Source organism: Streptomyces sp. NBC_00258 (assembly GCF_036182465.1).
Taxonomy (GTDB): Bacteria; Actinomycetota; Actinomycetes; order Streptomycetales; family Streptomycetaceae; genus Streptomyces.
In genome coordinates this window covers 5,918,765-5,975,195 of record NZ_CP108081.1, presented here as the reverse complement: position 1 = coordinate 5,975,195, position 56,431 = coordinate 5,918,765, and the positions used below count along the sequence as shown (strand labels likewise).

The following is a 56,431-nucleotide window of genomic DNA, read 5'->3' as shown; positions in this document are numbered from 1 at the left end:
CCGTGCGACGCGGCCGCGTCGCCGCTGTCGCCGGTTGCGGCGCGCTCCTCGTCGCCGTCGTCGTCGGCACTGGATTCACCGTCGTGACCGTCAACGACGCCGACCGTGACGCGGGCGCCCCCGTTTGGCGTTTCCCGAAGGCGGAGAAGGACGACAAGAAGACGAAGTCGCCCTCGGGTCTCGCGGGCATGCTGGTTCCCTACGGCACCGACACCGACGGATACGGCCGTGGTCCCGACATCGACGAGTTCGGCTCCGACGCCGAGTTCAGCGGCCGTCAGGCCACCGACCTGCGCAAACAGTCGATCCGCGACCTGCCCCGCTCCCAGCGGTTGCGGTTGGAAAAACAGATCGACAAGGAGCACCTCAAGGGCATGGTGATGCGCAGCTACCTCAGCCCGCCCGACACCCTCGGTTATGCCAACAAGGTCTTCACGGTCGACGTCGTGCTGTCCCGGATGGACAAGGGGGCCGTGCGCGACATCGCCACCTTCCAGAGCGAGTTCCTCAACGCCCTGAAGGTCTTCCGCAAGGGCCCGAAGATCGAGGGCCACAAGAACGTCCAGTGCTTCCTGCCGCCGAAGGACGCCGACACGGAACTCGACACGATGGTCTGCTCTGCCTACAAGGGCGACGTGCTGGTCAGCGCCACCGCGTCCGGGATCAAGCCACTGAACACCCAAGGGGTCGCGGTGCTCCTGCGCGAGCAGCTCGACCGCATCGGCGAGCCGGGGGAGGCGGTATGACCGATTTGAGCGAGCAGGGCGAGCAGGTCGCACAGGCTTCCCTGCCCGAGGGGTCATCCGCAGCTGTCCCGCCCCCACCCCCGTCTCTGCCGCCGGCAAAAGGGAGCAATCGTGTGCTGCACACAGCCCTGCGCTGGACCGCCGCCGTCGTGGTCTTCGCGGCGGTCGGTGTGGCGGCTGCGTACGGCGTCACACGGATGGAGCGCACCGACGTACCCGGCCTCGCGACTGCGTCGGACGGGCGCTGGGACTACCCGGAGATCCACAGGCCACCGCTGCCCTCCGGCAGCCCAGGCCCCTTCGCCGAGACGAACAAGGCCGGTGCCCACTACGCCGACCTGCGTGAGCTCGTGCTTCCCGCCCCGAAGGGCGCGAAGGCCGAGGCGGAGCTGCGCGGCGAGGACGGCTGGCTCGCGCCGGAGTCCTTCCTGGCGGAGTACGCCTCGAAGGGCGACCGGGAGACCATCGGGCATCTACTGACCGACAACGGCCTTCGGCACATCGCCGCGCGCGGCTGGACCATGCGAGACGGTACGCGTACGCGGATCTACCTGCTTCGGTTCACCACGGCCGCCGTTGTGGACGACTTGCTCGCCGGCAAGCTCACCGCCTTCGACTACCCGCGGTACCACCTGCGCGGGACCGAAGAGGTCGCCGACGACGAGCAGTTCCCGGCGTCCTCCCAGGTCGACGGCGTCGTACGCGTCCTCGGCAACGAGGCGAAGCCGTACGGCGCCGAGCAGGTCCGGCATGCGTACCTGGGGGCGGGGGACACCGTCGCCCTGATCGTGCAGTCCCGCAAGGGCACCACCGAGGCGGTCCCCTTCCAGCAGACCGTGGTCCTGCAGAGCCAGCTCCTGAGCTGACCGGCGGACCTCGGAGAGAGAGCCGCTCCCCACCCCCACTAGAGTGGGGAGCGGCTCTGTACTGCCCACCACCGCGTCACCCCCGAGGAGCACCCCGTGCTTGAGTACTTCTTCGAAGCCCTGCTGGTCCTGGTCTGTGTCGGCGTTCTCGCCTTCACCGGGCTGGCCGTGAAGAAGCTGTACCAGGGCCAGCGCTGACCCCCATCAAGGAACTGCCGACCTCATGATCGAGATCCCGTCCGACCTGCACAAGGACCTCGTCCCCCTTGCCTTCCTGCTCGGCAACTGGACCGGCGCGGGCGTCCACGACTTCCCCGGCGACGAGAAGTGCAACTTCGGCCAGGAAGTCAGCTTCACCCACGACGGGCGGGACTTCCTGGAGTACCACTCGCACACCTGGGTCCTCGACGCCGAGGGCAACAAGGTGCGCGCGCTGGAGTCCGAGTCCGGCTTCTGGCGGATCGACCAGAACCGCAAGGTCGAGGTCGTCATGGTCCGCGACGACGGCGTCGTCGAGATCTGGTACGGCGAGATGGCCGACAAGAAGCCCCAGATCGACCTGGTCACGGACGCGGTCGCGCGTACGGCCGCCTCGGGCCCGTACAGCGGTGGCAAGCGTCTGTACGGCTATGTGAAGAGCGATCTCATGTGGGTCGGCGAGAAGCAGACCCCCGAGGTTTCGCTCCGCCCGTACATGTCGGCCCAGCTCAAGAAGGTCGTCAGCCCGGAGGACGTCGAGCGCTGGGCCAAGGCCCTGCCGGACGACATGCCGGACGACGGGATCGCTTTCTTCAAGTAGTTCTACAAGTAGTTCTAGACTTTCGGTGTGGTGAGCACTGGAAGCACCGAAGGCACTGACTGGAAGAGCGATCTGCGGCAGCGCGGTTACCGGCTGACGCCGCAGCGGCAACTTGTGCTCGAAGCCGTGGACACCCTGGAGCACGCGACCCCCGACGACATCCTCATCGAGGTGAGGAAGACCGCGTCGGGGGTCAACATTTCCACGGTTTACCGGACCCTGGAGCTCCTGGAGGAGCTCGGGCTCGTCTCGCACGCGCACCTCGGGCACGGGGCGCCGACGTACCACCTCGCGGACCGGCACCACCATCTCCACCTGGTCTGCCGCGACTGCACGAACGTCATCGAGGCGGACGTCGAGATCGCCGCCGACTTCACCGCCAAGCTCCGCGAGACCTTCGGCTTCTCCACCGACATGAAGCACTTCGCGATCTTCGGCCGCTGCGAGGACTGCACGGCGAGGGCGGCGGAGAAGGCCGCGAAGGCGGAGTAGGCGGCGGAGCGGCCTCTACCGCGAGTGGGGAGCTGCCCCCTACGGCAAGTGGGGAGCGGCACTCCGGCGGAAATAAAAAGCGCGCCCACTCGGTCGTAGGCTGTGTGGATATGAAGAGCCCTCTGTTGTCCCTGCCCGGTGCCGTGCCCGCCGAGGGTGTGGACGAAGGTGTCGCCGCCCACTACGGGGACCTGTTCCGAGAACAGCGTGCCTTCGCCGGCGGCACCGGTTTCGTGGACCTCTCGCACCGCGGCGTGGTCACCGTCACCGGCGACGACCGGCTCACCTGGCTGCACCTGCTGCTCACCCAGCACGTCAGCGACCTCCCGGCGGGCCGCGCCACCGAGGCGCTGATCCTCTCCGCGCACGGTCACATCGAGCACGCGCTGTATCTCGTCGACGACGGGACGACCACCTGGGCCCACGTGGAGCCCGACAGCCAGGACGCGCTGATCGCGTACCTGGAGTCGATGAAGTTCTTCTACCGCGTCGAAGTCGCCGACCGCACGGCCGAGTTCGCGGTCGTCCACCTGCCCGCCGGCTCCATCGCCGACGTCCCCGAGGGCGTCGTCGTCCGCGAGACGCCGTACGGACGTGATCTGTTCCTGCCGCGTACGGACCTGGAGTCGTACGCCGCCGACGTCGACCGGCACGGCCCGGCGGTCGGGCTGCTCGCGTACGAGGCGCTGCGCGTCGAGCACCACCAGCCGCGGATCGGTTTCGAGACCGACCACCGGACCATCCCGCACGAGCTGGGCTGGATCGGCAGCGCGGTGCATCTGCAGAAGGGCTGCTACCGCGGGCAGGAGACCGTCGCCCGCGTCCAGAACCTGGGCAAGCCCCCGCGCCGGCTCGTCTTCCTGCACCTGGACGGCAGCGAGGTCCATCTCCCGCCGCACGGCGCGGAGCTGCGGCTCGCGGACGAGGGGCCGGACGGGCGCAAGATCGGTTTCGTGACGACGGCCGTACGGCATCACGAGCTCGGCCCGATCGCCCTGGGACTCGTCAAGCGGAACGTACCGCTGGACGCGCGTCTGGTGGCCGATACGACGGCGGCGGCGCAGGAGGTCGTGGTCGAGCCGTAGGGCCCCGCCAGGGGCTGCCGGGCCGGATCTTGGAGTCCCTGTTGCCCGCCTGGCGGCTACATCTCCAGCAGGACGGTGAACGGGCCGTCGTTCGTCAGTGAGACGCGCATCTGCGCGCCGAAGCGGCCCGTCGCCACCGTCGCTCCCAGCGAGCGGAGCTGGGCCACGACCTCGTCCACGAGGGGCTCCGCGACGTCGCCGGGGGCGGCCGCGTTCCAGGTGGGGCGGCGGCCCTTGCGGGCGTCTCCGTACAGCGTGAACTGGCTGATGACGAGCAGCGGGGCGTCGATGTCCGAGCACGACTTCTCGTCGGCCAGCATGCGGACCGACCAGAGTTTGCGGGCCAGTTGGGCCGCCTTCTCCTTGGTGTCCTCGTGGGTCACCCCGACCAGGACGCACAGGCCCTCGCCGCTGATCTCACCGACGGTCTCACCCTCGACGACGACGCTCGCGCCGTCCACTCTCTGCACCACCGCACGCATAAGGACCATCATGCCGTGCGTCGGATTGACGTCGGTACGGGCCTTGGTGCCGGCCTCGGCGCCGACTCCGTACGGGGGCTTTCTTATTGATCCTTAACCCCCCATCTGGGGCCGATCGGGGGCACTCGGTCACATAGCGGCCACTTGGGGTGGCACGATGCTCACACGCGCCGGTCGAGGGGACGGTTGAGGCACATGAGCACACCGAGTACGGGGCAGTCACCCGGGGTCGTATCGCTGATTCGGGGGGAGCCGCCGTCATCGCCACCGCCATCGCCTGTGGCGGCCTTGCCGCAGTCTTCGCCGTCGTCGTCAGCGCGCCCGGTCGTGGCGCGTCCGCCCACCCAGCGTACGGACAGCCCCATGCCTGAGTCGGCGCCCGAGCCCGAGCCTGAGTCGGAGCCCGAGCTGAGCGTCCTGCGGCTGCCCGAACTGCGCACCCTGCGGAGGGACGCGCAGCGGGACGAGGCAGATCTGAGCTATGTGCGGCGGCTGTTGCAGGGGCGGATCGACATCCTGCGCGCCGAGTTGGGGCGGCGGGGTGCCCCGCGGCGGGGGCGCGAGGCGCGGATCGCGGCTTCGGCGTCCGTCGTCGAGCGGCTGTCGGAGATCCTGACGGACGCGCCGGCGCGGCAGCGGTCGTCCGCGCGGCACGTGACTGTGGGTACGCCCCACAGCGAGGAGTTCCGGCGGCTGGCCTCGGACATGCTCGCCGAGGTCGAGCTGTCCGACCTGGAGGCGCGTACGGACCTGGAGCTGAACGCGGCGATGGGGCGGCTCGTGCGGTACGAGCAGCAGGTTTCCCGGCGCCGGCAGGAGCTGCAGCGGACTGCGGACGACTGCAGCGCGGAGATCGCCCGCCGCTATCGCGAGGGCGAGGCGCAGGTGGACGACTTGCTGATGTGACGTCGACGGCGCGCTCTGCGGGGTTGGTCGGGGGGTTGGTCGTGGCTGGCCCCGCAGTCTTTTTGGGGGCGCGGGGAACTGCGCGGGCAACCCAAGGCGGCCCGCACCGGTACGCAGCCCTGAGCCCCCACCCACCCGGGGGTCTGGGGGCGGAGCCCCCGGTTTCGGGAAGGGGCGGGGCCGGGGGAGAGAAAAACGGCGCGACACCCCCCACCACGTCTGCCTAGCGTGGCCACATGAGCCCCCGCCAGGACATCGACATACGCCCCATCCGCGAGGACGAGATCCGGGACTGGACCCGCGCGCTGCACACGGGATTCCAGCTCCCCCCGACCGTCTCGGACGCGGACGTCAAGGACCGCAGCACCTACATCGTGCCCGCCCGAACACTGGGCGCATTCGACGGCACCAGATGCGTAGCCACGTTCCGCTCGTTCCCGCAGCAGATCACAGCCGTGGGCGGCTCCCCGGTGGCGGCCGACGCGATCTCGAACGTGACGGTCACAGCGACCCACCGCCGCCGAGGCATCCTCACCCGGATGATGGCCAAGGACCTGGCGGCGGCGAAGGAGCGGGGCGACACCGTGGCGACGCTGATCGCCGCGGAGTACCCGATCTACGGCCGGTACGGATTCGGTGCGGCCACGACGGCCGCCGAGTGGACGATCGACGTGCCGAGGGCGGGCCTCGACCCCCGCTGGTCGGGCCCGGAGGACGGCGGCCGTATCGACCTCGTGGACGGCGACGACGTACGGAAGACGGGCCCGGAGCTGCACGAGCGGCTCAGGCGGGTGCAGCCGGGCGTGGTCGACCGCGACGAGCGGTGGTGGCAGGTCCGTACGGGCGCGCTGGTGCTCGACCCGGCCTCGTGGACCGAGCCCTTCCACGCGGTGTACCGCAACGCGGAGGGAGAGGTCGAGGGGCTGCTCACGTACACCGTGGACGACCACTGGGGGGACGTGAAGCAGCCGCTGGAGACCGCGAAGGTCAAGGACATGATCGCGGTCACGCCGGCCGCGGAGCGTGCCCTGTGGCGGTACGTGTGCTCGGTCGACTGGGTCACGAAGGTCAGGACGGGGTGGCGGGCGGCGGACGACCTGCTGCCGCATCTGCTGCCGGATCCGCGCGCGGCACGCATCCTGACGCAGGCCGACCTGCTGTGGGTGCGGGTCCTGGATGTGGTGGCGGCACTGGAGGCGCGTACGTACGGGGCGACGGGGACGCTCGTCCTGGAGGTCGTCGACCGGGGAGGGCTGTGCGGGGGCCGGTACCGGCTGGACGCCTCGGAGGCGGGAGCAAGTTGTGCACGGACCACGGAGGACGCCGAACTCACACTGGATGTGGGTGAGTTGGGGTCGCTGTGGCTCGGGGACGAGTCGGCGGTGCGGCTCGCGGCGCTGGGGCGGGTGCGGGAAGAACGAGCGGGCGCCGCCCTCTTGGCCGACGCCCTGCTGCGAACGTCCAGGCGACCGTGGTGCCCGGACATCTTCTGATTCTTTTGTTCCTGGTCCTGACTGGTCCTGCTGCCTGGTGACTCCGTCCTTCGGGGTCTGGCCTCCGTTCCCTGTCGGTGGTCCGCTTCGGCGGCTTCTCCTCCGTTGTTCTGTGTGACTGTTCAGTTGTGATCCGTAGCTGTTCAGTTGTTGTTCCGCGGATCTTGGAGCGAACCGCGATGGTGCGGACCAACCGGGCTCCCGGCTCCCCTCCGGAAGGGAGCCCGGTCGGCCGGACTGCCGGACGGTGGCGCCCGATCAGCCGGACTGGGCGAGCAGCATCACGAGGATGACGGCCCCGAGGCCGCCGATCATGGAGTTCTTGGCCTTGATACCGACGGCGAGGGCGACGAAGGCGATGACGCCCATCGCCCCGAACTTCACCTGGATCAACTGCTCGAAACCGATGGCGAGGGCGGCGACGATGATGGCGATGAGCGGCATGCGGTCCCTCCTTCGGGACGGGGAGGCGGACCCCCCGCTGGGACCGTCCACCTGGTCGACAGTTCCGACTCTGGCGGCCAACCCCTGGGAAGCTTGACCATGTTCCTCAAGTTGGTTACCAACTTCACTGAAGTTATCTCCTCTTGGATGCGTCTCATAACCACCTTCTCAATAACTGCCCAAAGATGGCGCGAAGTTGTAGTGTTTGGTTGTGGACCCGGAACACGTCGCCGTCAATGGGCGGAAGAGGTCGCAACAGCCACAGCGGTCACACCGCGAGGTGGCCGACGAGCTGCGCACCCGGATCAGGTCCGGTGAGCTGCGGCCCGGGCAGCGCATGCCCACACAGGCCCAGCTGGCCGACGAGTTCGGCGTCGAGCGCGGCGCCGTGCGCCAGGCGCTGCGCATCCTCCAGTCGGAACACCTGCTGTCCAACGTGTCCAAAGGGAGCCCGGCGACCGTCGCCCAGGACGTGGGACCGGCTCTGACCGGGCCCGGAGCTCCGCCGCAGCCCACCATGGTGGCGCTCGCGTCGCGGATCACGGCCGCCTTCTCGGCCCCTCACGTGGAGATCGACGCCCTGTGCCTGACGGCGGTCTCGCTCACTCTCGCGATGGGTGAGCCGTTGCGTCTCATCCACGAGGGGCGAATAAAACCAGCCAGGGTGGACGTCCGGGTGCTCCTGCCGTCCAGCGACATCGACCTCGCCTTCCCGGCGCCGGTGGACGACACGGTCGACGACCGGCTGCAGCGCCGCTGGCTGGCCCACCGCAACGCACAGGGCCAGGTCCTCAAGCACAACCTGCTGGCGTTACGGGCCACGCACGGCATCGACGTACACATCACCTTCCGCGCCCTGCCGTTCACCCCGCCCGTGAAGCTCTACCTGCTCAACGGCGTGGAGGCGCTCTTCGCGTACTACACGCTGACGCGGCGCGGCGAGGAGATCGACCACGAGTACCTGGAGATGTACGACGCGGAGGGGACCCAGTCCATGCTGTTCCCCTTCGAACAGGGCGACGGCCTGCGGGACACGACCTTCGTCGAGCAGTCCCATCTGTGGTTCAACGCACTGTGGGAGACCATCAGCTCGGAGCTTGTGCTCACGGGCTGAGGTCTCCCACGGACGGGTACCGGATCTTCGGGTGGTTCTTCGTCCTCGCGGTTCGTGCGGTTCGCGCAGTTCGTACGGGTCACAGGGCGGGCCCGGAGACCATGAGGGCGAGGACGACGGCGCCGATCGAGCTGCAGGTCGGGCTCTTCGCCTTGATGCCGATGGTGAGCAGCAGCAGCCCCACGACACCGCTGGGACCGTATCGCCACTGGACGAGCTGCTCGAAGGTGACGACGAAGACGGCGGAGAGGAAGGCGATGACGGGCATGGTGGATCCTCCTTCGGGTCTTTCGGGGTGGTGCGACGGCTGGGCGGGGGTGGTGCGGGAGTGGTGCGGTGGTGCGGGACGATGCTGGAGAGGCGCGGAGCCTTCCCATCTGCCAACTACTTGCGAGAGGAGGCAAACCTTCCGCCATCTTCGCTAAGTTGGTTGCCAACTCTGACTAAGATATCCCCAGTTGGTCCCTACTTCAAAACAACTTTCAAACAACTCCCCTAAGATGGAGCGGAGTTGTAGCGTTTGGTCGTGACCCAGGAGAACGTGGCAGTGAACGGCAGCAGAAAGCTCTCGCCGCAGGAGATCGCCGACATCCTGCGGGACCGTATCCGCGCGGGTGACCTGCGCTCCGGCGACCGCCTGCCGACCCAGGCCGAGCTGGCCGAGGAGTTCGGTGTGGAGCGCGGCACGATCCGCCAGGCCCTGCGGGCACTCCAGGACGAGGGCCGGCTCAGCAACGTCAGCAAGGGCAGCCCCCCGCGTATCGCGGACGTGACCCCCGCGCGGGACGAGCCTCAGCCGACGATGGTGGGGTTGGCACCGCAGTTGGTCGAGGCGTTCGCCGTGCCGCATGTCCGGGTGGACGCCGCGTGCCTCACCGCCGAGACCCTGATGCTGGCCCTCGGTGAGCCGGTCCGCCTGATCCATGAGGGCAAGCTCCGCCCGGAGTCGATCGACGTCCGCATCCTGCTGCCCTCCCGTGACATCAACCTCGCCTTCCCCGTCTCCGTCGACGCACAGGGCGCCCAGGACCCGGTCCACCAGCGCTGGCTGGAGATGCGCAACGCCCAGGGCCACGTCCTGCGCCACAACCTCAAGGCGCTGCGTTCGTCCCACGGCATCGACGTCAACGTGACCTTCCGGGCGCTGCCGTTCACCCCGCCGGTGAAGCTGTACCTGCTCAACGGCGTCGAGGCCCTGATCGCGTACTACATGATCATGAGGCGGGAGGAGGCCGGCGACAGCGGCATGCTCGACATGTACGACGCGTTGGGCTCCACCTCCCTACTGTTCTCCTTCGAGCAAAGGGCCGGCCAACGCGACGCCGCCTTCGTCGTGCAGTCCCAGAAGTGGTTCAACGCCCTCTGGGAAACCATCACTACGGACCTGACACTCTCCTAGTGACTCCAGATACGAAGCAGACTGGTCCGGTGGCAGCAGAGACTGAGAACCTCCAGGAAGTGATCAAGCGCGCCCGCTTCGTCCTCTTCGACTTCGACGGGCCGATCTGTCGGTTGTTCGCGGGCTACTCGGCGGAGAAGGTGGCGCGCCAACTGGTCGCCTGGCTGGAGGGGCAGGGCTTGCGGGGGCTGCTGACCGAGGAGGAGCAGGTCCACCCGGACCCCCAGGTCCTCCTCGCCGCCGTGAACCGGCGCCGCCCGAACAGCGATCTGGTGACCGAACTGGAGGAGCGGCTCACCCAAGAGGAACTCCGTGCGGTGTCCAGCGCCTGGCCCACCGAGTATGCGGATCCGCTGATACGGACCTGGAGCGCGGTCGGGGCGCGGTTGGCCATAGCGACCAACAATTCGGCCCAGACGGCGATCAGTTACCTGGAGGGTCGTTGCCTTGTCGGCTGCTTCGCGTCCAATATCTACGGCCGCACCAAGGAACTTCACCACCTCAAGCCTCATCCTTACCGTCTTGTCCAAGCTCTGGGTGCCATGGGCGCCGCCCCAAATAAAGCCCTCATGATCGGCGACACTCCAACGGACTTCCATGCTGCCCAAGGGGCGGACGTTCCCTTTCTTGGCTACGCGCGTAACGCCGAAAGGGAGAAGGAGCTGAGATCGGCGGGAGCGGAAGTTGTGGTGAGGTCGCTGGAGTCGGTTCTGAGGATGGTCCGAGTGAGGTGACCTTCCGCGGGTGATGTGCAAGTGGAGGTAGGTCCTTCACTGGTTCTGCTAAGTTGGTAGCCAAGTCGGCTCAAGTTGCGCCTAGTTGGTAGCTACCTCAGACAACTTGCCCGCAACCCCCTGCAAGTGGGGTGGGGTTGTAGCGTTTGGTCGTGACCCAGGAGAACGTGGCAGTGAACGGCAGCAGAAAGCTCTCGCCGCAGGAGATCGCCGACATCCTGCGGGACCGTATCCGCGCGGGTGACCTGCGCTCCGGCGACCGCCTGCCGACCCAGGCCGAGCTGGCCGAGGAGTTCGGCGTGGAGCGCGGCACGATCCGCCAGGCCCTGCGGGCACTCCAGGACGAGGGCCGGCTCAGCAACGTCAGCAAGGGCAGCCCGCCGAGGGTGGCCGAGGCGGCGCCTACGCGGGACGAGCCCCAGCCGACGATGGTGGGCTTGGCGCCTCGGCTCACGGGCGCGTTCGCCGTGCCGCATGTCCGGGTGGACGCCGTGTGCCACACCGCCGAGACTCTGATGCTGGCTCTGGGTGAATCGGTTCGCCTGATCCATGAGGGCAAGCTCCGCCCGGAGTCGATCGACGTCCGCATCCTGCTGCCCTCCCGTGATATCAACCTCGCCTTCCCCGTCTCTGTCGACGCGCAGGGTGCCGAGGATCCGGTCCACCAGCGCTGGCTGGAGATGCGTAACGCCCAGGTTCACGTCCTGCGCCACAACCTCAGGGCGCTGCGTTCGTCCCACGGCATCGACGTCAACGTGACCTTCCGGGCGCTGCCGTTCACCCCGCCGGTGAAGCTGTACCTGCTCAACGGGGAAGAAGTGCTGATGGGGTACTACATGCTCACGCAGCGGGAGGAGGAGCACGATGGCCGGACTCTGGTCATGTACGACGCGCTTGGGTCCGAGTCCCTCCTCTTCTTCTTCGAGACGCGGTCCGGTCAGCGCGACGCCGCATTCGTGGACCAGTCCCAGAAGTGGTTCAACGCCCTCTGGGAAACCATCACCACGGACCTGAGCCTCTCCTGAGAGCCGCGTACGGCCTCGCGACCGGCAGCGGTCGTGCCCTGAGCGGCCCAGAAATGGTTCGATGCCCTCTGGGAAACGATCGCCAGGGAGTTGACACTCTCTGAGTGACTTTTGAAACGAGACAGACCGAGTCGGCGTCGGGTATGACCGAAAGCCTCCAGGGGCTGATCGCGGAGACACGTTACGTCTTCTTCGACTTCGACGGACCGATCTGTCGCCTGTTCGCGGGTCACTCGGCCGAGGACATCGCGAGAGCCCAGGTGAAGTGGCTGAAGGACCGTGGGCTGCTCGGGCTGCTGACCGACAGGGAGCGGAACCACCCGGACCCGCACGGTGTGCTGAGCGCGGTCGCCCGCCGTCACCCCAAGAGCGATCTCGTTGCCGAGCTCGAAGAGTGGCTCACCCAGAAGGAGTTGGAGGCGGTGCCCACCGCCTGGCCCACCGAGTTCGCGGATCCGTTGATCCGGACCTGGGTGGCTGTCGGTGCGCGGATGGCCATAGTGACCAACAACTCGGCCCGCACGGTGACGTCCTATCTGGAGAGCCGGGGCCTGCTGGAGTGCTTCGCCCCCTACATCTACGGCCGTAGCAAGAATCTCGAACTGCTCAAGCCGCACCCACACACGCTGAACCGGGCTCTGAACGTACTCGGAGCGGCACCGGACGCCACGCTGATGATCGGTGACGCGCCGTCGGACTGCGAGGCCGCCCGCAGCGCGGGTGTGTCCTTTCTCGGCTACGCGCGTGACCCTGCCGTGGCAGAGGAGTTGTTGAAGGCCGGCGCGGCTCCGGGACACATCGTGGACTCGCTGGAACCCGTGCTGCAGATCGTGCGGGGCCGCGCCTGACTCGCTGGGCATCAGCTCGGGGTCATCAGCAGCACCAGCAGTATGGTGGCAACCAATATGCAGGTACTGTTGCGCGCCTTCAGTCCAATTCCCAGCAGGCAGAACCCTGCGACCCCAAGCGGACCGAACTCCCCATGTACCGCCTGTTGCAGAGCGATCCGCAGCACGGCCAGCGCGATCTCGACCATGATCATGATCTTCCGCCCGCCTCCCCTGGCGTCAACCTGTCGTCCAATTGGACTGGTTGACTTGAGTTGAATGTTCCCTGGCTGGTTGATCCCTAATCAACAGTCCAATGGGTGCAGCTATTTGGCTGGAAGTGGTTTGCCGTTGGGGGTGTGAGAGGTAGGTTCGGCGTGTGGCTAACTTGGAAGGCGCCGACAGTGGAGGCAGGGAGTTCCGACGTGTGGACAACGCCCTGCGGGAGCAGTTGGCGAACGGAACGTACAGGCTGGGCGACATGCTGCCCGCGCAGCGGGACCTGGCCTCCGAGTACGGGGTCTCCCGCGACACGGTCCAGAGGGTCCTGCGCCAACTGGCCGCGGAGGGCTGGATCCAGTCGAAACAGGGCAGTGGCAGCCGGGTGCTGCGGGTGCCACGTGTCGGCCCGGCCGGACAGCGTGCGGGGCTGGGTGCCGAGCGGCAGGGGAGGGCGCTGCTCCTCCCGCTGATCCACACGGCCTTCGAGCAGCCCACGGTGTCCCTGGACGTCTTCACGCTCACGTCCGAGACGCTGGTGGGTCACCTCAGGCAGCAGACGGAGCGCGTTCTGGTCACCAAGGAGATCTCTCCGGAACGGCTGCACGTCCGCATGCTGGTGCCCTGGGAGGACGAGCCGCTGGCCTATCCGCGCGCCAAGGACCCGGGCGACGCACGGGTCTGGCAGCGCTGGCGGACGATGACCCGCAAGCACCTCAAGGACATGCAGGTGTACTTCAAGGCGTTGAACGAGGGAGGGGTCGACGCCCGGCTGGAGGTCCGCAGGGTGCCACTGACCCCGCACTGCAAGCTGTACGTGCTCAACGACACCGACATGCTGTACGGGACCTATGACGTGGTCGAGCGCACGGTCACTCTCGATGACGGCACCGATATCGAGTCCCTGGACGTACTCGGTCTGGGCTCGACCCTCTCGCACCACCGGCGGGAGGCGGACGAGGAGTCGCACGACTCCACGTTCTTCGCCAGCCACCAAGGCTGGTTCGAGTCGTGCTGGAACCTGCTGGGTGTGGTAGCGGAGGGCAACTGAAAGGGCATTGTCGGTAACGCCGGACACGAGTATCGAGTGGAGGCGGTCCAGATAGTGACACGTCGTGAGATGAGGAGGAAGGCAGGCTCGGAGAGGCAGTACTGTGTGCGCCCATGCCGTCCCCTCCGCATCACAGAGCGCGCCAGGCACTGGTACGCCGTCTCGCGGAGGTGCGGCGCCGCAGCCCGGACGGGGCGACCGTTACCGGCCATCACAACAGCAACCACATCGTGTCTCTGGGACAGCCGCTGGCCTTTCTGCTGGGGATGGGGTCCGGACGGGTTCTCGCCAAGTTCCGTACACCCTTCACCACGGTGGAAGTGGTGCCGCGAATCTGGCGGCGCGAGTCGGAGGTGCTGCGGGCGGTGAGCAAACAGCTGAGTGAAGTGCCTCGCTGTCTGGTGGACTTCGAGGAATGGTCACTGCACGCCTATCTGCCGGGACGCGTGTTGTCCGAGGTGGTCCAGGAGGGGCCGATCGGTAGCTGGCGCCTGGCTGCACTCGCCGACTTCTTCGCACGTGTGGCCTCGGTGCCGGAATATGATCTGCCGCAGCGCCCGGCCGACTGGCCGCAGAACGGCGACAGTTCAGGGTTTCTGCGTTGGTTGGGCCGGTTTGCCGAGCAGCGGGTGTATCAGTGCAACCGGCCCCGCTTCGGGGAACTCTTCGACGCGGTCGGCGTCCCACGCGACGCCGTGGACCGATTCCTGCGTTCCGTGCCCGAACTCAGCCCGCGCCCGTTTGCCCTGCTGCACACCGACGTCCACCGGGCCAATGTGGTGGTGATACCGGACGGGGACGGCGAGCGGCTGTCGGTCATCGACTGGGAACTCGCGTTGTACGGGGATCCGTTGCACGACCTGGCGACCCATCTCGTCCGTATGGGGTATGACAAGACGGAGCAGGAACTGATGATCCGGATGTGGGCCGACGCGATGCGAAGCGCGGGCCACGGGGACATGACCGTCGACATGGACCGTGACCTGGAGTGGTATCTCGGATTCGAGTACGTACAGTCGGTGTTCCCCGACGTGATGCGGGCGGCTCTCGCCCTGCCCGACGACCCTGGGGAGCAGGACTTGCGCCTTGCCGCCGGACAGGTGTGCCGGGCGATACACCGGGCCAGGGAGCCGCTGGCCCTGGTGGACGGGCCCCTGGGCGAAGAGGCGGGTGTCGAGGCGCTGCGGCAGTGGCACCGCGCAGACAGGGCAGAGTGGGTGGGGAGCACCGAAGAGTTGGAACGGATGGAGGGCCTGGAGCGGCATGGCTGTTGATCTCAAGGACATGAGGGAAGCAGAGAAGCTGCTGTCGGGCGCGCGCTGTGTCCTCTTCGACTTCGACGGACCGATTTGCCGGCTCTTCCCGAACGGCTCCTCCGTGGATGTCGCCGATAAACTCCGGCGGCAGATCGACGCCTTCGGGGTCGGCGACGTACTGACGGAGCACGAGCGCGAGGACAAGGATCCGCATGTAGTGCTGCGGGCGGTGCACCGTGAGTGCAAGGACAGGGACCTGCAGGGACTGCTGGAGGCCCTGGAGGAAACGCTGACGGAGGGGGAGCTGGTAGCTGCGGGGTCCGCGGAACTCACAGAGGACGCCGATGTTCTCATCGGCTTGCTCGCCGAACGGGACCTGCGCCTCGGTGTGGTCACCAACAACTCGCACTTGGCAGCCGAGTCGTTCCTTAAGACCAATAAACTGAGCGAGTGCTTCGGCAGTATCGAAGGCCGCACCCGCGATCCCGGCCTGATGAAGCCGCACCCCGACGTCATCGAGCGGGCCCTGCGGAATCTGCGCCTTCGACCGGAGGGCGCGGTGATGATCGGAGACTCGCCGTCGGACCTGGAAGCCGCGAATCGGGCCGGAGTTCAGTTCATCGGATACGGGCGCAATGACCTCAAGGTGAATGCGTTGCGGGACGCCGGGGCCGCGGTGGTCGTTCGTTCCTATGGCCCGTTGGTCAAGGAGGCGTGAGAGGGCGGGACTTGACGTGGCTTCAGAGATCAGTCGGCGCGAATTAGAGGTCGCCGGTGACGGGGTTCCGTCTGTCGAAGGGCCCTTGACGGGTTATCACCATGAGACGTATGCGTTCATGCTGTCGGACGAGGCTGGAGCCTCCTTCGGTGGGCGCTGGAAGATCCGCGAACCCCGCGAGGCGCTCCTGTGGTTCGACCGGCGTTACTTCGCGTCGGAGATTCACCTGCTCTACGACCTACAGCGAAGTATCGACCTCGTCCCCGAGGTCGCTCCGGTAGGGGGCTTCGACCTGCAGCGATTCGTCGAGGGCGTCACCCTGGGGGAGCGGCATCCGTCCGGCGAAGCTGTGCCCGAGGCGGTGTTCGAACAGATCCTGGAACTGTTCCGCCAGTTGATCGCTGTCACTTCGAACATCTTGGTCGCGAAGCGAAAATACGAACCAATGGATCGGGCCGAGGAGGGGGATAGTGCGGGATTCCTTGGAAGGCTCATCCGGTTCACTCAAGAGCGTGTGTATGGGGAGAACCTGCCGGAATATGAAGATTTGTTCGCCGATCTCGGCCTCGGCCTCAATTCCTTTGAGTACCTCAGAAAGCACGTTGACGGACTGACAAGTCGACCGTTCTGCCTCCTGCACGCGGATCTGCACCGAGAGAACTTCATCCTCGACTCTGCGGGCAAAGTCTGGGCCATCGACTGGGAACTGGCGATGCTCGGCGATCCCCTCTACGACCTCGCAACCCATCTCCACCTGATGCGGTATCCGGTTCAGCAGGAGCAGGTGATCATCCAGCGATGGTGTGCGATCGCCGAAGAGGTCAGAAAGGGCAGTTCCAAAGGCTGGATCGAGGATCTGCCGAGGCTGCGCGACTACAAGAAGGCGCAGTCCCTGTTCACGGACGTCATCCGTGAGACACAGTCCCTCGTTGTCGCAGGAGGGTTCGGCCCTCGGCGGCTCCACGAGGCGAGCTTGAGGGTTCGGGACGTACGCAGGGCGGCGGCCGAGCCGCTGGGGCTGACTTCCAGGCCGAGCCTGTTGGAGATCGAGGCGGCGCTCCTGCGATGGGACGGAGACAGAAAGCGCAGAGAGGCCGGAACCTGAGCAGGAGCGGTCCATGTACTTGGTCGAACCCGACGACCACGCTCTCGCGGACACCTGCGACGAGTTCGTACGGCATGCGATACGCGCCGGTGTCAGGCTCCGTGGGCATCGCAACCAGAACTTCGTGCTGCCGTTGACGGAGGAACTGGCCCGGCATGTGGAGTGCGAGTTCGGCACGCCCGTGACGGTACGGATCCGCAGGCCGGAGGCGTTGCCTGTGGTCGTGCGCACCTGGCCGCGGGAAGGGGAAGTCCTCGATGCCGTCGGCAGGATGTCGCCGCACCAGGTGCCGCGGTACCTGGCCGCCGGCCGCGAGGCCTCCATCCACAGCTATGTGGATGAAGTTCCACTCTCGGAGTTGTACCCGGACGGCACAGCCGTGCCCGGCGATATCGTCGAGGAGTTGGCGGACCAGTCAGCGCGGATGGCGCAGGTCGGCCGGGAGTCCCTGCCGCCGCTGCCCGCGGACTGGCCCACGGACGACCGGGACAGCTGAGGGTTCCTGCGGCTGCTGACGGGACAGGTGGACCACCAGGTGCGCGAGCCCAATTGGCCTGTGTTCGGGCGGCTGTTCGTCGCACTGGGTGTTCCTGAGGACGCGATGCGACGGTTCGCCGATCGCCTGCCCGCCATGACCGGCCGGCCGTTCGCTCTGCTGCACGCGGATCTCCACCGGGACAACCTGATCGTGACCCGTTCCGGTGCGCCGCCTCTGGTCTGTGTCGACTGGGAGCTCGCGACGTACGGCGACCCGCTGCACGACCTTGCCATCCACCTCGTACGCATGCGGTACCCGGAGCCGCAGCGGGAGCAGGTGATCGATGCCTGGTGTCGGGCACTTCGAAGCACCAGCCCCGACTCGGTCGACGGGGTGGCACAAGACCTGCGGCACTACGTCGAGTTCGAACGTGCGCAGTCCGTCTATCCGGATGTCGTGCGCGCTGCGCAGTCGCTGACCAACAGCCCCGACCACCCTGACCACTTCGACCGCCTCGGTCGGCGGGAGCTGGCGCGATCGACAGCCGTGGTTCGCAAGGCATTGAAGGCCGCGGCCGGACCGTTGGGGCTCGACGGCGTACCGGATGTGGCCGACATCGAGCGAGCGCTCAAGAATTGGTGCCGGTTCAGCACTTCAGCACCACCTTCCCCAGCAACTCCCGCCCCTCGACAGCCCGATGTGCCTCCCCCGCCTCCTCCAGCGAGAACACCTCCCCGACAACCGCCCGCAACCGACCCGCCGCAGCCTCCCCGAGGGCGTAGGTGGTCAGGCGGGTGAGGTCGGACGGGCTGAACTGGACGTCGCCGATGCCGAAGAGGGTGATGTCGCGGTGCTTGGCGTCCGTCGGGTTCAGGGGGGTGAAGTCGCCGGTCGAGGCGCCGTGGGCCGAGAAGCGGCCGCCGGTTGCCGTCAAGGGGAAGGCCATCGCGCCGAGTTGGCCGCCGACGCCGTCCAGGACCACGTCCGCCGCGCCGTCGGGGCCGCCGAGGGCGTGGCGGGCCTGGGCCGGCCAGTCGGGGGACGTGGCGTCGACGACCGCGTCCGCGCCCAGGTCCCGTACCAGGGCGAGCTTCGCCTCGCCTCGGGCCACGCCCACCACCCGGGCACCCCGCGCATGGGCCAGCTGGACCAGGAGCGTGCCCATGCCGCCCGAGGCACCCAGGATCAGGACCCGGTCCGTCTCCGTCACCGCGGTGAGTTCCAGAAGGCCCGTCGATGTCACTCCGTCGTGGACCAGGGCCGCCGCGTCGAGGAGATCCAAGGAGTCCGGGACGACCGTCAAGGCCGAGGTCGCCGCCACGGCTCGCTCCGCGTACGCGCCCGTCACGAACGAAGTGACCCGGCGGCCCAGCCACTCCGCGGGGACGTCCGGGCCCAGGGCGCTCACGACTCCTGCGACGCCGCCCCCGGGGACGTACGGAGGTGTTACCGGGAAGTACTCGACGCCCCAGCCGGACCGTATCTGCGTCTCCACGAAGATCGTGTCCGCGTACGCGACGTCGATCAGTACTTCGCCGGGGGCGGGGACCGGGTCCGGGAGGTCGGTCGTGATCAGGACCGACGGGTCGCCGAAGCGTGTCACCTGGGCTGCTCGCACGGGGATCTCCAGAAAGAGAAGTGGACGGTGGAGCGGGCAGTCTTTGACCTCAAGTTCGGTTGAGGTCAAGAGGAGTCGGCAAGAGGGTGCGGCAAGCAGAGCGGGCAAGAGGGGTCGGAACCGGCCAAGGGGGCGAGGAAGTGGTGTTCAAGGGGAAGGCGGGAGTCCGGAAAGTGCGTAGGCTCGGGGCATGGGCGAGACGGGTGCGAGGGGTGCTGCCGGCGTGACCGGGGTCACGCGGGCGGTGAGTGGTGCGAGCGCCGTGGGCGCGCCGCGTGAGGCGGGTGCGGTGGGTGCCGTGGGTGTGGCAGGTGCTGCGGGGGCCATGGGGTTGCGTGAGCGTAAGAAGCTGCGCATGTACCAGGACGTCTCGGACGTCGCCATCACGCTCTTCCTGCAGAAGGGGTTCGAGCGGGTCTCCGTCGCGGAGGTGGCCGCCGCCGCCCAGATATCGAAGCCGACCCTCTTTCGGTACTTCTCGTCGAAGGAGGACCTGGTTCTGCACCGGTTCGCCGATCACGAGGACGAGGCCGCGCGGGTGGTCACCGCGCGGGCGCCCGGGGAGTCCGCCGTCGACGCGCTGCGGCGGCAGTTCCTGGCCGGGATCGAGCGGAGCGACCCCATCACCGGGGTCAACGGGGACCCGCACATCCTCGCCTTCCACCGGCTGCTCTACGGGACTCCTTCGCTGGTCGCGCGGCTGTACGAGTATCTGGAGCGGTCCGAGGACGCCCTCACCGAGGCGCTCGGTGGCGGCCTCGATGCCAGGCTCGCCGCCGGGCAGATCATCGCCGTGCAGCGGATCCTCGCGCAGGAGAACTGGCGGCGGATCGCGGACGGCGAGCCGGTCGCGGACGTGCGGCGGGATGCCGTCGTCGCGGCGGAGAGCGCGTTCGCGCGGCTTGAGGCAGGGCTGCCGCGATGTGTTTGACGCCCGCCGGGTGCCGAGCGATGCCCATTCCATGACCAAGTAAAAACTTTAACTCGGTTACGTTATTCCGTTACCCTTGCTCGAATGACGTCACCCGACCCCCTTCTCGTCACCTCCCTCACCCAGGAACGCGCCTACCACGACACCTGCCGCGCCGCCCTCGCCGCGATGGTCGACGGTGCTCAGGAACACGTCTTCACCGGAGAGGACGTATCCGCCTCCGGTGCCGACGCCGAAGTGCTCGGGTATCGGCTCCGCAGCCGGGCCAAGGAGATGCGGGAACTGCCCGAAGGGCCTTTGTTCTTCGGGCGGTTGGACTTCGAGGGTGAGCGTGGTGGCGCCGGTGATCACGCCGGGCAGAGCTACCACGTCGGCCGGCGGAGGATCACCGAGCACCCCTCCGCGCCGCCCCTCGTCGTGGACTGGCGGGCTCCCGTGTCGCGCGCCTTCTACCAGGCGAGCGCCCGCGATCCACAGGGTGTGCGGGTGCGGCGACGGTTCGGCTGGGCACCGGGGAGCCGCGGCGACTCCGCCGACCTCACCGGTCTGGAGGACGAGCACCTGGAGGGGGAGTATCTGGGAGGGGAGTACCTGGAGGACGAGCGCCTCCCGAACGGGCACCGCACAGCGTCACCCGGCGGCAGCCGCATCCTCGCCGGCGAGATCGAACGCCCCCGCGTCGGCCCGATGCGCGACATCGCCGCGACCATCCAGCCCGACCAGGACGAACTCGTACGGGCGGACCTCACCGTCTCCGTCTGTGTGCAGGGTGCGCCGGGCACCGGGAAGACGGCCGTCGGGCTGCACCGGGCCGCGTATCTGCTCTACACGTTCCCGCAGCGCGTCCAGCGCGGCGGGCTGCTGATCCTGGGGCCGAACCGCACCTTCCTTTCCTACATCTCGGAGGTGCTGCCCGCCCTCGGCGAGACCGGCGTACGGCAGTCCACGGTCGGGGAGGAGATCGCGCGGCACCCGGTCACGGGCGAGGACGGCGAGGCCGCCGCGGCCGTCAAGCACGACGCCCGTATGGCGGAGGTGCTGCGGCGGGCCCTCTACGCCAGGGTCGGCTCGGAAGGAGCTGAGGGTGGTGAGGGGGCTGAGGGGGCCAACGGCCTTGCGGTGCCCGACGGTTCGTACCGGTGGCGGGTGCCCGGTGAGGCACTCGCGCGGATCGTGGCGGGCGTACGGGCCGAGCAACTGCCGTACGCCGTCGGGCGCGAGCGGGTCCGGACGCGGATCGTGCGGTACGTGCGGGAGCGGGCCGAACGGCGTGCCGGGCCCCAGTCCAACGCCTGGGTGCAGAAGATCTCGCGGGCGCGGCCCGTCGGCGCGTACGTCGACGCCGTGTGGCCCAAGGCGCGGCCGGAGGAGGTCGTCGCCGAACTCCTGGCCGATACGGCCGTGTTGGCCGCAGCGGCGGACGGAGTGCTGGACTCGGACGAACAGAAGGCGCTGCTGTGGGCGCGCCCGCCCCGGTCGTGGAAGTCCGCACGGTGGTCGGCGGCCGATCTCGTCCTCCTCGACGAGGTCGCCGGGCTCGTCGAACACCCGGAAAGCTATGGGCACTTGGTGATCGACGAGGCGCAGGACCTGTCCCCGATGGAGTGCCGGGCGATCGGCCGGCGGGCGGTCTACGGGTCGCTCACCGTCCTCGGCGACCTCGCGCAGGGGACCACACCGTGGGCCGCGCGGGAATGGGGCGAACTCCTCGGCCACCTGGGCAGACCGGAGGCGGTGGTCGTGCCGCTGACCACCGGCTTCCGTGTCCCGCAGGCAGTGGTCGAGCTGGCCAACCGGGTACTCGCGAGGCTGGACGTCGGAGTCCCCGCCGGCCAATCCCTGCGCAGGGACGGCGAGTTGAGGATGCTCCCCACGGACGACGTACTCGGCGAGACCGTCGAGGCCGTGCGCCGCGCCCTCTCGTACGAGGGGTCCGTGGGCGTCATCACGGCCGACCCGGACGTCGTACGGGTGCGGGAGGCGCTCGGCCGCGCCGGTATCGAGGCGGCCGGGGTCGACCAACTCGGCGCGCGTGTCATGGTGTTGGGGGCCGGGCTCGCGAAGGGCCTGGAGTACGACCATGTCGTCGCCGTGGAGCCGGCGGCGATCGCGGAGGGGGAGACCCGGGGACTGCATCGGCTGTACGTCGTGCTCACGCGGGCCGTGTCACGGCTGGACGTGGTGCATGCGCGGCCGTTGCCGTTCGAGTGAGAGCCTTGGGCACCTTCGGGGGTGCCGGGGCCGTCCGGGGCCACCATGATCGTGGCGCACAGGACCTAGTGGATCCCCGGACCCGGACCCGGACCCGGACCCGGTTCCGGTTCCGGCAGCCGGTCGCCCGCACCGGCTCCCGACACCCCCGACGCCTCCATCAGGACCTCCCCGGCCGGCGTCCGCACGTACAGCACCGACTGACCGGCCCGCCGCCGCTCCACCAGACCCGCGTCCAGCAGCACCCGCAGATGCCGGCCCACCGAACCCAGCCCCTGCCCGGTCACGGCGACGAGCTGGGTCGTGCTCATGGGGGTGCCGAGCAGCGCCAGCACTCCGGCCCGTGCGGTGCCGACGAGTGCCCCGAGGCCGGCCGGGACGGGGCGCCGGTGGTGGTCCTCGGCGAGCACCCCGAGGCACGGGTAGACGACGGCGTACCGCTCCCGCCCCTCCCACGACACCCAACTGGTCTTCGGTGTGACCGGCATGAACAGCAGCTCCGCCCCGGCGGCGATCTCCCGCGGCGGATACGCGTTCGGGTTGACCTGGAACCGGCTCTCCCCGAGCCACCGGGTCCCCGGCTTCAGCGAGTCCAGCACGGCCGCCCAGCCTCCCTGGCTCACGCGTGCGGTCCGCGCGACCATGTCGGCCTCCAGCACGCGCCGCCGACGTTCCCAGTACGGCCGTACGGTCTCCTCCCAGACGTACGTCAGAAGCGTGGTCGCCCGCTCGGGCAGGTCGTCCCGCTCCAGGGCGGCGGGGAGCGGGCTGCCTCGGAGGCACACCCGGAGGTTGGCCCGCGCCTCCTCGGCGGCGGTCGCGCGCACCCGGGCCACGGTCTCCTCGAAGCTTTCCCCGGCGCACGAGGTGGGGCAGAAGAAGTCGGCGATCCAGGACGTGCCGAACGCCACCCGCACGACCAGCGCGGCCACCGGGTCGGCCGCGAGACGGGCGCGGTAGCCGGGCAGGTGCTCGCGCAGCCAGGCCTCCTCGCCCGGATGGGCGCCGGTCCCCGCGTGCAGCAGTCTCAGGCTCGCGAAGGTCTCGGCGAACGGCGAGAGCACGAAGCGGCTTCGGGCGAGGGTGTCGGTGCCGATCTGCCACAAGCCCATGCGCTTGACCTTAAGCCCCTGCGTATGAGGTCTGGGGGAGTAGGTCGGTTGTCGGGTGCGGGTCGGTGGGGGCTCGGTGCGCAGTTCCCCGCGCCCCCAAAAAGACGGGGGCGCCCCTGTTGCGCCCCTGTCTCCCGGATGTCTCAAGCCCGCGTGTACGAGCTTCCCGAAGCCCGTACGTACGACCTTTCGCGTGTCGGCGAAACAGTCAACAGGGCACCCGAGTTGCTCGGAGACTTCGGCCCATGCGCAGCTATCGCTCCCTGTTTCGCACGCCGGAGTTCACCCCGTTCCTGCTCTCCTTCGGTGCGTTCGCCGCGGCCCAGACGATCGGCGGTCTGGCCCTCGGCACGCTGGTCTTCCGGGCCACCGGTTCCCCGCTCCTGTCGGCGGTGAGCATGTTCGCCCCGCAGTTGGCGCAGTTGCTGGGCGGCGCCTTCCTGCTCTCGGGCGCCGACCGCCTGCCCCCGCGCGCGGTCCTGACCGCCCTCGCCCTCGCCTTCGCGGCCGGTACGGCGGTGCTGGCTCTGCCCGGCCTGCCGGTCTGGGGGGTCTTCGCCGTCGTGCTCCTGCAAGGGCTGGTCGCGTCGCTGGGCGGGGGCGTACGCGGGGGACTGCTGAACGAGATCCTGACCAAGGACGGCTATGTCCTAGGGCGTTCGGTCTACAACATGCTCTGGGGCCTGGTGCAGATGGCCGGGTTCGCGACGGGCGGCGCACTGCTGGTGCTCCTGTCCCCGCGGACGTGCCTGCTCCTGGCGGCGGCGCTGTATGTGCTGTCGGCCCTGGTCACACGCCTGGGTCTCAGGGCTCGCCCACCGCGCGCGGCCGGCCGCCCGTCCGTCTCGGCGACCTGGCGCACCAAACGCCCTCCTGTGGTCCTCACGCCCCCGCCGCCTCGTCTACCTGGGCCTGTGGGTCCCCAACGGCCTGATCGTCGGCGGCGATTCGCTCTACGTCTCCTACGCCCCCGAAGCGGCCGGGGTGCTGTACGCGTTCGGGGCGCTGGGCATGTTCGCGGGCGACATGGCGGTGGGGCGCCTGGTGCCGCCCGCGTTGCGGCCCCGTCTCGCGACGCCGCTGCGTCTGCTGCTCGCGGTTCCCTACCTGTTCTTCGTCCTGCGTCCCGGAGTGGCGCTGTCGGCCGTGGCCGTCACCGTCGCCTCCGTCGGCTTCGCCGCGAGCCTGGTCCTGCAGGAGCGCCTGATGTCCCTCACCCCCGACGATCTCGCGGGCCAGGCCCTCGGTCTGCACGCCACCGGCATGGCCGCCATGCAGGGTGTCGGCGCCGTCCTCGCGGGCACACTCGCCCAACTGACCTCCCCGGCAACGGCGATGACGATGATGGCGGTCGCGTCGGTCACCGTGACCCTGAGCCTCGCGGCGCTGGGCAGGCGCGACGAACGACGGCCGGCCGTCCCCAGTACGCGCCCGGGCACCCTGCCGGAACCCGCCGCCACGGACTAGGGGCCGCCCGGTGGGTTGCCCAGTCGGGTGTCGCACAGGCCGAACTAGGGGTCTGGGCAGTGGGCCGAGGTAGCGGTCCGAACTAGCGGGCCGGCTCGGTCGGCGGTGCGTCGAGGGCGGGGATCAACTGCTCCTCCTCGTACGTCAGATGGGTCTCCAGCTCGGTGGTGAGGCGTTCGACCTCGCGGCGTGCGTGCTGGGGGTCTGCGGAGTCGTCGCCGATGATCCGCTTCAACTCCGCGGTCAGGGCGCCGATGCGCTCGTGTTCCTCGCGCAGGCGGTCCAGGGCCGGGGCGAGTTCGGGGCGGCTGCCGGCCAGGAAAGGGAGGATGCCGAGTTCCTCGCCGGTGTGGTGGTTGTGCAGGCCCGCGCAGAGTGTCAGGCAGTTGACGCGGAGCTGGGCGCCGAGGGTGGGCCCGGCGGTGGTGAACTCCTTTCGGATCAGGGCGAGTTCGCGGCGGAACGCGTCATGGATGACCTTGAGTCCCTGGCCCATCGAGGAGGCGTTCACGTTCGGCGGGCCGTCGACGGGGATCTCGTGGAGGGCGACCACCGGGATCACCCGCGTGGTCTTCGCCTGGTAGTCCGCCCAGCCCGGTTCGGCTTCGACCAGACGGGCGAAGGCAGTGTTCCGTTCGGTGCCCGCCAGCACCTCCGCCGTCGCCTCGTACGTGAACACCCCTGTCTCCACAGTGACTTGAGGATGCGCGAGGAGGTTGTGGAACCAGGCCGGATGCGTCGGGGCACCGGCGGCGGAGGCGATGACCAGCACGCTCGCGCCGCCGTCGGGGTAGTAGGCGAGCGGGGTCGTGTGCCGCTTGCCCGAGCGCGCTCCCGTGGTGGTCAACAGGATCAGCCGGGCTCCTTCGAAATAGCCGCCGACCTGGCCCGCGTTGGCGCGGAATTCTTCGATGACCTGCTGGTTGAAAACGTTGGGCATTCTCTTCTTTCTTCTCGGTGATTACTGGATCGGGGCATGCGGAATCGCCACGGGGCGAATTGGGGTACGCCCGTGGTAGTGGTGCGGTGATGACGAGATGAAGGCGCGCGAATTCCCGGCGGGGCGAACACCGGCAGGGCGATTGCGCACACAGCGGACGTCGACAGGGCGAACGTCTGCTGGGCATGCGCCTGCGGCGGCACCGGCAGGGAGACGTGCGGATACGTGGTGGCACGCGGGACGCGGTATGCGGAACGGCACGCTGAGGTCGTGATCTGGCGTGGCGTGGCTTCGCGCGTGCGGCGCGGCATGGCACTCGTACTCGTACTCGTACAGGAAACTCCGTACGAGCGCTCGGCGCGCTTGAATCAGAAAGGGCGGCCCTCTGGCCCGCCCGGGCCTCACTCGGAGGCCGGGAACCCTACTCGCTGTTGGCCCAAGGCCGACCCGGCAGTCACGGAGGAAAGGTTAATGGAATGGGTGCGGCGAGGCAATGCGTGTCTTCAGGAATTGTCCAGTGCCCGTCCGAATGACAAGGCAGTGAGCCTTTTCCAACCTGGCTGTCAGCTCTGCTGGCCATGCTCAGCGGTGTGTCCGGTCCACCGTGACCGACTGCAAAACTGCTGTTCATGACCTCGCTGCGAGCAGGTACGTTCAGCCGTTAGCAGGGCACTGACCAGCACAGACATGAGGTTGGAAAAGGCTCATTGGCTGAATCGCCGTCATCTCGCCAGCAGGTTCCATACGGAGTCGAACCAGGACTGCATGTTGTCGACAGAACTGGCGCCGTAGGAGCCCGCCTCGCCTCGGACATAATGGGTCATGGCTGCACCGAACCCCAGCACGTCGACCGCAAGGATCTCGCTGCCGTCGTCCAGCTCGATGAGACGCTCGACCGGCTCGTACAGGGCGTGCAACGCGTCGGTTCCGTTCAGCAGGTAGAGCTTGAACGTGGGAGTCAGTTGCACGTAGCGAATCTCCAGCTGAACGCTCTGCACCAGACCCTCGAGCTCCAGGGCCCTCAGGATGCGCCGCACAGAGGAGGTGTGCCGGCTCGTCAGATCGTTGAGCCGGTCCCGCAACCTCGGATCGTCCGGGTCGTCCTTCGCCCGCGGGTAGGGCACATCCAGACCCTCGGACGGCAGCAGCATGCGCAGGGCGATGCTCCGTGGCGAGATCTCGCCCGTGCGGATCCGTTCGTTCTGCACGCCTATGTGCATGTTCAGGGACTCGGACGTGAGCGTAAAGACGTCGAGGGTGACTTCAGGCTGCTCAAAGGCCTGACTGATGATGGGTCCCAGCGTGACGGCCCAGCCCGGCGTGGTGCCGCTCGGCGTCCCGGACGGCGCGCGCTTCGGCGTGACCACGCGGGAGACACACGACCCACTGCCCTGACGGGACATGATCCATCCCCCGTACTGCAGCTCCTTCATCACGCGCTGCACGGTGTCCCGGGAGACGCCGAACTCCTCCGCGAGTTCACGCTGCGACGGCAGACGGGATCCCAGCGGATACGTCCCATCGGCTATCCGGTCCCGCAGCCCCTCGAAGACACGTGAGAACTCCTTGCCTCCGGCCTCACCGCTCCGCTCTCCACTCACACCCCGACCGTATCGCTGCGGAACGACAAGCAAACAGACTCCAGTCAAGCTAGCAGTCCAATTGGACGGAGAGTTGCTCAGCTTTCACTGAGCACCTTCCAACCTGCCCAGGGTGACTCGGAGTTGGACGGGCCTGCGGAACGTCGAAGCTCCTGGTAGACGAGTTGTCGACCAAGATCAACCGTCGTTCCAGGAGCTCCGTGTGCTTGTCTACCCGTCGGCCATCGATCTGTCCACCGTGCACCTGCGTCACCTGAGTCGGGTGCTGACGGTGCGACGTCGGGAGATAGGCAGTCGGTGGCGGAGGCTGACTCCCCGATGCCAGGCCCTGCTCGCCCTGGCCCATCTGCGGTGTGGCGACACGTATGCGCAGCTCGCGGCCGGGTTCGGCATCGGGATTGCCACCGTGTACCGCTACGTCCGCGAGGCGATCGACGTTCTGGCCGCGCTTGCGCCCACGCTCAACGAGGCAATGGTGATGGCCCGTTCGAAGGCGTACGTGATCCTGGACGGCACCGTGCTGCCGATCAGCCGGATCGCCGCCGACCGGCCCTACTACTCCGGTAAGAAGCGGCATCACGGTATGAACGTTCAGGTGCTGACCGATCCGTTCGGACGGCTGCTGTGGGCGTTGCCTGCACTGCCCGGCGCGACACATGACCTGACGGCGGCACGCGAGCACGGAATCATTGACGCCTTTGCAGAGGCCGGCCTCAAGTGCTGGGCCGATAAGGCGTATCAGGGCGCGGCTGGGAACGTTCGAGTCCCGTTCAAGGGGCGACGCCTCAAGCGGTGGCAACGACGCCACAACGCCACCCACGCCAAGATCCGCTGCGTCGGTGAGCAGGCCATGGCCACGCTCAAGAGCTGGCGTCTGCTGCGGAAGTTGCGCTGCAGCACCAACCGCATCACCGCGATCGTCAAGGCCGTGCTCACTCTGCACCTCGCAGCCGCGTCAGGATGAAAACACCTCAGTGGACTCGGAAGGCCGTTGACGCCCACCGGTCTGTTCGCCGGTCTGTTCCCGGGCTGTGGAGAGGCGGGCGCGTGGCCCGGGTGTGGTGGACCGGCGGGGTCCGTCCGTGGTCGACTCCCTGCCATGAGTCTGTCGGTCGATGTGTACGTGCCCAGAGCGGAGGGCGGCATCGAGGTGCTGGATGTTCCGCCCGAGTCCTCCGACGTGGCCGGCTGGGAGCGGTGGCGTACGGAGGTGTGGGGGTCGGAGCCGGTCCGTTCGCTCGGCGCGCGCTTCTTCCCGCGGCTGGCCACCGAGGACCTGACGGTGGCGCCGGACGAGGTGTCCGACTTCCTCGCCGAGTGCGATCTGCTCCGTACGCATCTGGCGCGTATCGCCGATCACATGACGGCGGAGGCGGAGGCGCCGTCGGGGACGGGGGCGGCGTCGCGGAAGTCCCACGCCGAGCACGCCGACGACGTGCGCCGCCGCCTGGACAACATCGTGAACGCGGCCCGACGGGCGTTGGGGATCGGTGGCGGGGTCATCATCTGGTAGCGAGCGAGCGAGCGAGCGGGCGAGTGAACGGGCAGGCAGGCATGCAGGCATGCAGGCATGCAGTGGCTCGGTGTCCGATTCCCCTGTGGCCGCCGAGCCAATCGCCGCGCCCGCCTGCCTCTGCCGCGTACCGCGTTACTTGCCACGCGGCTGGAGGAACCGCAGGAGGTTCCCCGCCGGGTCGCGGAAGGCGCAGTCGCGTACTCCGTACGGCTGGTCCATCGGTTCCTGCAGTACGTCGCCGCCCGCGGCGCGGATCCGCTCGAACAGGGCGTCGCAGTCGTCGGTGCGGAAGATGACACCGCGCAGCAGGCCCTTGGCCATGAGCTCGGCGACCGCCTGCCGGTCGGCGGGCGTGGCGTTCGGGTCGGCGAGCGGCGGCTCCAGGACGATCTCCACGTCCGGCTGCGAGGGCGAGCCGACGGTCACCCAGCGCATCCCCTCGAATCCGACGTCGTTGCGGACTTCGAGACCGAGCACATCGCGGTAGAAGGCGAGTGCCTTGTCGTGGTCGTCGACGGCGATGAAGCACTGTGCAAGCTTGAGATCCATGCTCATCACGCTAGTGACCGGCGGCGGGTTTGGCTTCTCCGTTACTGACCGGCAGCGGAGAAGTCGTACGCGGCCCAGTCGGTGATCGCGCGATATCCGAGGCGCTGGTAGAGGGCGTTGCTGGTCGGGTTGGACACGTCCGCGAACAGCACGACGTCCTTGGCACCCGCGGCCAGCGCGGCCCGGCTCACCTCCGCCGACACGGCAGCCGCGTAGCCGTGACCGCGCAGGTGGGCCGGGGTGTAGACGATGTCCACCTGGATCTGGCCGCCGATCAGCGGGTTCATGCCCGCGATGGATACGGGGGTGCCGTCGGGGGTCTCCCAGAGTGTGTAGCGCTTGTCGGCGTAGCGGGTCTCGGCCCAGGTGTCGGCGTTGATGGCGACGTCTTCGCCGACGGCCTTGGAGAACTCGCCGCACCAGAAAATGGCCTCGTCAAGGTCCTGCTCGCCCAGGACACGGCCCCGGCCGGACGCTAGCGGCTCCGGTGGGGTGAGGGTGCCGAGGCCGTACAGACGGACCTGTGTGTCGTGGAGTTTCGGGGTCGCGCCGGTGTGCCGCTGCCAGGCCTCGGCGAATGCGGTGGCGGTGCTGTGGTCCGCGCTGACGCGGGAAGGGGAGTGCCCGAGGGCGGTCAGACGGGCGGCGAGGGAGTCGGCCTGCTCGGGCGTGAGCGGGGAGAGGCCCAGGGCGCGGGGCGGGAGGCGGTAGAAGGTGCCACTGACCTCGCCCGCTTGCTCCAGTACGCCGAAGACGGGGGCTTCGGCACCGAACGCGTCCGCCCCGCGCTTTCGCACCCTCTCCGCCCACGTCAGCTGCATGACATGCGGGCCCGGCCGCGAGCGCAGGAAGTCTCCGGCTCGGGCGAGGAATTCGTCGACGTCTTCGGTGAGGTGCCAGGCATCTGGGCGCATGCCTCATGGTTTCCCAGGGTGAAGGTGTGTCCCGTGCTTTTCCGCCAGGGAGAGGCGGCCGGACTTCCGCACAGTTGCTCGGTCCTCCCCGCCGGGAACGCGGCGACCGCCGCCGGGATCGTTGTCCTGAAATCGCCAGCGGGGTCATCGAGCCCGCGTCGAGCCCGCGTCGAGCCGGGGCTCGTACACCCGACGACCTGCGGGTTCGGGGCAGGAGGGACGGGAAGAGAAGGCAAGGGAAGGGAAGCGGACGGGAAGCCGACGGGAGGGGGCTAGCTGCCGATGCTCTTGACGGCCTCCGCGATCTGCAGGGCGGCTTCGGCGGGTGTGAGGTGCGTGGTGTCGACGACCTCGGCCTCGTCGTGCAGCCAGGTGCGGGCGGCCTCGGCGTAGGGCTCGACGTACCGGAGACGGAACGGGGAGTCGGGGCCGAGAACGGTGTCGCCCGCGATGCGCCCGCGAAGGGTGGCCTGGTCGGCGTGGAGGACGAAGTGCCGTACCGGAATGGCATGTTGGGCGAGGCCCGTGCTGATCTCGCGCCAGTACTCCTCGACCAGCACGGTCATCGGAACCACCAGAGTGCCGCCGGCGTAGTCGAGTACGCGGCGGGCGGTCTCGACCACGAGAGGCCGCCACGGCGGCCAGTGCTGGAAGTTGTCCGTCCCGGGCCCGGGCAGCGCCGGCGTGATGTCCATGAGCGTCTCGCCGACCTTCTCGGCGTCGAACACCCGTGAGTCCGGGATGAGTTGCTGCACGAGCGCACTGGTCGTCGTCTTGCCCGCGCCATGGGTGCCGTTGAGCCATACGATCATGGGATCCGACGCTAGCGTCGTGCGGCGGACCACGGGCGGGAACAGTCGGGAACAGGCAGGAGCGGGCGGGAACAGTCGGGAACAGGCAGGAGCGGGCGGGAACGCGGACAGCGGTACTCCGTACGGCTTCCGCGCGACCGGCGGTGGAGCTTCGGCGACCTCTGCCGCCGCCCCACCCGTCCGCACTCCCATACGGTGCCCTCATGCCTCACGCACCCGCGCTCCTCGTCCTCGACATGCAGAACGCCGCCGTGGCCATCTCCCACCGGCCGAAGGAGACCGTCGCCACGATCGCCCTGCTCCGGGAACGTGCCCGTGCCGCCGGCGTGCCCGTCATCACGGTCCAGCACGACGGGCCTGGTCTTGAGCCCGGCACGGAAGCGTGGCGGACCGTGCCCGAACTGGCCCCTGGTGAGGGCGAGAAGACCGTCCGGAAGGGCACCGCCGACGCCTTTCTCGACAGCGACCTCGGCCCGTTCCTCACGGCACTCGGCGTCACCGAGGTGGTCGTGACCGGGTTCGCGACCGAGTTCTGCGTGGACACGACCGCGCGGCAGGCACTGAGCCGTGGGTACGACCTCGTGCTCGTCGCCGACGGGCACACCACCTCCGCCCGCCCGGACGTGGACGGGTTCGTCGCGTCCGACCGAGCCGTCGCACACCACAACGCCATCTACCGGCACATCGGTTTCCCGGGGCGCGGCATCCGCGTCCTGCCCGCGGCCGAGGTGGACTTCAGCGCCCCGCCGGTTCCTGACCCGGCCTGAATCCGCTCCGGTCGTGGCGAGCACCCGCCGCCCCGTCCGCGCGGTGAGCGCGGTGGGCATGGTGAGCGTGGTGGGCATGGTGAGCGTGCTGGGCGTGGGCGCATCGAAGGCACGCCCCACCTCCCCGCGTAACCTCTTCCCGTGCCCGCACCCCGCCTGCATCGCGTCGCCGTCCTTGTGCTGGAGGGTGCGAAGCCGCTCGACGTCGGAATTCCCGCGCAGGTCTTCACGACCCGCGCGAGCATGCCGTACGAGGTGCGGGTGTGCGGGGCGACACCCGGTCTCGTGACCGGCGGCGACGGCCTCGCGTACTCCGTCGCCCACGGCCTCGACGCGCTTGCGTGGGCCGACATCGTCTTCGTCCCCGGCTACCGGTTCCCGGACCGCGACGACCCGCCGCGGGCCGTCGTCGACGCGCTGATCGCCGCCCACGACCGGGGCGCGCGGCTCGCCGCCATCTCGACGGGCGCCTTCGCGCTCGCCGCCACGGGCCTGCTCGACGGCAGGCGCGCCACGACGCACTGGCACTACACGCGGGCGCTCATGGCCAGGCATCCGCTCGTCCGGGTCGACGAGAACGTGCTGTTCGTCGACGAGGGCAGCGTGCTCACCTCGGCCGGCGCCGCCTCCGGCATCGACCTGTGCCTGCACATCCTGCGCGGCGACCTCGGAGTGGCCGCGTCCAACCACGCGGCCCGGCGGCTGGTCGCGGCCCCCTACCGCAGCGGCGGCCAGGCCCAGTACGTGCCGCGCAGCGTCCCCGAGCCGCTTGGTGAGCGGTTCGCCGCCACCCGTGAGTGGGCGCTGCACCGGCTCGGCGAGCCCCTCACGCTCGACACGCTGGCGCGGCAGGCGGGGGTCTCGCCGCGTACGTTCTCCCGGCGCTTCGTCGAGGAGACCGGCTACACGCCGATGCAGTGGGTGATGCGCGCCCGTATCGACCTGGCCCGCGAGCTGCTCGAACGCTCGCAGCGCAGCGTCGAACAGATCGCCGCCGACATCGGGCTCGGCACCGGCGCGAACCTGCGCCTGCACTTCCAGCGCATCCTCGGCACGACACCGAGCGAGTACCGGCGCACCTTCACGCGGGGCGAGTGACCGGCACGACGCCGTGCGGAGGGGCGCGGCGTGGAGGGGAGGGGTGTGGAGGGAGGGGTGTGACGGGGTGTGGCGGGATCCTTTTGAACCATGGCGATCCCGCCACTGTCAGCGGCGTCGGCCGCGGGCGAGCCTGGTCCCGAAGGGTTTGGAATGGAAGGGACACCACTCATGACTCGCATCGCCATCAACGGATTCGGCCGCATCGGGCGCAATGTGCTGCGCGCACTGCTGGAGCGCGACAGCGCCCTGGAGGTCGTCGCCGTCAACGACCTGACGGAGCCCGCGACTCTCGCCCGGCTGCTCGCCTTCGACAGCACGGCCGGCCGGCTCGGGCGCCCGGTGACCGTCGACGGGGACGTGCTCGTCGTCGACGGCCGTCGGATCAAGGTGCTGGCCGAGCGCGAACCGGCACAGCTGCCCTGGGCCGAACTCGGTGTCGACATCGTCCTGGAAGCCACCGGCCGCTTCACCTCGGCCAAGGCCGCCCGGGCCCACCTCGACGCGGGCGCGACGAAGGTACTCGTCAGCGCGCCGTCGGACGGCGCCGACGTCACGCTCGCTTTCGGGGTCAACACCGATGCGTACGACCCGGCCCTGCACACGATCGTCTCGAACGCCTCCTGCACCACCAACGCGCTCGCGCCGCTGGCCAAGGTGCTCGACGACCTCGCCGGTATCGAGCACGGGTTCATGACGACGGTGCACGCCTACACGCAGGAGCAGAACCTGCAGGACGGTCCGCACCGCGACGCCCGCCGCGCCCGGGCCGCCGGCGTCAACATCGTGCCGACCACGACCGGCGCCGCCAAGGCGATCGGTGCGGTGCTGCCGAACCTCGACGGCAAGCTGTCGGGCGACTCGATCCGCGTACCGGTGCCGGTGGGCTCGATCGTCGAACTCAACACGACCGTCGCCCGCGACGTGACGCGTGACGACGTGCTGGCGGCGTACCGCACCGCGGCGGAGGGTCCGCTCGCGGGCGTCCTGGAGTACTCGGAGGACCCGCTCGTGTCGTCCGACATCGTGGGCAACCCCGCCTCGTCGATCTTCGACTCGGCCCTCACCCGCGTCGAAGGCCGCCACGTCAAGGTGGTCGCCTGGTACGACAACGAGTGGGGCTTCTCGAACCGAGTGATCGACACACTCGAACTCCTCACCACCCCCTGACCGGACGCGGGGCCGATACCCCGCCCACCGGATGACCGTGCCGGCCGCCACTCCCAAGGGAAGTGCCGACCGGCACTTTCTTTGGTGTCCTGTCGCAGCCCCACCGATGCTGTGGGCTGCCCCAAGGTGAAGGTCAAAGAAGTGAGCCTGAGCACGATAGTTGTCGTTAACCTCCCATCCCGACCTGGCCTTTCTCGAAGCACTGAGCACGATATCTGTCGCCGAATTCGCATCGTTGTTGACGTGTTCCGTGCTTTTTGCAGGCAAGTTGTCGCAAACTTCGAAGATCGCTCCTCCGACGGGATGCGTGCGGCTGACCTGGGACTATGAGCGATACCCGGGGCTCCTTGTGGTCCCACAGCTGTACGTGGACGGATCTGCTGGTCCCGGTCTCGCTGAACGCGGGGCGGGGCGGCCTGGACCTGTCCGATGGCTGGCCGGACCGGTGGACGGCGACGTGGAAGTACGCCGGGGACGAGGTTGCGGGGCCGGTCCGGCACCTGGGGCAGGTGCCGGTGGCGAGCCGTGGGCCGATGCGGGGGTTCACCTGGTGGCGGGAGCAGCGGCACAGGCCCGGGCTGGAGTCCCTGGTGTCGACGCGGGGCGCCTGCATGGGTTCGAGAGCCTTGAAGAGGATCAGTTGCTGGTAGCTCTCGACTTTGCCGGTGATCTGTTGGAAGTGCTGTCGCGGCCGTTGCGTATCCGGTTCCGTACGGTGGAGAAGTGGCGCAACCACACCCCGGACTTCTTCGCAGTCACGCGGGTGGGGACTTGGCTGATCGACGTACGGCCCCGAGACGGGTCAAGCCAGATCCGGAGAGTTTCCGTCTCAGGCTTCTCCGGGGAAAGAGCCAGGACTTCGATGAGTCCGGCACGGGCCATGACAGCCGCGATCCTGTCCCGGGCACGCACAACAGCCTTTGTGTGAGCAGCCGTTGCTAGTTCCGCGCGCCGGGCTGACCGTCCCCGCGTAATCTTGTTCCCTCACTCTGGGAGGGGCATTGAGCAAGGTCGTCTTCGTGCACGGCGTCGGCAAGCAGTACCTGAGCGAGGACTCCCTAGCACGGGACGTCGTTCCCGAACTCCAGGGCGGCACACGTCTTGCGGGCGGCCCGGTGCCTTCGTCCGACGACGTGGGGGTGGCCTTCTACGGTGACCTGTTCCGGCCACGCGGCACCCGCGCAGGGGTCGAACTCCCCTACGACGAGGGCGATGTCGACAACGACGCGGAGTTCGCCCTCCTGATGGAGTGGTGGGCCGAGGCGGCGCGTACCGACCCCGCTGTCCCGGATCCGGCAGCCACCGGTACGCGGGGCCCCGTGGGCTGGACCGCCTCCCGGGCCCTCCGGCTCAACGCCGTGCGAGCAGCCCTGGACGCCCTCACGGGCGCCCGGTACCTGCGCGGGGTCCTCGATCGCGCACTGATCGGCAGTCTCAAGCAGATGACCGGCTATTTCGGCGACGAGGAGATCCGGCGCGCGGCGCAGGACCGGCTGGCCGCGCGGATCACCCCGAGGACACGGGTCGTCGTGGCCCATTCGCTCGGGTCGGTCATTGCCTACGAGACGCTCTACGACCCGCGGCGTAATGGCGACTGGGACATTCGCATGCTCGTCACCCTGGGATCGCCGCTGGGCATGCGCGCCCTCGTCCTCGATCGGCTCGAACCGGCGCCTGAGAACCGCCAGGCTGTGTGGCCGAAGCCGGTGCGGGCGTGGACCAACATCGCCGATGACACCGACATCGTCGCCGTTGTACGCGAACTTGGCCCGGCCTTCGGCAACGGAGTGCGGGATGTGGCGGTGAACAACGGCAGTCACATGCACGACGCCACGCGGTACCTGACTGCCGTCGAGACGGGGCGGGCCATCTTGACGGGCCTGCTGCCGGGGACCGGGACTGTCTGATGCGGTACCTCGTCGCTGCGGGCACCCGCCACTACCGGGAAGCCCCCGAACTCCCCTTGGCCCACGAGGACGTCGACCGGGCGACCGAGCTGTTCGTTTCGATGGGCTACGAGCGTGTCCTGACGGCCGTCTCCTACGACCCGGACTGCGAGTCCTTCGAGAATGCCCTGGCCGACTGGTGCCATACCCCAGGACTGACCGCTGACGACGTCGTGGTCGTGTACTACGCCGGGCACGGGGACCGCTCCCTAGCCGGCCAGTACCGTCTGGCCTGTGCTGACAGCGCGCCGGGGCGACCACGCTCGTGGCTGTCACTGCTCAACCTGGCCGAAATCCTGGCCACGTCACCGGTCCGCAACGTCCTGTTCGTAGTGGACGCCTGCCACGCGGCGGCAGCTACGGCGGAGATCGGTACCGTCACCGACACCATCGTGGCCGGCCGGGGACGCGGCGACGGATTCGGCGCGGGCACCTGGCTGCTGGCCTCAGCCCGGCATCGCGATCTGGCGGTGGACGGCGCCTTCGTGACCGAACTGGCCAAAGCGTGTCATCAGGGTGACGGGCCGTCACAGCGGTACCTGGCGCCGAGCACGCTCGCCGAGCGGGTCAATCGTTCCCTCACGGCGGCGGGGCTGGCCCAGCGGGCCGCGTGCTCGTCCGTCGACCAGTCCGAGCGGCCCCCTTTCTTCCTGAACCCCTCCTTCGACCCGCGCGCCGAGGTCACGGGCGACGGGCGCACGGTCTCCGACGCCTCCGACCTCTCCTCGCACTTCGAGCCGCGCGGCCGTGGTGTGGAGCATGTACACGATCCCGGTTCGTACTTCACCGGACGTGAGCGGGCCCTGCGGGCAGCACGCGCCCATCTGGAGGGCGACGGGCAGGGGCGGGCCCTGGTCGTCACCGCCGACCCCGGCTCGGGCAAGTCCGCGGTCCTGGGCCGGCTGGTGCTGGAGGGTTGTGCCGACGCCTCCGTCAACGCGCACCACCAGACGCTGGAGGCCCTGGTGCAACGCATCGCCGCCGCGGCGGACGTCCGGGCGGCCACGCCGGTGGCCTTGTTCACCGCCCTTATGGACCGGGATCGCCGCTTCCGGATCGTCGTCGACTCGCTCGACGAGGCGGGCTCGGCGGGCGACAAGGCCGAGGCCCGCCGCATCGCCTGGGAACTGCTGCGCCCGCTCGCGGCGGTGACGTGTGTCCGGCTCGTGGTCGGCTCACGTCGCGAGCTGTTGCCCCACCTCGGTGGCCACATGCCGGTGATCGACCTTGACGACGGCGAGTACGCGCAGGACACGGAGCCCGCCGAATACGTGGTGAAGATCCTCTGCGACGAGGGGGCGCCGTACGAACACCGGCCGGACGTGGCCCGCCAGGTCGCCCGCGAGGTGGCCCGTCGGGCCGGGAGGTGTTTCCTGGTCGCCCGGATGACGGCGAGTGCGCTGCTGCGCGGCCCGGTCGTCGACATTGCCGCGCCGGGCTGGGCGGAGCAACTGCCCTCGGACGTGGGAGGCGCCTTCGAGGCGTATCTCCAGCGACTGCCTCAGGAGCGGCACGCCAAGACCATGGCCCTGCTCACCGTGCTGGCCTTCGGAGAGGGCAACGGCCTGCCGCGCCGGCTCTGGGTGCAGGTGGCGACGCGGCTCTCGGGCATCCCGCTCGTCCAGGCGGACGTCGACCTGCTGCTGGACGAGGACGGCTCCTACCTGGCGCACGCCGAAGTGGACGGCACAAAGTACTTCCGCCTGTACCACCAGGAACTGACGGACCATCTGAAGCTGCGGGCTCTCAAGCACCGGGATCTGGCGGACCTTCAGGAGTGCTTCGTGGCGACCCTGCTGGAGCTCGTGCCCGACCGGGACTGGCCGCATGCACATCCGTACGTCCGCGCCCACCTGTCGACGCACGCCGCAGCTTCGGGGAAACTGGACGACCTCATCGAGGACGCCTCATTCGTCGTCCACGCCGACCCGGCGACACTACTGCCGGCGGTGCGGCGAGCACTGCGCCGTCCCACGCTCGCACTCGCCGTCGAGCGCTACGCCTACCTCATTGCAAGCACCGACTCCGCCCGGGTCGACAAGCCGGCGCTGCTGGCTTTCGTGGCGGGGACACACGGGGAACACGCGCTGTCCGGGCAGGCCCAGAACCTGTCGGCCGTGCTGGAACGCGTGCGGGTGGAACCACGGGAGATCACCCCGCATCGAGTGGTGGGCCGCCACGACGGGGCCGCCTATGCGGTCCGCTCGTACAACCCTGCGTGGCAGATCGAGGACCTCGTCCTGCCGGACGGTGGCCACGTTGTTCTTGCGGCGCCTCCGTCGGCCTCCCACGTGCACGTATGGCGGCTCGACGACCCGTCGCAGTCGACCCTGCTTCCACATCCCGCCGACGTCGCGGGGCTCGCTCTGCTCGCTGACGATGCGGGCCCGGCGCAGGCAGTGACCCTCGACGTCATGGGAGACATCCGAATCTGGGACGTCGCCGACCAGACGCTGCTCCACACCGCACCCAGTGGAGCAACGCTGCTGTTCGACGCGGGGTTCCGCGACGACGGCACGCCCGTGGTCGTGTGCGGGGACGCCGAACAGGTCCGCGTGTGCACGCTGCCCCTGCTAGAGCCGCTCGTCCAAGTGGCCTGCGAGACACCCGTGAAGAACGATCTCGACACGCCCAAGGCATCCGCCTGCCTCTCCCACGACGCAGACGGGCGCGTCCGACTCCTGCTGTGCGACGGGGTGCGCGGTCGTGTCACCCTGCACTCCCTCGACGCGGAGGGGGACGTCGACATCCTGCTCGACGACTGCATCCGCCCCTTCCTGGCCGACCACATCCATGGCGGCCGGGGCACCGTCGCCGCGGTGTGCGAGCCGCGCACCCGGGTGACGCTGATCGAGGCGGGGTCAAGGCGGATGGTGGCCTTGCCGTTCAACGGTTTCGTCTGGGCGGAGAGCGGCTTCGCCCTGGGCAGCGAGGACGACCCCGTGTTCGTGACGCAGGATCACGACGATCTGCTCATCGCGCGTCTCGACGGTCCCGCGCAACGCGTCGCGGCCCGGGAGAAGACTGCCGGCCATGCGGGTTTCCTGACACCCGTTCTGCTGCGGGACGGGCTGTACGCCGCGACGGTCGGCTTCGGAAGCCAGGTCAGCGTGGTCAGCTGCACGACCGCGGACGCCGTGGGTTCGCCGCTGTGGGGGCACGAGGGTGCAGTCTGCGCCCTCCGGCTGCTGCCCGCTCCCGGTGAACCGGGACCCGGCGTCTTGGCGGTGGGCAACGACGGGACGGCACGGTTGTGGCGGTGGGTCGACCACGCCAGGCCGGGCGCCCCACGGTCCGCCCCGTCGGAGCTGTCCGCTCCGGAGATCGACTCACTCATTGCCTGGCCCGAGGACTCCACCGGCGTCATGGCCGTCTCCGGCCGCATGGTCCGGCGCGTTGCCCCCGCCCCGGAGCCCCCCGGCACCACGTTCGACCTGGTCGAGGAAATGTTCGTCGACGCGGTCTCCGAACAGGAGCGCGCTGTAGACCCGGACGGCTCGCTCCAGCTCCTGACCTGGGACTACACGGGCCACGTGAAGCCGGACGCCCACTCCGACCTGCCCGGGTGGTCCGGGTCTGTGCCGTACTCCCAAGCGGTCTGGCACCGCATCGCCCCGGGCGGACCCGCCGAGCACACGAACCTGACCTGGCTGGAAGGGATGGCCTATCTCGGGGTCCAGGCGCACCTGCTGCCACCGACGTCAAACCATCCGCACACCCGGCTGCTGGGCCTGAACGCGGTCCGTGGCCGGGTGAAACTCCTCGACGCCCCGCACTCGACTCCTGAGTGGACCAACCTTCCCTGGCCGGTCGATCCGAGCAACGACTGGGTCTGCTCGGCGGCCTTCACCACCCTGGCAGGAACCACCATGCTGCTGACGGGCACCCGCCCGATCTTGCGCCGGGAAAGCAGCGTGGCGGGCCGATACGACCCCTCGGCCGAAGGCGAGACACCGCGGACCGGCGTCACGGACGGCCGACTCTGGGACGTCTCGGCGAGCACGCCCGGCAGGGGCACGCCGCTGGAACTCCTCGGCGACGTCTGCTTCCTCCTGCCGCACCACACCAAAGCCGGAACACGATGGGTGGCCCAGCAGGGGCGGGACGGCACGGCAGAAGTCATCGAGCTGTCGACGGACTGCCGGTACCGGGTCCGGCCGAGCCGGCCGGTGACCGAACCCCGTTCGGGCCACCGGATGACCTCCGCAGTCGACGCCTTCCTGCGCTGGACCGAGTTGTCCGACGGAGGCGCCGTCCTGCTCCTCCTGGACCGGCAGGCCTGCGACGACGCCCATACGGCCCCGGTCACCGTCTGGCATTCCGCCGCCCTCGACACTCCACGTCAGTTGGGTGTACCGGCCTGCCGGTTGCTGTGGACGGGGCGGGTCCCGGCCGGCGACACCCTGGTCGCGGTGAGCGACGAACAGGGCGTGGCACTGTGCCATCTACCGAGTGGCGAGAAGGTGTGGTCGGCGCCCCTGCCGGCGCTCGTCACCTCCCTCGCCGCTCTGCCCGCGAGCCCCGTCCTCGACCTCGCCGTCGGCACCCAGCAGGGGGTGGTTTTCCTGAGACCCCGGCTGTCCCGGGCCTGGCGGGAGCGGCTCGGTTACGGGTGACCGGACCTGTCGGGGCGGCAGCCAGAAGTTCGAAGAGGCGTCGGACTTCGTCCTGCGGAAGGTCAATGGAGCCGTGGCGCTGCACCGTGTACTGCGGCAGGTGGTCGAGGTGGTTCGCAGCAGTGGCGGGAGGCTATGCCAGCCCGAGGGGTATGCCGAGGTGATGAGCGAGCTTCCTACCCTGAAGGGCGCGAGTCCGTCGACAACGATCGCCAGCGTGCAATCCGCTCGGGTGCCGACTTCTGGAGCGTCGGCTCGGTCGCCTCGGGATTCAGCGGTGACGCTGGCCGTGGGCGTCTCAGCCTCCTCTTTCGGAGCCGTCTACCCTCCCCCGCGGAGACCATTCAGCTCTGACCAGGAAAGCCCAACGCCAGGTGCAGGGGTCGACTCGGAGTGGACCCCTGCACCCATGCTCACTTACGGACCCTGACCGGAGGTGGGACCGCACGACAGATGTCCTGCAAATGCGACACCTGTCGTGCTCAGTCACAAGAGCCGCGAGTGGCATGGCGCACTTTTGCAAGCGGGTGCTTGCAATAGTTAGCGGGGGTGGTGCAGGGTAGGGGCATGGCATCGCTCAACGTCGGCAATCTCGGTGAGTATCTGCGTGAACAGCGGCGCAACGCGCAGCTGTCCCTGCGGCAGCTCGCCGAGGCCGCCGGGGTGTCCAATCCGTATCTGAGCCAGATCGAGCGCGGGCTGCGCAAGCCGAGCGCGGAGGTGTTGCAGCAGGTCGCCAAGGCCCTGCGGATCTCCGCCGAGACGCTGTACGTCCGTGCCGGGATCCTCGACGCCGAGCGGGACCGGGACGAGGTGGAGACGCGTGCCGTCATCCTCGCCGACCCGACGCTCAACGAGCGGCAGAAGCAGGTGCTGCTCCAGATCTACGAGTCCTTCCGCAAGGAGAACGGGTTCGAGATCGAGATCAAGGCGGTCGAGGAGGCTCTGGGCGTCACCGGTGCGGCCGACGCACCGGACGCGACCGGCACGACCGGCGTAACGGACGTGACGGATGGCCGGGACACCGTCGTTGACAGGGCCCGCACGGCCGACGGCAGCGATGCCGCACCGAAGGACCCGCACGACCCGCACGACCCGCACGACCAGCAGGACCCGCACGACAAGAACGACCCGCACGACAAGAACGACCCGCACGACCAGCAGTCCTCCGCGAGCTGACCGGGCACGTCATGACGAGCACGGCGTGGCCAGTACGGCATGGCCGGGCACGGCATGGAACGGCCGGCCGGCCGCGGAGTAGCGCACCACAAAACCCTCACGCTTCAAGCATTAGCGATTCCGGGAGGACCATCGCCATGGCCATCACCGACGACCTGCGCAAGACCTTCAGCGACCCGACCCCGCTCTACTTCGCCGCCGGCACCGCCGACCTGGCCATTCAGCAGGCCAAGAAGGTGCCCGGCATCGTCGAGCAGCTGCGTGCCGAGGCTCCGGCCCGCATCGACGCCGTACGCGGCATCGACCCGAACGAGGTCCAGGAGAAGGCCACCGCCCGCGCCAAGGAGGCGCAGGAGACCATTCAGACCAAGGTGAACGAGTTCATCGGCACCCTGGACACCGACCTGAAGAAGATCGGTGAGTCGGCTCAGGACTTCGCCCTCCGCGGTGTCGGCGTGGCCGCCGAGTACGCCGTCAAGGCGCGCGAGACGTACGAGAAGGTCGCCGAGCGCGGCGAGCAGACCGTGAAGACCTGGCGCGGCGAGGCCGCCGAGGAGATCGAGGAACTGGCCGTGGCCGTCGAGCCGAAGCCGGAGCCGGTCGAGGTCAAGGACGAGAAGCCCGCCGAGGCCAAGGCCGAGCCCGCCCCGGCGAAGAAGACCGCGGCCAAGAAGGCACCGGCCGCCCGCAAGACCACCGCGAAGAAGACGACGCCGCCCGCGAAGTAGGCGCGGCGGCGCCGCCGGGTCAACGGTGGCAGGGTGTTACGAGAACGGGTCGGGGACTCCGGGCACTATCGGAGTCCCCGACCCGTTCTGCGGGTACGGTGACCGCGTAGGGACGAGGAATCGATTCGGGTAGGTGGGCCAAGTGCTGTTGACCGCGTTCGGCGGCTTCATGTCGCTGATCTTCCTCGGCATGCTGGTGCTCGCGGTGGTGGCGCTGGTGATGGCCGGCCTGGCCCGCGATGACGCGTACCGCGCCGCGAACAAGCAGAGCAAGATGTTCTGGCTGATCATCCTGGGCGTCACGGTGGCCGTGAATCTGCTGGTCCCGATGGTCTTCCTGCAGATCGCCGGCCTCATCGCCACGATCGTCTTCTTCGTCGACGTCCGGCCCGCGCTCAAGCAGGTCTCCGGCGGTGGGGGCGGCCGCCGAGGCGGAAGCAGCAGCGACGGCCCGTACGGCCCGTACAACGGCGGACGCTGAGCTCCCTGCCCTTTTAGCCACCCGCACACCGGCGCCCCGTCAGGGGTGCGGGGAACCGCGCGACCACCAGCCACGGACGGCTGGCAGGCACTGACGCGACCAGCCACGGCGCCGCGCAGACGACCCACGGACGGCACGTCCCACAGACACTGAGCGGCGGCACCCAGCGGGAGCGCCCACGTGTGACTACGCCACGCGATCCAGCAGCAGCACAGCCACGTCGTCCGTCAGCTCACCGCCATTGAGATCCCGCACCTCGTTCACAGCGGCCCGCAGCAGCTCCTCGCCCCGCAGCCCCTGCGCCAGCTGGCGGCGGACCATGTCCACCATCCCGTCCTGACCGAGCCGCTCCCGGCCCTCGCCGGTCCGGCCCTCGATCAGGCCGTCCGTGTAGAGCATCAGACTCCATTCGCCGCCCAGCTCCACCTGCCGGCGCGGCCAGCGGGCGTTCGGCAGCAGACCCAGCGCCGGGCCGCCGTTCTCGTACGGCAGCAGCTCGGCGACGGGAGGAGCCGGGTCCCCGGCGTCGTCCGCGCCGACGACGGCCCGTGAGCGGGCGGGGCGCGAGATGAGCGGGGCCGGGTGACCGGCCAGGCACAGGCCCGCGCGGCGGCCGTCCGGTGCGATGTCCACCGTGCAGAGCGTCGCGAAGATCTCGTCGTTGTCGCGCTCGTGCTCCAGGACCTGCTGGAGCGTGGAGAGCAGCTCGTCGCCGCACAGGCCCGCCAGCGTCAGCGCGCGCCAGGCGATCCGCAGCTCCACACCGAGCGCCGCCTCGTCGGGGCCATGACCGCAGACGTCGCCGATCATGGCGTGCACGGTGCCGTCGGGGGTGCGGACCGTGTCGTAGAAGTCGCCGCCGAGCAGCGCGCGCGAGCGGCCGGGCCGGTAGCGCGCGGCGAACCGCAGCGAGGAGCCTTCGAGTAGGGGCGTGGGCAGCAGGCCGCGTTCGAGCCGCGCGTTCTCCTGCGCGCGCAGCTTGGACTCGGTGAGCCGTCGCTCGGCCGTTTCGGAACGCTTTCGTTCCACCGCGTACCGGATCGCGCGGCTCAGCAGCCGGCTGTCCAGCTCGTCGCGGAAGAGGTAGTCCTGGGCGCCGACGCGTACCACCTCGGCGCCGTGCTCCGCGTCCTCGGACGCGGTGAGCGCGAGGACGGCGTGCCGCGGCGCGAGCCGCAGCACGTGCTTGAGCGTGGCCAGCTCGTCGTTCGGCTCGGCGTCGGCGGCCGTCCGGCCACCGGTCGTCAGCGCGAGGTCGAGCAGGATGCACTGGACGTCGTCGGTCAGCAGCCGCTCGGCCTCGGTGAGGTTGCGGGCGGTACGGACACGTATCGGCTTGCCGGCCGAGTCCAGGAGTGTGGGCACGTTCAGCGAGCCGGCCGGGTCGTCCTCGATCACGAGCAGCGTCAGCGGGGCCGTGCCGTTGTGGGCACTGCCGTGGTGGAAGCCGCCGTGGTCGGCGCTTCCGTGGCCGGTGTCGCCACCGGCGTCGTGGCTCGTCGAAGTCGGCGCCTGGCCGGGCAGGGCGCCGGGTGCGGGCACGGCCTGAGCCGGTCCGCCGGTTGAGGATGCGGCGCGAGCCTGACCACCTTCCACGGCGGGGATGGCTCTCTGCCGCGGTACGGGTACGGGCATCGTCTTGGTTCCTTCCCTCCCCCCGAGGGCATGGCGGACCGAGGGGTCTCGATCCACCGACGGGGACCATAGCGTCAGCCGCCGCCACAAAGGAATGGCGGAGGCCCGGGTGTGCCCAAAACAGCCACCGTCATATGCCGCATCCCGTACCGCAATTGGGCAGGATGCGCTCTTTTTCGGGATGACGTACATCACGCCCCGGGGGTTGCCCGGCAGCCCGGAACGTGCCGCGCATCACGTGCGGCAGGTCACGCCACCGACGGCACCAAAGCGACCAAGTGCCACTTGTCGGGACGTACGGCCCGGGTGGACGGGTGAGCGTCCCTCGCCGGACGTCCGGTCCGGGTGGACCGGCGGTGTCACCGGTGGACCGGCGGGCCGGCGGCGTCACTGTTCGGGGCGTACGACTCCGAGTATCGGCATCGAGCCCGCTCCCGCGATCGTCACCGTGCGCCCCGGGCGAGGTGCGTGGATGATCGCGCCGTCACCTATGTAGAGGGCGACATGGCTGGCGTCGGAGTTGTAGATGATCAGGTCGCCGGGGCGCATGGCCTCGACGGCGATGCGGTCGAGCTGCTTCCACTGCTCCTGGGACGTGCGTGGGATGCCCTGCCCGGCGGCCGCCCATGCCTTCGAGGTCAGACCCGAGCAGTCGAACGTGTTGGGCCCCTCGGCGCCCCATTCGTACGGCTTGCCGATCTGCTTCGTCGCGTACTCCACGGCCTTCTTGCCCTGGGCCGACGCCTTGCCGCTGATCTCGTCGAGGACGCCGGAGCCCAGCCAGGCCGACTGCGCCTTGTAGGCGGCCTGCTGTTCCAGCTTCGCCAGGCGCTTCTTCTCTTCCTTCTCCAGCTGCGACTCGAGCTTCTCGGCGGCGGCGATCTGCTTCTTGACCTTCTTCTTGGCCTTCTCCTTCGCCTCGCGGTTGGCATCCAGCTTCTTCCACTGGGCCGCCGCGTCGCGCGCGTACTGCTCCAAGTCCTCCTGGGTGCGCTTCATTTCGGCGAGCAGGCCCTTGGTCGCCTGTGCGCCCTCGCGGATCCGGCCCGCGCCGTCCAGGAACTGCGCCGGGTCGTCGCTGAGCATCAGCCGGGCCTCGTCCGGCAGTCCGCCGCTGCGGTACTGGGCCCGGGCCGCGGCGCCCGCGCGGTCCTTCAGGTGGTCCAGCCGAGCCTGCCCCTCGACGATCGAGCGGGCCAGCCCGACGATCTGCGTGGACTGCTCCTCGGCCCGCTCCTCCGCGAGGTTGTACGCGTCCGTGGCGACCGCCGCGTCGTGATAGAGCGTGTCCAGCTTCTTGCGGACCGCTTCAAGGTCCTTGGTGCTCGCGGGCGTTGAACTCGGAGGCTGGGCCGGAGTCGGCGTGGGGGTCGGTGTCGGGGCCGCGAAGGCCACTCCCGGCGCGGACAGGATGGTTGCCGCGCAGGCCAGGGCCATGGCCGTAGTGGTCAGGCTCCGCTTGCCGGTTCCCATGGACCAACCCCCAAGTTGATTTACCGTCAGTAACTTACGAAGGCCTCGGGGATCGTGCCATGTCGGCGCGCAATGTGACAGAGGCGGGCAGGAACTGCCTCTCCCGTACCGCCCGTTCCCCACCCCTCACTGCCCACTCGGCGATGATCTCCCGCGCGTTCCCCGCCAATGTGACGAACGACTCACCGAGATCGTTCCCGCCGCTCCACGGCTCCGCAGGCTCGTGTCCTCGGCTCGGCCGGCCTACGAGCGAGGCGCCAACGCCTCCCAGCGCACGGTCACTTCGCCCTGCCGCCAGCGCGTCGGCCCGTCCGTGACCGGCCAGTCCGCCGTCAGATCGCGTACGGCCCGGATCCAGCGCTGACGGGCGCCGTACGAGGCGTAAGGTGCCGCGGCCGCCCAGGCCCGGTCGAAACCGCGGAGGAAGGCGTGCACCGGTTCGCCCGGGACGTTGCGGTGGATGAGGGCCTTGGGAAGGCGTTCGGCCAGGTCGGACGGGCGGTCCAGGGAGCCGAGGCGGGTGGCGAACGTGACGGTCCGCGGGCCTTCGGGGCCGAGCGCGACCCATACGTGCCGGCGGCCGATCTCGTCGCACGTGCCCTCGACGAGGAGCCCGCCCCGCGAGTCGGCGCCAGCCGGGGCGAGGCGGGCGCACAGTCGCGCCCAGACCTCGGCGACCTCCGCCTCCTCGTACTGCCGCAGCACGTTCGCCGCGCGGATCAGTGACGGCCGCTCCGGCAGGGGGATCTCGAAGCCGCCGTGCCGGAAGGCCAGCCCCTCGCGCTCGTACGGCTTCGCGGCCGCGACCCGGGCCGGATCGATCTCCACGCCGACCACGCGTGTGCGGGGGGCGGCCGTGCGGAGGCGGTGGAGGAGCTCCACCGCGGTCCAGGGGGCGGCGCCGTAGCCGAGGTCCACGGCCACGGGGGCGTCCGACCTGCGCAGTTCGGCGCCGTGGGTCGTCGCGATCCAGCGGTCCATGCGGCGGAGGCGGTTGGGGTTGGTGGTGCCGCGCGTCGCCGTCCCGACGGGGGTCGCTGCGCGGGCTTTCATGGGGACAAGGGTAGGCGGTGCGGGTGTCGGAGGCGGCGCGGGCTGAGACGTACCTGCGGGTCCGTCGTGGCTGGTCGCGCAGTTCCCCGCGCCCCTTTTTAGGGGCGCGGGGAACTGCGCAACGGGGGTTCGGGGGCGGAGCCCCTGAGTAAGGGACGGGCATGGGTAGGGGCGGCGGGGGCGAGGAGAAGCAGTGCCCACCCGCATCCCTCCCCTACGCAACACGCCATCGAACGGTTGAGCGACCCCCAGTAATGATTCGGCAAAGAGGAAATGGAGCAGAGTGCTCCGGCGTTCAAGGAGCTGGAGGGCGTTTCACGTCCTCCGTCAGGCATGCCCGCACCACGGTCAGAGCAGGTCCGCAGCAAGGAGGAACGCCACGTGAGCCAGTACGTGAGCAGGCTCGGGCGCCGCTCCCCGGCAGCCCCTTCGAGGCTGAGGCTGCACCGCCGGCCCCGCCGCGTCGCGATGCTCTCCGTGCACACCTCACCACTGCACCAGCCGGGCACCGGCGACGCGGGCGGCATGAACGTCTACATCGTGGAGCTGGCCCAGCGCCTCGCCGCGATCAACATCGAGGTCGAGATCTTCACGCGCGCGACGACCGGGGCCCTGCCGCCCAAGGTGGAACTCGCGCCCGGAGTCCTCGTACGGCATGTCGACGCGGGTCCGTACGAAGGGCTCGCCAAGGAGGATCTGCCCGCCCAGCTCTGTGCCTTCACGCACGGGGTGATGCAGGCCTGGGCCGGTCACCGGCCCGGGTACTACGACCTGGTGCACTCGCACTACTGGCTCTCCGGCCATGTCGGCTGGCTGGCCGCCGAGCGCTGGGGCGCCCCCCTGGTGCACGCGATGCACACCATGGCGAAGGTCAAGAACGCCGCCCTGGCCGACGGCGACACCCCCGAGCCGGCCGCCCGTGTCATCGGCGAGACGCAGATCGTGCGCGCCGCCGACCGCCTCATCGCCAACACCTCCGAAGAGGCCGACGAGCTCGTGCGGCACTACGAGGCCGAGGCCGGCAAGGTCGCGGTCGTCCACCCGGGCGTGAACCTCGACCGTTTCCGCCCGGCCGACGGACGCGCCGCCGCGCGCGACCGGCTCGGTCTGCCGCAGGACGCACTGATACCCCTCTTCGCCGGTCGCATCCAGCCCCTGAAGGCCCCCGACGTGCTGCTGCGTGCGGTCGCCGTCCTCCTGGACGAGCGGCCCGACCTCCGCTCGAACATCGTGGTGCCCATCGTGGGCGGTCCGAGCGGCAGCGGTCTCGCCAAGCCCGAGGGCCTGCAGAAACTCGCCGCCAGGCTCGGCATCGCCGATGTCGTGCGGTTCCGGCCGCCGGTCGGACAGGAGCAGCTCGCCGACTGGTTCCGGGCCGCGTCCGTCCTCGTGATGCCCTCCTACAGCGAGTCCTTCGGGCTCGTCGCCATAGAGGCGCAGGCGGCCGGCACGCCGGTGCTCGCGGCCGCGGTGGGCGGTCTGCCCGTCGCGGTACGGCACAAGGAGACGGGCTTTCTGGTCCCGGGCCACAATCCCGTCGACTACGCGCGCGTGCTGCGCGATTTCGCCGACAACCGCGCGCTCCCGGACCGGATGGGCGCGGCCGCCGCCTGGCACGCCAAGTCCTTCGGCTGGGACACGTCGGCCGCCGCCACGGCGGACGTCTACACGGCGGCGATGCACGAGCACCGGCGTCACGTACGCTCCCACCATGGCTGACGTGGAGAGCGCGGCGGGGACCGTCGAGGCGGTCCTGAAGGACGCCGAGATCGAGTGGGAGAGTCCGGAGCCCGGCCACTTCGTGGTGAAGCTGCCCGGCACCCGCAAGCTGTCGACGACCGTCTCGCTGATCGTCGGCAGGCACTCCCTGTCGCTCAACGCCTTCGTCATCCGCCACCCGGACGAGAACGAGCCCGGCGTGCACCGCTGGCTCCTCGAGCGCAACCTCAAGCTCTACGGCGTGGGTTACGCGGTCGACCGTCTCGGCGACATCTATGTGGCGGGCAAGCTCCCGCTCGCCGCGGTCACCGCCGACGAGATCGACCGCCTGCTCGGCTCGGTTCTGGAGGCCGCCGATGGCAGCTTCAACACCCTCCTGGAACTCGGTTTCGCCTCCGCGATCCGTAAGGAGTACGCCTGGCGGGTGTCGCGCGGCGAGTCCACGCGCAACCTCGACGCGTTCAGTCACCTGACTCGGCGTTCGACCGACTGACCAACTGGTCCGTACTAACTCTCCATCATCTAACCCTTGCACGACCCTTTCCCGGTGCAAGGGTTGCGTGTCATGCTCACCGCCAACGCACATCTGAACGTCGTTCACATCCATGGAATTCCCCATCCCTGGAAGGCGGTTCGGACATGAGTGACCGTTGGGAGGGCCCCACCAGACGGGCCCTGCTCGGCAGCGCGACAGCGGTGGCGGCCGGCGCCGTGACCAGCATCGTCACCGGCGGACCGGCGGCGGCCGCCACCGAGGGCGTCACCGGGAGCCTCACCGGGCAAGTGCCCGCCCTCTGGCGCGAGTTCACCCGCACCCCCTTCACGCACCCGCAGATCCCGTACGTCGGCAGAGCCGGCCAACGCGCCGGGGCGGCGCACTTCCCCCGCCGCCCCGTCGTGGCCGACGTCCGCGCGTACGGCGCCACGGCGGACGGCTCGGCCGACTCCGCCCCCGCGATCAACCGTGCCGTCGCTGCCGCCGGAAGGGCCGGCGGCGGCACGGTTCTCATCCCGCCCGGCACCTACCGCGTCGACGGCCTGATCCACGTCGGACACTCGAACGTCGTCCTGCGCGGCGCCGGCAGCGCCCGTACGAAGCTGTACGCGACCCGCAGTCTCACCGAGCTGATCGGCGCCTACGGCTCGCGCTACGGCGGCGACAAGTCGTCCTGGTCATGGGCGGGCGGCCTCGTCTGGTTCTGCCCGGCGGACCGCTTCGCCGCCCTGACGGCCGCCATCAGGGCGAAGGCCTGGCCCTTCGAGGGCTGGACCGGCAACAAGCGGGACGAGTGGGAGACCCTGACCAAGGTCGAGCCCGCCCGCCGGGGCTCCTGGACGGTGACGGTCGCGGACCCAAGACGGCTCAGACCCGGCCGGCTCGTCCTCCTCCGCCTCGCCGACGACGCCGGGCACACCCTCCTGGAGCACATGGCGGGCGGCGGCCCGGGCCCGGAGGCCTACCACTGGAACGACAAGACAAAATTGACCAGCTACGTCCCGTACGAGTGGCCCGTGCGCATCGCGCGCGTGCGGGGCAGAAGAGTCACCCTGGAGCGACCGCTCCCGCTCGACACGCGCCCCGAGTGGGACCCGCGCCTCACCACCCACGTGAAGGCGCTGACCGGCTCGGGCGTCGAGGGCCTCACCCTCGAAGCCGTCGAGACCCCGCAGGCCCCGCACCTCCTCGACCGGGGCCACAACGGCGTCACCTTCCAGTGCGCGTACGACTGCTGGGCCGACGACATCGTCGTACGCCACATGGACAACGGCTTCGGCCTGGTGTCCGCCTCCGCCTGCACCCTGCGCGGGACCCGGGTCGCGGGCCGGGGTACGCACCACCCGTACTTCTGCCGAGAGGGCTCGCACGACAACCTCGTCGAGGACTTCGTCATCGAGCGGCGCACGACAGCGGCCCCCGCGGGCACCCAGCTGCACGGGATCAACGTGGAGGGGCTGTCCTCGTACAACGTCTGGTCGCGCGGTGACATGGCCATGGGCACCTTCGACACCCACCGGGGCATGCCCTTCGCGAACGTCCGTACCGACATCACGGTCACCAACAACGGCCGCCACGGCGGCGACGCCAGCGCCGGGCCGCTCTTCGGGGCCCGGTTCGCACACTGGAACATCCGCGTCACCAACGCCCGCGCCGGCCTGATGAGGATCGACGGCCTCGCTCCCTGCAGCGCCACCGTCGGCATCAACGAGGTGACGGAGTTCGACCAGATCGACGTACCCGACTTCTCCGGAGACCTGCACTCCCGCCTGGAGCTCTACGGGACCTCGGGGACGGTACGCCCGCGGAACCTCTACGAGGCCCAACGCGAGCTGGACGTTCAGCGCGCGCTGAGGCGGTAACGACCCGGAGCCACCCCGACCAGCCGCTTGAAGTGCCGGGTCAGATGCGACTGGTCGTAGAAGCCGGTCTCCGCCGCCACCTCGCCCGGCGTGCGGCCGTCGAGCAGGAGGCGGCGGGCGCGGTCGACGCGGCGGGACATCAGGTACTGGTGCGGGGCGATCCCGAAGGCCCCGCTGAACGCCCGCACCAGGTGGGCGGGGTGGGCGTGCACCAGACTCGCCGCCTCCTCCAGGTTCACACCCTGCACGAGCCGCTCGTCGAGGAGTTCGCGGAGGTCGTGGGCGAGGGGCCGGTCGGGCCGGCGTGGAGGGTCCTCCCCTGCCCGCGGCCGCAGATGGCCGCGCAGCCGCTCACCGATCAGGGTCAGCCTGCTCTCCGCCTCCAATTCGTCCCCGGGGTGGGCGAGGGCGGTGTGCAACTGCCCGACGCGCGCCCGCAGTACGGGGTCGACGAGGTCCGGGGTGTCCACCGCCGGGCCGATGTAGGTCTCGTCGAGCCGGCTGAGGTCCAGGTACAGCACCCGCTTGCGGAAACCGGACGGCGTGACGGGCGAGCCGTTGTGCGGGACGTGCGGCGGGAGCAGCGAGACCGTGTCGTGCGGGGTGCCGTGCTCGTGCCGGTCGAGGTCGTACCGCACGGCCCCCGCGTCGACGATCAGCAGCGTCCACGCGTCGTGGACGTGCATCGGATACGCGTACTCCGTGAAATGGGCGTGGAAGACCTCCACGACACCCGGTACGCGCGGGCGCCAGGCGGAGACCTCACGCTGGGCGACCATGCAAAGAACGTACAAGACGGGGGCGTACGCGGCTCGGCAGTCTCAGTGCATGAACGCTGAACCCCTTCCCACGGAACCCGCTCGCGCCGAACCCGTCCGCTTCGACACCAAGATCGCCGTCCTGCTGCGGGAGGACCTGGAGCCGTGGCAGCGGCTGAACGTGACCGCGTTCCTCGTGAGCGGGATCGGGTCGTCCGTGCCCGAGGTGATCGGCGAGCCGTACGAGGACGCCGACGGGACGGGCTACCTGCCGATGTTCCGCCAGCCGGTCCTGGTCTTCGAGGGTACGAAGGAGACGCTGACCGCGGCCCACACCCGGACCCTCTCCCGCGCCCTGCCTCGCGCGCTCTTCACCTCCGACCTGTTCACCACGGGCAACGACCGCGACAACCGGGCGGCGGTCCGGGCCGTACCGACGGCGGAGCTGGACCTGGTGGGGCTCGCGGTGTACGGGCCGCGCAACGCGGTGGACAAGGTGCTCAAGGGGGCGCGGATGCACCCCTGAGGTGTACGGGTCACGTGAGATGTGTGGGGCGGGGCCGGCTCATACCGCGTCGATCTGGGGCTTGGCCATGCAGACCTAGGCAGACCTAGGGCTTGGCCGCGCTGACCTCGGGCTCAGGGGTGACAAGAGGTGCCTCGGCGGCTTCCGGGTCGTGTGTCGGCAGGTGGCGCATCAGGGCCCCGTACCCCACACCGGTGACCGTGCCGATGACCGCGCACGCGCCCCACAGCCACTCCGCCCCGTACCGGTCGATGACGAAACCGGACATCAGGGGTGCGACGAGGGCGGCCACGGACCAGGACATGGTGTACATGCCCTGGTAGCGGCCGCGGCCGTGGGTGGGGGAGAGGCGGACGACGAGGCTGGTCTGGGTGGGCGCGTTGACGATCTCGGCGAGGGTCCAGACGCAGACCGTGAGCGCGAAGACGCCGACCGAGCCGGCGAAGGCGGTGAGCCCGAACCCGTACCCGGCGAGGAGGGACGAGAGGACGAGAAGACGCCTCGGATCCCGGTGTTCGATGAAGCGGGTGACGGGGATCTGGAGGACGACGATGAGGACGCCGTTGACCGCGATCGCCATGCCGTAGTCGGCGGGCGTGAACCCGGCCTCGCCCATCGCCACGGGCAGTCCCAGATACCCCTGCTGGAAGATCAGCGCGACGAGGAAGGACAGTCCGACGACGCTCATGAAGCGCCCGTCGCGCAGCACGGTCCCGAGCCCGACCTCGGGTTCGTCGACCCCCTTCGAGACCCGCTCGGGCCGGGACTCGGGCAGCTTCGCGAAGACGAGGATCGCGCAGATCATGGTCATCCCGGCCTCGATGAGGAAGCCGGCGAGGTAGCTGAACTCGGCGATGAACCCGGCCGCCATGGCGGAGACGGCGAACCCCAGGTTGATCGCCCAGTAGTTGAGGGAGAAGGCCCTGACGCGGTCCTCGGGCCGGACGATGTCGGCCATCATCGCCTGCACGGCGGGCCGGGATGCGTTGCTGGCCATCCCCACCAGGAAGGCGACGCCGGCGATCGCGACCGGGTGGTGCACGAAGCCGAGCAGCGCGACGGAGACGGCGGTCGAGGACTGGGCGACGAGGAGGGTGGGCCGCCGCCCGAGACGGTCCGTCATGACGCCCGCGCCGAGGGAGGAGATGACACCGCCGAGCCCGTGGAGCGCGGCGACCATTCCTGCGTACGAGGCGGAGTAGCCGCGGTCGAGGGTGAGGTAGAGCGCCATGAAGGTGGCGACGAACGCGCCGAGCCGGTTCACGAGTGTGCTGGTCCACAGCCACCAGAACTCGCGGGGGAGCCCCGAGACGGTCTCGCGGGCGGCACGTCTCATGGACGTGAGTGACATCGGGACCCCCGGGTGCGTGTGAGCAACTGCGCGCAAGTGGCTGCGCGCAAGGCTGTGTGTAAGTGGCTCAGGCGATGAGCGCAACTTACGAGTACGGCTCCGGTGGGGTCCACTCAATTAACAGAAGCCGTCAACTGTGGGGGTCCTCCCCCTTTCCTGTCCGCCTTCCGGGCGGGGGAGCGGGCGATCTGCGGGTTCGATTACGCTCGGGGCCATGGCCGACGCACCGTACAAGCTGATCCTCCTCCGCCACGGCGAGAGCGAATGGAACGCGAAGAACCTGTTCACCGGCTGGGTGGACGTCAACCTGACGGAGAAGGGCGAGAAGGAGGCAGTCCGCGGCGGTGAGCTGCTGAAGGACGCCGGCCTGCTCCCCGACGTGCTGCACACCTCGCTCCAGAGGCGAGCCATCCGCACGGCCCAGCTCTCGCTGGAGTCCGCGGACCGCCACTGGATCCCCGTGCACCGCTCCTGGCGCCTGAACGAGCGCCACTACGGCGCCCTCCAGGGCAAGGACAAGGCCCAGACCCTCGCGGAGTACGGCGAGGAGCAGTTCATGCTGTGGCGCCGCTCGTACGACACGCCGCCGCCCCCCCTTGAGGACGGCACGGAGTTCTCCCAGTCGGACGACCCGCGCTACGCGACGATCCCCCCGGAGCTCCGCCCCCGCACGGAGTGCCTGAAGGACGTCGTCGTCCGCATGCTCCCGTACTGGTACGACGGCATCGTCCCGGACCTCCTGGCGGGCCGCACGGTCCTGGTCGCGGCCCACGGCAACAGCCTCCGCGCCCTGGTCAAGCACCTCGACGGAGTCTCTGACGCCGACATCGCGGGCCTCAACATCCCGACGGGCATCCCCCTCGCCTACGAACTCGACGCCGACTTCAAGCCGGTGAACCCGGGCGGCACGTACCTGGACCCGGACGCTGCGGCGGCGGCGATCGAGGCCGTGAAGAACCAGGGCAAGAAGAAGTAAGCGAAGCTGAACAGGCCCCCTATCTGCGGTTTCTCCGCCGGTAGGGGGCCTGTTGTTGTGTCTGGGCCGTCCCTGGGCCGTCAGTTGCGACGACGCCGGCGGCGGATGCGGATGTCGAGGACGATCAGCAGCGCCACGGGGACGGCGATCTCGGCGGGGGCGTCGGCCCAGAGGGCGAGCGCACCGCCGGCCGTGCCGATGAGCGCGATGGGCACGTCGCGGGGACAGATGTCGACGGTGACACCTGTGCGTGGGAGCATGGATCTCCTCCTGATGGTCCGTTGCTAGATCGATGGAGACAGGGCCGTTCCCATGCCGGGGAACGGCCCTGAATTTTGCGTGAATCCTATTCAGGTGATTCACCCTTCGGCAAATCTCCAGGTGAGGGCATGCAGGTATTGTGCGGGTGGTGCTTCTAACTCGGCTCGCGAGCTCTCTTACATGGACTCTAGAGCCCCAACGTTCACCTAGTTGATCTTGGTTAAATGTGCATGCGTGCACTTGAGTGTGCATGCGTGCACACCTGGCAAGTGATCGATGTATTGGGAGTGATTAAGCTTCCCTTCGCCTTGTAAGTCGCAAGGCAAGTCATTAAGAGACTCCTCTTGTTAATGCGGACTGCTAACGGTTGTATCTGATCCGGATGGCTAGTGCCCTCCTCTAGTTACGTTCCTTGCCTTTATAGGAGTCGCTGCTTTATCGCTGTCTCCTGTCCGTGCTGAAGACTTGTGAGACAGCGTTTCGAGTGCGCTCCCGGCTGGACGGCATCAGGTGCGCGTACACCCGCAGCGTCAGCCCCGGGTCCGAGTGGCCCAGGTACTCGGCGAGGGCCTTGATGTTCTCTCCCTCGTCCAGCAGCACTGAGGCGTAGAAGTGCCGCAGCGCGTGCATGCCGTTCTCGCGCGACTCGACGTACGGCTGGCCACGCTCAGGCACCGGGATCACTCCGGCGCCAGCCAACGCCCGCTTCCACGCCTCCTCGTTCAGCGAGGTACGCCAGACATGACCATCCCGAGGCCCGGTGAAGATCAGCCGCTTCGTCACCGGTGGCCCGTCCGCAACCTTCCACGGCAACGTGATCTCGACGGGCGGGAACCGCTTCAGGTGGGCTCGAAGCACGTCCGCGACCGGGCCAGGAAGCGGTACGTTCCGGAGCTTGCCGCCCTTGGGCGGGCGAACACGGCCTTGCTGCGGCTCAGCTTGAGTTGCTGGACCACATGCAACGTGCCCGACTCGAAGTCGATCGCGTCGACAGCGACACCGAGGATTTCGCCCTGCCGGAGTCCACCCCCGGCGCCCAGGTCGGCCATCGCTTGGAAGCGTTCGGGCATCGCGTCCCGGACGGCGAAGACCCGTTCCGGCGTCCACGGGGTCACGCGCTTGGCGTCAACGATCGGAGGCCGGACCGAACGGGCAGCACAAGGGTTCCGGGGAGATGGCCGTCATTCACGGCCGCACTCAGAGCAGCCCGCACGTTGGAGTAGATCGTCCGCGCGTACGACCCTCGGACGCCGTTCTCCTGGAGCTGCCGCACCCAGTTCCGGATGTGCGCGGGCTGGAAGGAGCCGAGCGGACGCGTGCCGAGGTACGGGAAGGCGTTCAACCGGAGTTGCGACTTCATTGATGCCTGGGTGTTCGGGTCGGCCCCCTGGGTGAGCACCCACTGTTCGGCGTACTGCTGAAAGGT

Annotated in this window: 52 protein-coding genes and 3 pseudogenes (2 of these 55 cut by a window edge); 37 read left to right on the top strand and 18 right to left on the bottom strand. The window is 69.2% G+C overall.

Going from position 1 to position 56,431, the window contains the following annotated elements; genetic code table 11:
• From OG718_RS26500 to ygfZ, 5 genes are all read left to right on the top strand, one after another.
• On the top strand, positions 1-746 hold the 3' portion of the coding sequence (locus OG718_RS26500; RefSeq protein ID WP_328845344.1) for a hypothetical protein. 55 nt of this gene lie to the left of the window's left edge; only the last 746 of its 801 coding nucleotides appear in the window; its start codon lies beyond the left edge, outside the window; the stop codon is at positions 744-746.
• Between the two features lie 113 nt (positions 747-859).
• Entirely contained in the window at positions 860-1,612 is a 753-nt protein-coding gene (locus OG718_RS26495) for a hypothetical protein (protein ID WP_328845343.1), read from the top strand.
• Between the two features lie 223 nt (positions 1,613-1,835).
• Entirely contained in the window at positions 1,836-2,411 is a 576-nt protein-coding gene (locus OG718_RS26490) for an FABP family protein (RefSeq protein ID WP_055617545.1), read from the top strand.
• A 27-nt stretch (positions 2,412-2,438) separates the two neighbouring features.
• Positions 2,439-2,903: a Fur family transcriptional regulator gene (locus OG718_RS26485; protein ID WP_328845342.1), complete on the top strand. Its 465-nt coding sequence runs from the start codon at positions 2,439-2,441 to the stop codon at positions 2,901-2,903.
• Positions 2,904-3,013: 110 nt separating this feature from the next.
• Entirely contained in the window at positions 3,014-3,988 is a 975-nt protein-coding gene (gene ygfZ, locus OG718_RS26480; protein ID WP_328845341.1) for a CAF17-like 4Fe-4S cluster assembly/insertion protein YgfZ, read from the top strand.
• Between the two features lie 56 nt (positions 3,989-4,044).
• Here the strand turns inward: ygfZ and dtd are convergent, their stop codons facing one another.
• Complete coding sequence (gene dtd / locus OG718_RS26475) at positions 4,045-4,470, bottom strand: D-aminoacyl-tRNA deacylase (protein WP_328845340.1); 426 nt, start codon at positions 4,468-4,470, stop codon at positions 4,045-4,047.
• Between the two features lie 195 nt (positions 4,471-4,665).
• Between dtd and OG718_RS26470 the strand changes: the two genes are divergently transcribed.
• On the top strand, positions 4,666-5,376 hold the full coding sequence (locus OG718_RS26470; protein WP_328845339.1) for an RsiG family protein: 711 nt from the start codon (positions 4,666-4,668) through the stop codon (positions 5,374-5,376).
• A 236-nt stretch (positions 5,377-5,612) separates the two neighbouring features.
• Positions 5,613-6,869 carry a GNAT family N-acetyltransferase gene (locus tag OG718_RS26465; RefSeq protein ID WP_328845338.1) on the top strand — a complete coding sequence of 419 codons (1,257 nt, stop codon included), beginning with the start codon at positions 5,613-5,615 and terminating at the stop codon, positions 6,867-6,869.
• Between the two features lie 258 nt (positions 6,870-7,127).
• On the opposite strand, the gene OG718_RS26460 is transcribed toward OG718_RS26465, so the two are convergent.
• On the bottom strand, positions 7,128-7,313 hold the full coding sequence (locus tag OG718_RS26460; protein ID WP_055618441.1) for a hypothetical protein: 186 nt from the start codon (positions 7,311-7,313) through the stop codon (positions 7,128-7,130).
• A gap of 205 nt (positions 7,314-7,518) precedes the next feature.
• Between OG718_RS26460 and OG718_RS26455 the strand changes: the two genes are divergently transcribed.
• Complete coding sequence (locus tag OG718_RS26455; protein ID WP_328845337.1) at positions 7,519-8,427, top strand: winged helix-turn-helix domain-containing protein; 909 nt, start codon at positions 7,519-7,521, stop codon at positions 8,425-8,427.
• A gap of 79 nt (positions 8,428-8,506) precedes the next feature.
• On the opposite strand, the gene OG718_RS26450 is transcribed toward OG718_RS26455, so the two are convergent.
• Positions 8,507-8,695 carry a hypothetical protein gene (locus OG718_RS26450; protein WP_055618439.1) on the bottom strand — a complete coding sequence of 63 codons (189 nt, stop codon included), beginning with the start codon at positions 8,693-8,695 and terminating at the stop codon, positions 8,507-8,509.
• 252 nt (positions 8,696-8,947) lie between these two features.
• Here OG718_RS26450 and OG718_RS26445 point away from each other — a divergent pair, with 252 nt between their 5' ends.
• From OG718_RS26445 to OG718_RS26430, 4 genes are all read left to right on the top strand, one after another.
• Positions 8,948-9,826, top strand: coding sequence for a winged helix-turn-helix domain-containing protein (locus tag OG718_RS26445; protein WP_328845336.1), 879 nt, complete (start codon positions 8,948-8,950; stop codon positions 9,824-9,826).
• Entirely contained in the window at positions 9,775-10,560 is a 786-nt protein-coding gene (locus OG718_RS26440) for an HAD family hydrolase (RefSeq protein WP_443055143.1), read from the top strand. The genes OG718_RS26445 and OG718_RS26440 overlap by 52 nt, the downstream gene beginning before the upstream one ends.
• A 146-nt stretch (positions 10,561-10,706) precedes the next feature.
• Complete coding sequence (locus OG718_RS26435) at positions 10,707-11,585, top strand: winged helix-turn-helix domain-containing protein (protein WP_328845334.1); 879 nt, start codon at positions 10,707-10,709, stop codon at positions 11,583-11,585.
• 143 nt (positions 11,586-11,728) lie between these two features.
• Positions 11,729-12,433 (top strand): HAD family hydrolase, encoded by a 705-nt coding sequence (locus OG718_RS26430; RefSeq protein WP_328845333.1) that lies wholly within the window; start codon positions 11,729-11,731, stop codon positions 12,431-12,433.
• Positions 12,434-12,444: 11 nt separating this feature from the next.
• Here the strand turns inward: OG718_RS26430 and OG718_RS26425 are convergent, their stop codons facing one another.
• Complete coding sequence (locus OG718_RS26425; protein ID WP_328845332.1) at positions 12,445-12,621, bottom strand: hypothetical protein; 177 nt, start codon at positions 12,619-12,621, stop codon at positions 12,445-12,447.
• Between the two features lie 170 nt (positions 12,622-12,791).
• On the opposite strand from OG718_RS26425, the gene OG718_RS26420 reads away from it, so the two are divergent.
• From OG718_RS26420 to OG718_RS54445, 6 genes and pseudogenes are all read left to right on the top strand, one after another.
• Positions 12,792-13,682 (top strand): winged helix-turn-helix domain-containing protein, encoded by an 891-nt coding sequence (locus tag OG718_RS26420; protein WP_328845331.1) that lies wholly within the window; start codon positions 12,792-12,794, stop codon positions 13,680-13,682.
• Positions 13,683-13,795: 113 nt separating this feature from the next.
• Positions 13,796-14,956 (top strand): phosphotransferase family protein, encoded by a 1,161-nt coding sequence (locus OG718_RS26415; RefSeq protein ID WP_328845330.1) that lies wholly within the window; start codon positions 13,796-13,798, stop codon positions 14,954-14,956.
• Positions 14,946-15,656 carry an HAD family hydrolase gene (locus OG718_RS26410; protein WP_328845329.1) on the top strand — a complete coding sequence of 237 codons (711 nt, stop codon included), beginning with the start codon at positions 14,946-14,948 and terminating at the stop codon, positions 15,654-15,656. Before OG718_RS26415 ends, OG718_RS26410 begins: the two co-directional genes overlap by 11 nt.
• Before the next feature lie 16 nt (positions 15,657-15,672).
• On the top strand, positions 15,673-16,761 hold the full coding sequence (locus OG718_RS26405; protein WP_328845328.1) for an aminoglycoside phosphotransferase family protein: 1,089 nt from the start codon (positions 15,673-15,675) through the stop codon (positions 16,759-16,761).
• Positions 16,762-16,774: 13 nt separating this feature from the next.
• A complete protein-coding gene (locus OG718_RS26400) occupies positions 16,775-17,257 on the top strand; it encodes a hypothetical protein (protein WP_328845327.1) in 483 nt (160 codons plus the stop codon).
• Between the two features lie 105 nt (positions 17,258-17,362).
• Positions 17,363-17,593: pseudogene (locus OG718_RS54445) on the top strand (phosphotransferase family protein); the annotation flags it as partial.
• Positions 17,594-17,885: 292 nt separating this feature from the next.
• Here OG718_RS54445 and OG718_RS26395 read toward each other — a convergent pair.
• The gene (locus tag OG718_RS26395) at positions 17,886-18,857 is read right to left on the bottom strand and encodes a zinc-binding dehydrogenase (RefSeq protein WP_328845326.1); all 972 of its coding nucleotides are present in this window, start codon (positions 18,855-18,857) and stop codon (positions 17,886-17,888) included.
• A 325-nt stretch (positions 18,858-19,182) separates the two neighbouring features.
• Between OG718_RS26395 and OG718_RS26390 the strand changes: the two genes are divergently transcribed.
• Positions 19,183-19,788, top strand: coding sequence for a TetR/AcrR family transcriptional regulator (locus OG718_RS26390; RefSeq protein WP_328847834.1), 606 nt, complete (start codon positions 19,183-19,185; stop codon positions 19,786-19,788).
• A gap of 84 nt (positions 19,789-19,872) precedes the next feature.
• Entirely contained in the window at positions 19,873-21,999 is a 2,127-nt protein-coding gene (locus OG718_RS26385; RefSeq protein ID WP_328845325.1) for a HelD family protein, read from the top strand.
• Between the two features lie 65 nt (positions 22,000-22,064).
• On the opposite strand, the gene OG718_RS26380 is transcribed toward OG718_RS26385, so the two are convergent.
• Positions 22,065-23,111, bottom strand: coding sequence for an ArsR/SmtB family transcription factor (locus tag OG718_RS26380; protein WP_328845324.1), 1,047 nt, complete (start codon positions 23,109-23,111; stop codon positions 22,065-22,067).
• A 245-nt stretch (positions 23,112-23,356) separates the two neighbouring features.
• Between OG718_RS26380 and OG718_RS26375 the strand changes: the two are divergent.
• Positions 23,357-24,578: pseudogene (locus OG718_RS26375) on the top strand (MFS transporter).
• A gap of 82 nt (positions 24,579-24,660) precedes the next feature.
• Here OG718_RS26375 and OG718_RS26370 read toward each other — a convergent pair.
• Together OG718_RS26370 and OG718_RS26365 are read right to left on the bottom strand one after the other, a co-directional pair.
• The gene (locus OG718_RS26370) at positions 24,661-25,518 is read right to left on the bottom strand and encodes a nitroreductase/quinone reductase family protein (RefSeq protein WP_328845323.1); all 858 of its coding nucleotides are present in this window, start codon (positions 25,516-25,518) and stop codon (positions 24,661-24,663) included.
• A 722-nt stretch (positions 25,519-26,240) separates the two neighbouring features.
• On the bottom strand, positions 26,241-27,119 hold the full coding sequence (locus OG718_RS26365; protein WP_328845322.1) for a winged helix-turn-helix domain-containing protein: 879 nt from the start codon (positions 27,117-27,119) through the stop codon (positions 26,241-26,243).
• A gap of 202 nt (positions 27,120-27,321) precedes the next feature.
• Between OG718_RS26365 and OG718_RS26360 the strand changes: the two genes are divergently transcribed.
• The gene (locus OG718_RS26360; protein WP_328845321.1) at positions 27,322-28,083 is read left to right on the top strand and encodes a transposase family protein; all 762 of its coding nucleotides are present in this window, start codon (positions 27,322-27,324) and stop codon (positions 28,081-28,083) included.
• Positions 28,084-28,218: 135 nt separating this feature from the next.
• Entirely contained in the window at positions 28,219-28,632 is a 414-nt protein-coding gene (locus tag OG718_RS26355) for a hypothetical protein (RefSeq protein WP_328845320.1), read from the top strand.
• 135 nt (positions 28,633-28,767) lie between these two features.
• Here OG718_RS26355 and OG718_RS26350 read toward each other — a convergent pair whose 3' ends face one another.
• The 3 genes from OG718_RS26350 to OG718_RS26340 all read right to left on the bottom strand — a co-directional run bounded on the left by OG718_RS26350 (position 28,768) and on the right by OG718_RS26340 (position 30,910).
• The gene (locus OG718_RS26350; RefSeq protein WP_055613553.1) at positions 28,768-29,184 is read right to left on the bottom strand and encodes a VOC family protein; all 417 of its coding nucleotides are present in this window, start codon (positions 29,182-29,184) and stop codon (positions 28,768-28,770) included.
• A gap of 41 nt (positions 29,185-29,225) precedes the next feature.
• Positions 29,226-30,098, bottom strand: a complete 873-nt coding sequence (locus tag OG718_RS26345) for a GNAT family N-acetyltransferase (RefSeq protein ID WP_328845319.1) — start codon at positions 30,096-30,098, stop codon at positions 29,226-29,228.
• A gap of 272 nt (positions 30,099-30,370) precedes the next feature.
• Positions 30,371-30,910 carry an AAA family ATPase gene (locus OG718_RS26340; RefSeq protein WP_328845318.1) on the bottom strand — a complete coding sequence of 180 codons (540 nt, stop codon included), beginning with the start codon at positions 30,908-30,910 and terminating at the stop codon, positions 30,371-30,373.
• 203 nt (positions 30,911-31,113) lie between these two features.
• Between OG718_RS26340 and OG718_RS26335 the strand changes: the two genes are divergently transcribed.
• The 9 genes from OG718_RS26335 to OG718_RS26295 all read left to right on the top strand — a co-directional run bounded on the left by OG718_RS26335 (position 31,114) and on the right by OG718_RS26295 (position 42,895).
• Positions 31,114-31,677 (top strand): isochorismatase family protein, encoded by a 564-nt coding sequence (locus OG718_RS26335; protein ID WP_328845317.1) that lies wholly within the window; start codon positions 31,114-31,116, stop codon positions 31,675-31,677.
• Positions 31,678-31,818: 141 nt separating this feature from the next.
• The gene (locus tag OG718_RS26330; RefSeq protein WP_328845316.1) at positions 31,819-32,775 is read left to right on the top strand and encodes a GlxA family transcriptional regulator; all 957 of its coding nucleotides are present in this window, start codon (positions 31,819-31,821) and stop codon (positions 32,773-32,775) included.
• 171 nt (positions 32,776-32,946) lie between these two features.
• Positions 32,947-33,945 carry a type I glyceraldehyde-3-phosphate dehydrogenase gene (gap, locus tag OG718_RS26325; RefSeq protein WP_328845315.1) on the top strand — a complete coding sequence of 333 codons (999 nt, stop codon included), beginning with the start codon at positions 32,947-32,949 and terminating at the stop codon, positions 33,943-33,945.
• Positions 33,946-34,271: 326 nt separating this feature from the next.
• On the top strand, positions 34,272-34,595 hold the full coding sequence (locus OG718_RS26320) for a hypothetical protein (RefSeq protein ID WP_328845314.1): 324 nt from the start codon (positions 34,272-34,274) through the stop codon (positions 34,593-34,595).
• A 351-nt stretch (positions 34,596-34,946) separates the two neighbouring features.
• On the top strand, positions 34,947-35,852 hold the full coding sequence (locus OG718_RS26315) for an antibiotic ABC transporter ATP-binding protein (protein WP_328845313.1): 906 nt from the start codon (positions 34,947-34,949) through the stop codon (positions 35,850-35,852).
• Positions 35,852-40,507, top strand: a complete 4,656-nt coding sequence (locus tag OG718_RS26310) for a caspase family protein (RefSeq protein ID WP_328845312.1) — start codon at positions 35,852-35,854, stop codon at positions 40,505-40,507. Before OG718_RS26315 ends, OG718_RS26310 begins: the two co-directional genes overlap by 1 nt.
• A 567-nt stretch (positions 40,508-41,074) precedes the next feature.
• Positions 41,075-41,686, top strand: a complete 612-nt coding sequence (locus OG718_RS26305) for a helix-turn-helix domain-containing protein (RefSeq protein ID WP_328845311.1) — start codon at positions 41,075-41,077, stop codon at positions 41,684-41,686.
• Between the two features lie 137 nt (positions 41,687-41,823).
• Complete coding sequence (locus OG718_RS26300) at positions 41,824-42,414, top strand: hypothetical protein (protein WP_143639532.1); 591 nt, start codon at positions 41,824-41,826, stop codon at positions 42,412-42,414.
• Positions 42,415-42,556: 142 nt separating this feature from the next.
• A complete protein-coding gene (locus tag OG718_RS26295; protein WP_143639534.1) occupies positions 42,557-42,895 on the top strand; it encodes a DUF2516 family protein in 339 nt (112 codons plus the stop codon).
• 186 nt (positions 42,896-43,081) lie between these two features.
• On the opposite strand, the gene OG718_RS26290 is transcribed toward OG718_RS26295, so the two are convergent.
• The 3 genes from OG718_RS26290 to OG718_RS26280 form a co-directional block, all read right to left on the bottom strand.
• Positions 43,082-44,530: a PP2C family protein-serine/threonine phosphatase gene (locus tag OG718_RS26290; RefSeq protein ID WP_328845310.1), complete on the bottom strand. Its 1,449-nt coding sequence runs from the start codon at positions 44,528-44,530 to the stop codon at positions 43,082-43,084.
• Between the two features lie 387 nt (positions 44,531-44,917).
• Positions 44,918-46,003 carry a C40 family peptidase gene (locus tag OG718_RS26285; protein ID WP_143639538.1) on the bottom strand — a complete coding sequence of 362 codons (1,086 nt, stop codon included), beginning with the start codon at positions 46,001-46,003 and terminating at the stop codon, positions 44,918-44,920.
• 243 nt (positions 46,004-46,246) lie between these two features.
• Complete coding sequence (locus tag OG718_RS26280; protein WP_306938752.1) at positions 46,247-47,056, bottom strand: class I SAM-dependent methyltransferase; 810 nt, start codon at positions 47,054-47,056, stop codon at positions 46,247-46,249.
• Positions 47,057-47,437: 381 nt separating this feature from the next.
• On the opposite strand from OG718_RS26280, the gene mshA reads away from it, so the two are divergent.
• The 3 genes from mshA to OG718_RS26265 all read left to right on the top strand — a co-directional run bounded on the left by mshA (position 47,438) and on the right by OG718_RS26265 (position 51,133).
• The gene (gene mshA, locus OG718_RS26275; protein WP_143639541.1) at positions 47,438-48,775 is read left to right on the top strand and encodes a D-inositol-3-phosphate glycosyltransferase; all 1,338 of its coding nucleotides are present in this window, start codon (positions 47,438-47,440) and stop codon (positions 48,773-48,775) included.
• The gene (locus OG718_RS26270) at positions 48,768-49,268 is read left to right on the top strand and encodes a YbjN domain-containing protein (protein ID WP_143639543.1); all 501 of its coding nucleotides are present in this window, start codon (positions 48,768-48,770) and stop codon (positions 49,266-49,268) included. The genes mshA and OG718_RS26270 overlap by 8 nt, the downstream gene beginning before the upstream one ends.
• A 146-nt stretch (positions 49,269-49,414) precedes the next feature.
• Positions 49,415-51,133: a glycosyl hydrolase family 28-related protein gene (locus tag OG718_RS26265; protein WP_328845309.1), complete on the top strand. Its 1,719-nt coding sequence runs from the start codon at positions 49,415-49,417 to the stop codon at positions 51,131-51,133.
• Here the strand turns inward: OG718_RS26265 and OG718_RS26260 are convergent.
• Positions 51,112-51,912, bottom strand: coding sequence for a helix-turn-helix transcriptional regulator (locus tag OG718_RS26260; protein WP_143639547.1), 801 nt, complete (start codon positions 51,910-51,912; stop codon positions 51,112-51,114). The two genes, OG718_RS26265 and OG718_RS26260, sit on opposite strands and share 22 nt — an antisense overlap.
• Before the next feature lie 49 nt (positions 51,913-51,961).
• Here OG718_RS26260 and OG718_RS26255 point away from each other — a divergent pair, with 49 nt between their 5' ends.
• Positions 51,962-52,417, top strand: a complete 456-nt coding sequence (locus tag OG718_RS26255) for a DUF2000 domain-containing protein (RefSeq protein ID WP_143639549.1) — start codon at positions 51,962-51,964, stop codon at positions 52,415-52,417.
• A gap of 85 nt (positions 52,418-52,502) precedes the next feature.
• On the opposite strand, the gene OG718_RS26250 is transcribed toward OG718_RS26255, so the two are convergent.
• Positions 52,503-53,768 (bottom strand): MDR family MFS transporter, encoded by a 1,266-nt coding sequence (locus tag OG718_RS26250; protein ID WP_143639551.1) that lies wholly within the window; start codon positions 53,766-53,768, stop codon positions 52,503-52,505.
• 214 nt (positions 53,769-53,982) lie between these two features.
• Here OG718_RS26250 and OG718_RS26245 point away from each other — a divergent pair, with 214 nt between their 5' ends.
• The gene (locus OG718_RS26245; protein WP_143639553.1) at positions 53,983-54,744 is read left to right on the top strand and encodes a phosphoglyceromutase; all 762 of its coding nucleotides are present in this window, start codon (positions 53,983-53,985) and stop codon (positions 54,742-54,744) included.
• 80 nt (positions 54,745-54,824) lie between these two features.
• Here the strand turns inward: OG718_RS26245 and OG718_RS26240 are convergent, their stop codons facing one another.
• Positions 54,825-55,004: a hypothetical protein gene (locus OG718_RS26240; RefSeq protein WP_328845308.1), complete on the bottom strand. Its 180-nt coding sequence runs from the start codon at positions 55,002-55,004 to the stop codon at positions 54,825-54,827.
• Positions 55,005-55,440: 436 nt separating this feature from the next.
• A pseudogene (locus OG718_RS26235) lies at positions 55,441-56,431 on the bottom strand (tyrosine-type recombinase/integrase); its annotated part runs 129 nt beyond the window's last position; the annotation flags it as partial.

Excerpts from the sequence above, each read along its gene's own strand:
- OG718_RS26465 (WP_328845338.1), top strand. The coding sequence starts at position 5,613 with ATGAGCCCCCGCCAGGACATCGACATACGCCCCATCCGCGAGGACGAG.
- OG718_RS26255 (WP_143639549.1), top strand. The coding sequence starts at position 51,962 with ATGAACGCTGAACCCCTTCCCACGGAACCCGCTCGCGCCGAACCCGTC.
- OG718_RS26370 (WP_328845323.1), bottom strand. The coding sequence starts at position 25,518 with ATGCCCAACGTTTTCAACCAGCAGGTCATCGAAGAATTCCGCGCCAAC.
- OG718_RS26350 (WP_055613553.1), bottom strand. The coding sequence starts at position 29,184 with ATGGATCTCAAGCTTGCACAGTGCTTCATCGCCGTCGACGACCACGAC.
- OG718_RS26310 (WP_328845312.1), top strand. The coding sequence starts at position 35,852 with ATGCGGTACCTCGTCGCTGCGGGCACCCGCCACTACCGGGAAGCCCCC.
- OG718_RS26390 (WP_328847834.1), top strand. The coding sequence starts at position 19,183 with ATGGGGTTGCGTGAGCGTAAGAAGCTGCGCATGTACCAGGACGTCTCG.
- OG718_RS26460 (WP_055618441.1), bottom strand. The coding sequence starts at position 7,313 with ATGCCGCTCATCGCCATCATCGTCGCCGCCCTCGCCATCGGTTTCGAG.
- OG718_RS26335 (WP_328845317.1), top strand. The coding sequence starts at position 31,114 with ATGCCTCACGCACCCGCGCTCCTCGTCCTCGACATGCAGAACGCCGCC.
- OG718_RS26340 (WP_328845318.1), bottom strand. The coding sequence starts at position 30,910 with ATGATCGTATGGCTCAACGGCACCCATGGCGCGGGCAAGACGACGACC.
- OG718_RS26285 (WP_143639538.1), bottom strand. The coding sequence starts at position 46,003 with ATGGGAACCGGCAAGCGGAGCCTGACCACTACGGCCATGGCCCTGGCC.
- OG718_RS26270 (WP_143639543.1), top strand. The coding sequence starts at position 48,768 with ATGGCTGACGTGGAGAGCGCGGCGGGGACCGTCGAGGCGGTCCTGAAG.
- OG718_RS26355 (WP_328845320.1), top strand. The coding sequence starts at position 28,219 with ATGAGTCTGTCGGTCGATGTGTACGTGCCCAGAGCGGAGGGCGGCATC.
- ygfZ (WP_328845341.1), top strand. The coding sequence starts at position 3,014 with ATGAAGAGCCCTCTGTTGTCCCTGCCCGGTGCCGTGCCCGCCGAGGGT.
- OG718_RS26300 (WP_143639532.1), top strand. The coding sequence starts at position 41,824 with ATGGCCATCACCGACGACCTGCGCAAGACCTTCAGCGACCCGACCCCG.
- OG718_RS26250 (WP_143639551.1), bottom strand. The coding sequence starts at position 53,768 with ATGTCACTCACGTCCATGAGACGTGCCGCCCGCGAGACCGTCTCGGGG.
- OG718_RS26380 (WP_328845324.1), bottom strand. The coding sequence starts at position 23,111 with ATGGGCTTGTGGCAGATCGGCACCGACACCCTCGCCCGAAGCCGCTTC.
- gap (WP_328845315.1), top strand. The coding sequence starts at position 32,947 with ATGACTCGCATCGCCATCAACGGATTCGGCCGCATCGGGCGCAATGTG.
- OG718_RS26430 (WP_328845333.1), top strand. The coding sequence starts at position 11,729 with ATGACCGAAAGCCTCCAGGGGCTGATCGCGGAGACACGTTACGTCTTC.
- OG718_RS26320 (WP_328845314.1), top strand. The coding sequence starts at position 34,272 with ATGAGCGATACCCGGGGCTCCTTGTGGTCCCACAGCTGTACGTGGACG.
- OG718_RS26305 (WP_328845311.1), top strand. The coding sequence starts at position 41,075 with ATGGCATCGCTCAACGTCGGCAATCTCGGTGAGTATCTGCGTGAACAG.
- OG718_RS26290 (WP_328845310.1), bottom strand. The coding sequence starts at position 44,530 with ATGCCCGTACCCGTACCGCGGCAGAGAGCCATCCCCGCCGTGGAAGGT.
- OG718_RS26280 (WP_306938752.1), bottom strand. The coding sequence starts at position 47,056 with ATGAAAGCCCGCGCAGCGACCCCCGTCGGGACGGCGACGCGCGGCACC.
- OG718_RS26450 (WP_055618439.1), bottom strand. The coding sequence starts at position 8,695 with ATGCCCGTCATCGCCTTCCTCTCCGCCGTCTTCGTCGTCACCTTCGAG.
- OG718_RS26490 (WP_055617545.1), top strand. The coding sequence starts at position 1,836 with ATGATCGAGATCCCGTCCGACCTGCACAAGGACCTCGTCCCCCTTGCC.
- OG718_RS26385 (WP_328845325.1), top strand. The coding sequence starts at position 19,873 with ATGACGTCACCCGACCCCCTTCTCGTCACCTCCCTCACCCAGGAACGC.
- OG718_RS26470 (WP_328845339.1), top strand. The coding sequence starts at position 4,666 with ATGAGCACACCGAGTACGGGGCAGTCACCCGGGGTCGTATCGCTGATT.
- OG718_RS26265 (WP_328845309.1), top strand. The coding sequence starts at position 49,415 with ATGAGTGACCGTTGGGAGGGCCCCACCAGACGGGCCCTGCTCGGCAGC.
- OG718_RS26240 (WP_328845308.1), bottom strand. The coding sequence starts at position 55,004 with ATGCTCCCACGCACAGGTGTCACCGTCGACATCTGTCCCCGCGACGTG.
- OG718_RS26400 (WP_328845327.1), top strand. The coding sequence starts at position 16,775 with ATGTACTTGGTCGAACCCGACGACCACGCTCTCGCGGACACCTGCGAC.
- OG718_RS26410 (WP_328845329.1), top strand. The coding sequence starts at position 14,946 with ATGGCTGTTGATCTCAAGGACATGAGGGAAGCAGAGAAGCTGCTGTCG.
- dtd (WP_328845340.1), bottom strand. The coding sequence starts at position 4,470 with ATGCGTGCGGTGGTGCAGAGAGTGGACGGCGCGAGCGTCGTCGTCGAG.
- OG718_RS26425 (WP_328845332.1), bottom strand. The coding sequence starts at position 12,621 with ATGGTCGAGATCGCGCTGGCCGTGCTGCGGATCGCTCTGCAACAGGCG.
- OG718_RS26260 (WP_143639547.1), bottom strand. The coding sequence starts at position 51,912 with ATGGTCGCCCAGCGTGAGGTCTCCGCCTGGCGCCCGCGCGTACCGGGT.
- OG718_RS26245 (WP_143639553.1), top strand. The coding sequence starts at position 53,983 with ATGGCCGACGCACCGTACAAGCTGATCCTCCTCCGCCACGGCGAGAGC.
- OG718_RS26415 (WP_328845330.1), top strand. The coding sequence starts at position 13,796 with ATGCCGTCCCCTCCGCATCACAGAGCGCGCCAGGCACTGGTACGCCGT.
- OG718_RS26345 (WP_328845319.1), bottom strand. The coding sequence starts at position 30,098 with ATGCGCCCAGATGCCTGGCACCTCACCGAAGACGTCGACGAATTCCTC.